We start from the raw sequence: 57,671 nt of genomic DNA on the forward strand, positions 1-57,671 counted from the left end.
AACTGGCGCCACAGGTCGCGGCTGAAGCCGGTCTGGTCATCCGCATCGCGGAGCGCGCGCAGGTGGCGGACAGGGGCGTGCTCGGTCACGAACTCCGCCGCGGTATCGCGCAGCATCGCCTGTTCGTCGTTGAGGTAGAGGGGCATTACATCTCCCTCTCCCCTTCAGGGGAGAGGGCCGGGGAGAGGGGCAGTCCTCTCCGTACCGGCCCATCGCTATGGTTGTGGACTGCCCCTCTCCCAACCCTCTCCCCTGAAGGGGAGAGGGCTATTCGGTCAGCTCGGCAGTTCCAAGATTCGCTTGGCGATGATGCCGAGCTGGATCTCGCTGGTCCCGCCCTCGATCGAGTTCGCCTTGGTGCGCAGCCATGCGCGCGCCTTTGCGCCGCCGCCCGAGCCCTCGCTCTCCCATTCGAGCGCGTCCGATCCGCCCGCCGCCATGACGAGCTCGTGGCGCTGCTTGTTGAGCTCGGTGCCGGCATATTTCATCATGCTGGGCTGCGCCGGATGCGCGCGCCCGGCCTTCAGTTCGTCGATGAAGCGCTCCGACATGGCGGCAAAGGCGCGGGCGCGGACGTCGAATTCGGCGATCGCGGCGCGCAGCATCGGGTCGGCGAGCCGGCCGGACTCGTCCAGGCCGATGGTGGCGATCGCCCCCTCGACCAGCGGATTGCCGCCGGTCGATTGGCCGAGCCCCATGCCCGAGATCATCTCGCGCTCATGCCCCAGCAGGTATTTCGCGACGTCCCAGCCCTTGTTCTCGTCATGGATGCGATTGGCCTTGGGCACCTTTACATCGTCGAAGAAGGTCTCGCAGAACGGCGAATAGCCGCTGATGAGCAGGATCGGGCGCGTCGAGACGCCCTCGCTCTCCATGTCGAACAGGACGAAGCTGATGCCGCCCTGCTTCGATTCCTTCGAGGTGCGGACGAGGCAGAAGATCCAGTCCGCCTTGTCGGCATAGCTGGTCCACACCTTCTGCCCGTTGACGACATAGTGGTCGCCCGCATCTTCCGCGCTGGTGGCAAGCCCGGCGAGGTCCGAGCCGGCGTTGGGCTCCGAATAGCCCTGGCACCAGCGGATCTCACCGCGCGCGATGCGGGGCAGATGCTCGAGCTTCTGTGCCTCGGTCCCGTATTTGAGGAGCGCCGGGCCGAGCATCGAGATGCCGAAGCTCGATAGGGGATTGCGCGCACCGATCGCGGCCATCTCCTCTTTCAGGATCTTGGCCTGTGCCGGCGACAGCCCGCCGCCGCCATACTCGGTCGGCCAGTCGGGCACGGTCCAGCCGCGCGCGGCCATCGCGTCCATCCATTCCTTCTGCCCGGGCTGATAGACCGCCCGGCGCCCGCCCCAGCAGACATCCTTTTCGCTGCGCACGGGCTGGCGCATCTCGGCCGGGCAGTTCGCCTCCAGCCATTCACGGGTTTCGTGACGGAACGCGGCAAGGTCGGTCATGACGGGCTTTCCTGAAGCTGGCGGTCGATCAGGCGGGCAATGGCGATCGCGTGATGGTCGTGGTGGCGCGCCGTCATCACCTGGACGCCGGCGGGCAGGCCGTCGAAGCGGCCGACGGGCACGACGCAGGCGGGCAGGCCCGGATAGGTGGCGAGCCCCGCCCAGGCGAGGTGCGCGTCATAGGGGCTCTCGGCCCCGTCGATGTCGAGCGTGCGGTCGGCCAGCGGCCGGCTGTCGTGCGGAAAGGCGAGCGTCGCGGCGGGCGGGGCGATCACCGCATCGACCTCGGCGAACAGCTTGCCCCAGGCGCGCGTGCTGCGTGCCTGCGCGTCGAGCCAGCTCAGCCAGGCGAGCAGCGTCGGCATCGTGTGGTGAAGGTCGGGCTGCGAGCGCGCGAACACGACGTTGAGCATCTTGCCATACGCCTCGTGCTGGCGCGCGAGGTCAGGAAGGGCGGGGTGCTCGCGGATCACCTCGACCCCGGCGCGAGACAGCGCCTCCGTCGCGCGCTCGATCGCTTCCACACAGGCGGCGGCAGTCGGCGTGGCGGGATGCGCGGTAAGCGCGAGGACGCGGCGCGGCGGCCCGGACGGGCGGGGAAGCGGCAGCTCGGCGAGCAGGTCGAGGAGGACGGGCAGGTCCTCGCCCGACCGCGCCATCGGGCCGACCACGCCCAGCACCGTCTCCGCCCCGTCCGTACCCGGATAGCGGTGGCCGAGGCTGCTGATCGCCGCCCAGCTCGGCTTCAGGCCCCAGACGCCGCAGAAATGCGCGGGGACGCGGATCGAGCCGCCGATGTCGCTGCCCATCTCGATCGGCACATAGCCCGCCGCGAGCGACGCGGCCGATCCGCCCGAGCTTCCGCCGGGGGTGCGGGCGGGGTCGAGCGGGTGGTGGGTGCGGCCGTGGATCGAGTTGACCGACTGCCAGTCGCCCAGCCCTTTCGGCACGTTGGTCTTGCCCAGGATGATGGCGCCCGCGGCCTTGAGCCTCCGGACCGCCTCGGCATCGCTGGCGGCGATGTTGCCCGCGTGATGCGCGAAGCCCCAGTGCGTGGGCAGGCCGGCGACGTCGAACGCTTCCTTCACCGTCATCGGCACGCCGAGCAGCGGCATGCCGTCCCCCGCCGCCCCGCGCGCATCGATCGCATCGGCCGCCGCACGCGCGCGATCGAAATCGCGGACGACGACGGCGTTGATGGCGGTGTCTGCGGCTTCGATGCGAGCGATGGCGGCGTCGGTCTCCGCGCGGGCGGAGGTTTCCCCCGCGCGGATCGCGGCGGCGGTGGCGAGCGCGGAGCGGGTCATGCTTTCCCCATCTCCGTTCGTGCTGAGTAGCGGCCGAGTAGCCGCGTCAGCGGCGTATCGAGGTCGCGTATCGAAGCACCGTTCCACGCACCAACATCCTTCGATACGCCGTCTCGATACGCGCTTTGCGCTACTCGACGGCTACTCAGGACGAACGGGGTGGGAATGGGTAGGGGGGTAGGAGAAGGTGCGCACACCCCCCTCCGTTCGGTTCGAGCGAAGTCGAGAACCGCTACCGAGCGAAGCGAGGCGCCTCGGCTACGCTCGACCAGGTCCCTCGACTTCGCTCGGGACAAACGGAAGGGGAGGCGTGTCACGCGAAGCGTCGCCGGAAGAAGAAGCGCGCAGAGCTCAATTGAACTTCTCGCCCTTCTCCGCCTTGTCGCGCAGCAGCTTCGCCACCTCGAAGCCGTGCTTCTCCAGCCCCGCGACGATCTTGGCCAGGCCCTCCTGATCGGCCCAGAACATCGGCCCGCCCTTGTACGGGGGGAAGCCGTAGCCGTAGATCCAGACCACATCGATGTCGCTCGCGCGCTGCGCCATGCCTTCTTCGAGGATGCGGGCGCCCTCGTTGACCATGGTATAGAGCGTACGCTCGGTGATCTCCTCGTCGGTCACCTCGTGCTGCGGCGTGCCCGTCTTCTGGCGGAACTCCTCGATGATCTCGGCGACGCGCGGGCTGTTCGATGGCTGGCGCTTCTCGTCATAGTCGTAGAAGCCGGCGCTCTTCTTCTGGCCCCAGCGTTCCTCGGCGGCGAGGGCATCGCGGATGCTCTCGATCCGGGTGGGATCACGGTGCCAGCCGATGTCGACGCCGGCGAGGTCGGCCATCTGGAACGGCCCCATCGGCATGCCGAAGGCGACATGGACGCGGTCGACCTGTTCGGGCGTCGCACCCTCCAAGAGGAGGTTCATCGCCTCGACCTGGCGCGGCATCAGCATGCGGTTGCCGATGAAGCCGTGGCAGACACCGGCGACGACCGCGACCTTCTTGATCTTCTTGGCCACCGCCATCGCGGTGACGAGCGCGTCGGGCGCGGTCTTGGCGCCGCGCACGACCTCCAACAGCTTCATCACGTTGGCGGGCGAGAAGAAGTGGAGGCCGAGCACGTCCTGCGGCCGGCTCGTCACGCCAGCGATCTCGTCGATGTTGAGGTAGGAGGTGTTGGACGCGAGGATCGCGCCGGGCTTGGCGATCTTGTCGAGCTTGCCGAAAATGTCCTTTTTGACGTCCATCGACTCATAGACCGCCTCGATGATGAGGTCGCAGTCGGCGAGGTCGTCCAGGCTGAGCGTGGGCTTCAGAAGCCCCATCGCGCCTTCCACCTGATCGGCGGTCATCCGGCCCTTGGCCGCGGTCGCCTCGTAATTCTTGCGCATCACACCGGTGCCGCGGTCGAGCGCGTCCTGTTGCATCTCGACGATCGTCACGGGGATACCCGCCGACAGGAAGTTCATGCTGATGCCGCCGCCCATCGTGCCGGCACCGATCACGCCGACGCGCTTGATTTCGCGCGGCTGGGTTCCCTCGGGCAGGCCGTCGATCTTCGATGCCTTGCGCTCGGCGAAGAAGATGTGGCGGAGCGCCGCCGACTGCTTGCCCATGACGAGCTTCATGAAGCCCATGCGCTCGCGCTGGACGCCCTCGGCATAGGGCTTGCCGGCGGTGGTCTCGATCACCTCGATGATCTCGGCCGGGGCGTCGAGGCCGCGGAAGCGCTTGGCGTTGGTCTTGCGGAACGCCTCGAACACGGCGGGATCGACATCGACCGGTGCCTCGCTGGTGCGCGGCAGCGGGCGGGCGTCGGCGACCTCTTTGGCAAAGGCGATGGCGTCGGCGAGCAGGTCGTCACCGGCGATGCGATCGACCAGGCCCGCTTCCTTGGCCTTGGCAGCGGGAATCGGATCGCCCTTGGACGCCATTTCCAGCGCCGTCTCGACGCCCGCGACGCGCGGCAGCCGCTGCGTGCCGCCCGCGCCGGGCAGGATGCCGAGCTTGACTTCGGGCAGCCCGAACTTCGCCGACTTCACCGCGATCCGGTAATGCGCGGCCAGCGCGACCTCCAGCCCGCCGCCCAGCGCCGTGCCGTGGATCGCGGCGACGACGGGCTTCTCCGACGCCTCGATCTTGTCGACCAGTACCGGAAGCGAGGGCTCGGCCATCATCTTGCCGAACTCCGTGATGTCGGCACCCGCGAAGAAGGTCTGGCCCTCGCACGCGATCACCACCGCCTTGATGCCGTCATCGGCCGCGGCCTCGTCGATCGCCTTGTCCAGCCCCTGCCGCACCGCGGCGCCCAGCGCATTGACCGGCGGGTTGTTCGACAGGACGACCAGCACGTCGCCCTCGCGGCGGGTGGTGATGGGGGAAGTCATGGATGCCATCTCCTTGGGCAATCAATCCAGCGCCGCGTGGATCATCGTGCGAAGCTCGCGGCGGATGGGATAGAGGCTCGACGGGCTGAGCTGCGTCATGAAGATCATGTGCAGTCGCTCGACCGGATCGATGAAGAAGGCGGTCGAGAACATGCCGCCCCAATAATAATCGCCGACGCTGCCGGGGACGAGCGTCGAGGCGACGTCCTGCGTCACGGCAAAGCCCAGGCCGAAGCCGATGCCCGCATTGGTCGCCTCGCTGAACATCGACCGCGACATCGACGACAGGTCGCCGCCGCCGGGCAGGTGGTTCATCGTCATCAGCTCGATCGTCTTGCGGCCGAGGATGCGCGTGCCCTCCAGGCTGCCGCCATTCAGCAGCATCGAGCAGAAGCGATGATAGTCGAGGCTGGTCGAGACGAGCCCGCCGCCGCCCGAGACGAGCCGCGGCTTGTGCGCCCAGGCACTCGACGCGCCGGGATCGTACATCACCCGGCCTTCGCCCGCCTTGAACGCATAGCAGTCGGCGAGCCGCGCGAGCTTGTCGGCGGGCACGTGGAAGAAGGTGTCGGGCATGCCGAGGGGCGCGAAGATGCGGTTCGCCAGCACCTCGTCCAGCGGCTTGTCCTCGATCCGCTGGATCACCGCGCCGAGCACGTCGGTCGCGACCGAGTAGTTCCAGGCATCGCCCGGCGAGAATTCAAGCGGCAGCTTGCCCAGTTCGGCGATGAAGCTGTCGAGGTCGAGATTGCCGTGCCACGCCTCCAGCTTCAGCTCGCGGTGCGCCGCGTCGACATTGGTGCGGTTCTGGAAGCCATAGGTGAAGCCCGCGGTATGGCGGAGCAGGTCGACCATCTGCATCGGCCGGGCGGTCGGACTCGTCAGGAACGGCACCCCCGCGCCGCCGCCCGCATAGACGCCGACGCCCTTCAGCTCCGGCAGGATGCGGTGGACCGGGGTGTCGAGCGCGACGCGCCCCTCCTCGACCAGCATCATAAACGCGGCGCTGGCGATCGGCTTGGTCATGGAGGCGATGCGAAACAGCGTGTCGGGGCCGACGGGCGTCCCGTCGCCGCGCGCGTTGCCGAGGTGGCCAAAATGGGCGATCGCGCCATCGCGCGCGACCAGCACCTGGGCGTGCGGGATCAGCCCCGGTTCGACATAGCGCTCGGCCAGGAACGCATCGATCCGGGCGAGCCGGTCGGGCGCGAAGCCGAGCGAGGCGGGATCGTCGTGGATCGCGCGATCGAGCATACCTGTCGTTCGAATCCTCTCATCTTGTCGCCAGCGAACCGGCGCGATCACCTATTATCTTGAGCGCGGATCGAATCAACACTAACCTTCACGCAAACGTCAATCGGGCAAACCCGATCTTCGACAGCGACGAGGAGAGATGCGATGGCGACCGCCCCCGAGCCCAAGCCGTGGCCGGCGATGACGCTTGCCGAGATCGAGGCGCTGACCACCGCGCCCGGCCAGCGGTTCGAGATCGAGACCGCCGAAATCGGCGGCGTGCCGACCCGCATCTGGAAGAACGCACCACCGAACCTTGCGCTCCTTGCCGCCTTCTCGCGCAGCCACGGCGCGCGCGAATTCGTGGTGCACGAGGACGAACGCGTCACCTATGACGCGCATTTCCGCGCGGTGGCGCAGCTTGCTGCCCGGTTGACCGAGCTGCGGTTGGGGAAGGGCGACCGCGTCGCCTTTGCCATGCGCAACCTGCCCGAATGGCCGGCGATCTTCTTCGCCGTCGCCAGCATCGGCGCGATCGCCGTACCGCTCAACGCGTGGTGGAGCGCGGGCGAGCTCGCCTATGGCATCGCCGATTCGGGGGCGACGCTGCTGATCCTCGACGGCGACCGCTATGACCGGTTCAAGGGCGAGTTGCCCGCGCTGCCGGGGCTCAAACACGTCTTCGTCACCCGGCCGAAAGGGCCGGTCGAGGCGCCGGCGCAGGGGTTCGACGCGCTGCTGCCGTCGCCCAACGACTGGGCCACCCTGCCGGAGGCCGGCCTGCCGCCCGCCGCCGCGACGATCGCGCCCGATGACGACGTCGTCATCTTCTATACCAGCGGCACGACCGGCGCGCCCAAGGGGGCGCTGGGCACCCACCGCAACATGACCACCAACATCTTCAGCTCGGCCTATTGCGCGGCGCGCGCGATGCTGCGCCGGGGCGAGATGCCGCCGGCCGCGCCCGAGCCCAAGATCGGCCTGCTCGTCATTCCGCTGTTCCACGTCACCGCCTGCTCCGCCTCGCTGATGGGGACGGTGGCGAGCGGCGGGACGATCGTGCTGATGCGCCGCTGGGATGCGGGCGAGGCGCTGAAGCTGATCGAGCGCGAGCGGGTGCAGCTGACCGGCGGGGTGCCGACGATCGCGTGGCAGCTGCTCGAGCATCCCGACCGCGACCGCCACGACCTGTCGAGCCTGGAGGCGATCCAATATGGCGGCGCGCCGGCCGCGCCCGAGCTCGTCCGCCGGATCGAGGCCGAGTTCGGCGCGGCGCCCGGCAGCGGCTGGGGCATGACCGAGACGATGGCGACGGTGACGCAGCACACGGGCGAAGACTATCTCAACCGCCCCGACAGCTGCGGCCCGCCCGTGCCCGTCGCCGAGCTCAGGATCATGTCCGTCGAGGGCGATCGCGAGTTGGCCGTAGGCGAGGTCGGCGAGCTCTGGGCGCGCGGGCCGATGATCGTGAAGGGATACTGGAACAAGCCGGAGGCGACGGCGGCGACCTTCGTCGATGGCTGGGTTCGCACCGGCGACCTCGCGCGGCTGGATGCCGAGGGGTTCTGCTACATCGTCGACCGCGCCAAGGACATCGTCATCCGCGGCGGCGAGAACATCTATTCGATCGAGGTCGAGAACGTCCTCTACGCGCATCCCTCCGTCACCGACGCGGCGCTGGTCGGCGTGCCCCACCGCACGCTGGGCGAGGTGCCGGCGGCGGTCGTCCACCTGTGCCGCGGTTGCGAGGCGAGCGAGGCGGAGCTTCAGGACTGGGTCGCCAAGCACCTGGCGAGCTTCAAGGTGCCGGCGATGGTGCGGTTCGTCGACACCGTGCTGCCGCGCAACGCCAACGGCAAGATCCTGAAGGGCGAGCTGCGAAAGATGTTCGAGGCGTGATGTACCCCGGCGAAGGCCGGGGTCCAGGTGGGAAGGCCGCCGTTGTCGCGCGCCTCACCGCCGTTCCGTACCTGGACCCCGGCCTTCGCCGGGGTACAAGGCTAGTGTAGGCGCCGTGCGCCCGCCTTCGTGGGAGCACGGCGGGGCCCCACGGAACCCGTTTCGGTTGCGCGATGTTTGTGGCGCGACATAGCAAGGGGGACGGTCGTGGAGACGACAGGCATCGGCGAGATCGCGCGCAGGACGTTGGTGGTGCTGCTCATCGTGGGGCTGGCGCTGCTGACGGTGCAGTTCGCGTTCGTGTTCATGCTGATCTTCTCCGCGGTGATCGTCGCGGCGCTGATCCGCGCGGCCGGCTGGCCGTTCCGGAAGATGGGCGCGGGCGATTCGCTGTCGGTTTTCCTCGGGCTGTTCCTGATCCTCGCCGTCCTGGGCGGCGCTGGCTGGCTGTTCGGCGCGCAGCTTTCGGAGCAGTTCACGGAGGTCGGCCAGCAACTGCCGCAAGCGTTCGAGCGCGCGCGGTCGCTCGCCAACGAGGTGCCGTTCCTGCGCAGCTTCCTGTCCGGCACGCCCGATTTCCAGAGCATCGCCGGCCGGGCGCTCTCCTTCGCGTTCGGCGCGGTGGGGGCGATCACCAACTTCGTCCTCGTCATCGTCGCTGCGATGTACCTGGCGCTCGAGCCCGGCCTCTACGTCCGCGGTGTCGTCAAGCTGTTCCCCAAGTCGAAGGGCAGCCGCGTTCGCGAGGCGCTGTCGGCCAGCGGCCAGGCGCTCAACCAGTGGCTGGTGGCCCAGGGGCTGACGATGATCATCGTCGGTGTGCTGATCTGGGGCGGGCTCAGCATCGTCGGCGTCCAGTCGGCGGGGGCGCTCGGCGTCATCTCCGGCCTCACCAACTTCATTCCGCTGGTCGGCCCGTTCATCGGTGCGGCGCCCGGCGTGCTGCTGGCGCTCAGCCAGGGCGGGGATGCGCTGCTGTGGACCTGCGTCGTCTATGTCGTCGCGCAGCAGCTGGAGGGCAACGTCCTCACCCCGATGATCCAGAAATATGCGGTGTCGATCCCGCCCGCGGTGCTGATGTTCGCGCTGGCGGCGCTGGGCAGCATGTTCGGCTTCATCGGCGTCATCATCGCCGCGCCGCTGGCGGTGGTGCTATACGTGCTCGTCACTTTGCTCTGGGTGCGCGACACGCTGGGCCATGATGCGGAGGTTCAGGGGATCGACGCCCCGCCGCCGCCCGACTCGAACGCGCCGGAGGCGGGCGGCGAGACCCAGCCGAGCTGACCCTTTACGCCCGCGCCGAAGGCGGCGATAACGCGCCGGCATCGCCGCACGGGCAGACTCCGCCGCGGCACCTTCGGAGATGGGAATGCGCGGATGGTGGTTGGCGCTGGCGCTCGCGTCGGTGAGCGTGACGGCAATGGCGGCTGAACCCGTGGCGGCACAGCAGCAGCCCGCAAGCCAAGGCACGCTGACGTTCGAGCGCGTGCTCCAGGGCGGCCTGTCGGGTGCCGGTGGCCGTCCGCCGCGCCTGTCGCCCGACGGAAAGCTCCTGACCCAGCTGCGTCCGCGCGAGGGCGAGCCCGAGCGCTACGACCTGTGGGCACAGGACCTCGCCACCGGCCAGTGGCGGATGCTGGTCGATTCGAAGAAGGTCGGCTCCGGCGCCGAGCTGTCGGAGGCCGAAAAGATGCAGCGCGAGCGCGCGCGCATCGGCGGGCTGCGCGGCATCGTCGCCTATGACTGGGCGCCCGATGGCCGCTCGATCCTGGTCCCGCTCGACGGCGACCTGTTCCTCGCGACGCTCGACGGCCAGGTGCGCCGCCTGACGCAAAGCGAGGCGGGCGAGCTCAACCCAGTGATCAGCCCCAAGGGCGGCTATATCAGCTTCGTTCGCGACCAGAACCTCTGGGTGCAGCCGCTGTCGGGCGGGGAAGCGCGCGCGATTACGCAAGGGGGCGGCGGTACCGTTCATTGGGGCGAGGCCGAGTTCGTCGCGCAGGAGGAAATGGCGCGCTTCACCGGCTATTGGTGGTCGCCGGGCGACAAGCGCGTCGCGATCGAGCGGTTCGACGAGGCGCCGGTGCGCGTCCTCACCCGCGCGGCGATCGGTGCGGAGGGCACGCGCCTCTACGAACAGCGCTATCCGCTCGCCGGCACGCCCAACGTCGCGGTCGCGCTCTATGTGATGGCGCCCGATGGCTCGGGCCAGGTTCAGGTCGATCTGGGCCAGGACCCCGACATCTATCTCGCGCGCGTCGACTGGAGTGCCGATGGCGAGACGCTCTATGTCCAGCGTCAGAACCGCGCGCAGACGGTGCTCGACATGCTCGCGGTCGATCCCGCCACCGGCAAGTCGCGTGTGCTGTTCACCGAGCGGGCCAAGGCGAAGAGCTGGATCAATCTTTCCGACAATTTCCGCGCGCTGGAGGATGGCAGCATCCTCTGGTGGTCGGAGCGGAGCGGCAACGGCCATCTTTATCGCTTCGACAGGGGCCGCTGGACGCAGCTGACCAAGGGCGACTGGGAAGTCGCCGACGTGATCGGCGTCGACGAGCAGAAGGGCGTCGTCACCTTCACCGGCAACAAGGACGGCGTGCTGGAGCGCCACGCCTATTCGGCGCCGCTTCGCCGCGCAGGGACGGTCACGCGCCTGACCGAGGCGGGATATTGGAACAACGTGTCGATGGCCGGCGACCGGCTGATCGTCGCGCGGTCGAACCCCGACCAGCCGCCGCAAAGCTATCTCGCCGACGCGAGCGGAAAGCGGACGCAGTGGCTCGACCAGAACGCGCTGGGATCGAACCATCCCTATGCGCCCTATCTCGCCAGCCATGCCCCGACCGAGTTCGGCACGCTGAAGGCCGCGGACGGCAGCGTGCTCCATTACAAGATGCTCAAGCCCAGGATGGAGCCCGGCAAGCGCTATCCGGTGTTCTTCACCTATTATGGCGGACCGGGGGCACAGCGGACTGCGCGCGACTGGTCCAGCCCGATGCATCAGGCGATCGTCGACAAGGGCTATATCGTCTTCCTGATGGACAATCGTGGCACCGCCAACCGCAGCCGCGCCTTCACCGACCAGATCTGGCACGCGATGGGCACGGTCGAGGTCGATGACCAGGTGATGGCGGCCAAGTGGCTGAAGACGCAGCCCTTCGTCGATCCCGACCGGCTGGTCATCCATGGCTGGTCCTATGGCGGCTACATGACGATCAAGCTGCTCGAAAAGGCGCCAGGGCTGTTCGCCGCGGGCGCCGCGGTCGCGCCGGTGACCAAGTGGGACCTCTACGACACCCATTATACCGAGCGATACATGGGCGATCCGCGCCAGGTGCCGGATGCGTACAGCGCGTCGGGCACTTTGGTCGACGCCGGCAAGATCAGGGATCCGCTGCTGGTCATGCACGGCATGGCCGACGACAACGTGTTCCTCGACAACACCACGGCACAGATCGGCGCGATGCAGGCCGAGGGCGTGCTGTTCGAGACCCAGCTCTATCCGGGGCAGACGCACTCGATCAGCAATCCCGCGTCGCAGCTTCACCTCTGGAACACCATGTTCGACTTCTTCGAGCGCAGGACCGTCGACAAGGCCAAATGACCGTCGAAGTGGACATGGGGGTCGATGGCGCGGGCAAGTCCGTCGCCATGGACCTGGAGGAATTGCTGGCCACCCGCTTGCTCGTCCAGGGCAATTCGGGATCGGGCAAGTCGCACCTGCTGCGCCGCCTGCTCGAGCGATCGGCGGGCCGCGTTCAGCAGGTGGTGATCGATCCCGAGGGCGACTTCGTCACGCTCGCCGACGCCTATGGCCATGTCGCGATCGAGGCGGGCGACTATGCCGAGCGCGAGATCGCGCAGATGGCGACTCGCATCCGCGAGCATCGCGCGTCGGTGGTGCTGAGCCTGGAGGGGCTGGAAGCGGAAGGGCAGATGCGCTGCGCCGCGGTGTTCCTCAATGCGCTGTTCGATGCCCCGCGCGAGCACTGGTTCCCGGCGCTGGTGGTGGTCGACGAGGCGCAGCTGTTCGCGCCCGCGGGCGGCGGCGAAGTGGCGGAGGAGGTGCGTCGCGCGTCGCTTGGCGCGATGACCAACCTGATGTGCCGCGGGCGCAAGCGCGGCCTGGCCGGCGTCATCGCGACGCAGCGGCTGGCCAAGCTTGCCAAGAACGTCGCGGCCGAGGCGTCGAACTTCCTGATGGGGCGCACCTTCCTCGACATCGACATGGCACGCGCGGCCGACCTTCTCGGCATGGAGCGGCGGCAGGCGGAGACGATCCGCGATCTGCAGCGCGGCCATTTCCTTGCGCTCGGCCCCGCGGTGTCGCGGCGGCCGGTCTCGATCAAGATCGGCGCGGTCGAGACTTCGGCGCGCAGTTCCAGCCCCAAGCTCATCCCGCTCCCCACCGCGCCCACCGACATGCGCGACCTGATCGAGCGCGGATCGGACGAGCCCGGCCTGCCGCTGATGGCACCGCCGCCCCCGCCGCCGATGCCCGCCGACGAGGTGATCGAGGCGCTGGCCGCGCCGCCGCCGCCGCCCGAAGCGCCCGCACCCGCGATGCCGCCCGAGCGGGTGGCCGGGATCGTCGCCGACGTGCTCGCCGCGATCGTCGCCGAGCCGGGCTCCGCGACGCGCGCCGCGCCCGTGCTGTTTCAGGATTATCAGGTCCGCTGCCGCATGGCCGGCCTGGCGCGTCCACCGCTCGATCTGGAAGCGTTCGGGCGTCGGCTGGCGGCGGCGCGGGCAGGGATCACGCACGGGCTGGAGGACGAATGGGCGCCCGCCTTCGGCCTGGCGCGCGAACTGCCCGGCGAGATGCTGGGGCCGTTCCTCCTCATCGCCCGCGCCGCGCGGGAAGGGGAGGCGTGTCCCAGCGACGAGGCGATCGCCGCCGTCTATGGCACCGCCTCGCTCGGCCGCGCGCGCCGGCTGATCGGCTATATGGAAAGCCGCGAGCTGATCGTGTGCCGGACCGATCTCGGCGGCAAGCGGTCGGTTGCGATCCCGGCCTTGGGGTGGACGACGGCGGCGGCGTGAGGGTGGCCAAGGTCCTTCGATACGCCACTTCGATACGCGGCTGCGCCGCTACTCAGCGGCTACTCAGGACGAACGGGGTGAGAAGATCCGTTCGTCCTGAGTAGCCATTGAGCTTGTCGAAATGGCGTATCGAAGGGCCTGACCGGGCGAGCCGCTTGTCGCATCCGCCACCCCCCGCTATCGCCCGCCCCATGAAACACGCCCTTCCCGTCACTCGCGCGGACGATTTCGCGCGCTGGTACCAGACCGTCATCGCCGAGGCCGACATGGCCGAGGAGAGCGGCGTGCGCGGGTGCATGGTCATCCGGCCATGGGGCTACGGCATCTGGGAGCGGATGCAGCGCCTGCTCGACGATCGCATCAAGGCGACGGGGCACGAGAACTGCTATTTCCCGCTGTTCATCCCGCTTTCCTATTTCGAGAAGGAAGCCGAGCATGTCGACGGCTTCGCCAAGGAGATGGCGGTCGTCACGCATCACCGGCTGGTGCAAAAGGACGGCAAGCTCGTTCCCGATCCCGAGGCGAAGCTGGAAGAGCCGTTGGTCGTTCGGCCGACGTCGGAGACGGTGATCGGTGCCGCCTTCAGCCGCTGGGTCCAGTCGTGGCGCGACCTCCCCGTGCTCATCAACCAGTGGGCCAATGTCGTCCGCTGGGAGATGCGGACGCGCATGTTCCTGCGCACCGCCGAGTTCCTGTGGCAGGAGGGCCATACCGCGCACGCGAGCGAAGCCGAGGCGCGCGAAGAGACGATGAAGATGCTGGAGGTCTATCGCGCCTTTGCCGAGGATTGCTGCGGCATCCCCGTCATCGCGGGCGAAAAGCCGGAGAATGAGCGCTTCCCCGGCGCGGTCGCGACCTACAGCATCGAGGCGATGATGCAGGACGGCAAGGCGCTTCAGGCCGGCACCAGCCACTTCCTCGGCACCACCTTCTCCTCGGCACAGAACATCCGCTTCCAGAACGCGGCGGGCGAGCTGGAGCTCGCGCAGACGACGAGCTGGGGCGTGTCGACGCGGATGATCGGCGGGCTCATCATGGTGCACGGCGACGACGACGGCCTGCGCGTGCCGCCGCGCGTCGCGCCGTGGCAGGTCGTCATCATCCCGATGCTGCGCGACGCCCCGGAGGACGAAGCGGTGCTCGATTATGCCCGCTCGCTCCAGGCCGAGCTCGCACGCCAGACGGCGCTGGGCGAGCCCGTCCGCGCGATGGTGGACGGCCGCGCGCAAAAGGCGGGCAACAAGCGCTGGGGCTGGGTCAAGAAGGGCGCGCCGATCATCGTCGAGGTCGGCCCGCGCGATGTCGCCGCGGGCAACGTCGCGGTGATCCGCCGCGACCGGCTGTACCGCGAGGACGGCAAGCTCGACACCGCGTTCGTGGCGCGCGACGGCTTCGTCGACCAGGTCGCGGGGCTGCTGGGCGAAGTGCAGGAAGCGCTGCATGTCGAGGCGCGCGCACGCCTGGACGCCGGCATCCGCCGCGACGTTACCGACTTCGCAGGGCTGGAGACGCATTTCGCCGAGAGCGAGCGCTACCCTGGCTGGGTCGAGGTCGAATGGGCCAAGCCGACCGGCGCCGCGCTGGACGCGGTGGTCGAGCGGCTGAAGGCGCTCAAGCTGACGATCCGCAACGTGCCGGGCACCGCGGCACCGGCACAGGGCGCGTGCATCTTCACCGGCGAGCCGGCGGTGGAACGCATTTTGGTGGCACGAGCGTATTGAGGCGCTGTGCCCCGGCGAAGGCCGGGGCCCAGTTGGGGGACGTGGCGACGGCCCGCTGCGCGTTATCACCGAGGCCTTCCTACCTGGACCCCGGCCTTCGCCGGGGTACAAGCTTGCGTTCGGGTCAATCGGCCTGTGCTCCCGCGAAGGCGGGAGCCCAGAGCCGCACGCGGCACGCTCATCAACCCTGGCCTCCCGCCTCCGCGGGAGCACGGCTTGCTAAGCCGCCGCCGCCGCGCACTGCTCCAAGATCGCCGCCAGCCGGTGGTCGCTCGCCGCTTCCTCGTCGCGGCAGCGGCGGAGGGTCTTGGCGAGGTCGGCTTCCTCCAGCCGCTCGGCCAGCGCGACCGCGGTTTCATAACTCACATGCTTGGCGGCGAGCGCCTTTCGCACCGCGCCGACCATCGCTGCGTCGAGCAGTGGGCCGCCATCGATCGTCTCGGTATCGCGCGCCGCATCGTCCATGATGCCCTGCATCCACAAATTGGGCGGCCCGCCCGCCGAACGCGCGTCCGCCGCCAGCCAATCCGCCTGGAGCCGCGCGCGGGCGATCTCGCGGTCGAGCGCCTCCGACAGCGCCGCCGTCCGGGCGTGCGCGGCCACCACGGGGAGGCGCTCGGCCAGCAGGCGCTCGCCCGCGAGCATGTCCTGAAGCGCGGTGGCGAGCAGGCTCTCGGCGTCGTCGGTCTTGTCCATGCTCGCGACAGCGCGCCGCGCGCGGGCGGGTTCCGCGGGCTGATGCGGATCAGTCCGCCGGGTACGCCTGCCGCCACCAGTCCGCGAACGCCGCCCGGTCCACGGGGTCGATCGTCAGCCCCAGCTTGGTCCGGCGGTCGAGCACATCCTCCGGTGTCCGCGCCCATTCGGTGTCGTGGAGGAAGCGCGCCTCCCGCTCGGTCATCCCGCCGGGCAGCGTCTCGCCCAGGTGGTCCGCCGCCTCGACCCCCTCGAGCAATTCGACCAGGCGGCTGCCATAGGCATGAGCCATGCGGTCGATCTGGTGCGGGTCGAGGAACGGCCAGCGCTCCGCGACCTGGCGCTCGAGTGTGCCGATATCCGCGATCATCCCGCCCGGCAGCACCCGCGCGCGCGTGACCGGATGCGCGTCGATGCCGAGCGCCGGGCCGAGCCGCGCCATCGCATCCTCCGCCAGCGCGCGCGCCGTCGTGATCTTGCCGCCGAATACCGCCAGCACCGGCGCGCCATCCTCGTGCAGTTCGAGCACATAGTCGCGCGTGACCTCGGCCGCGGCGCCCGCGCCATCGTCGTAGAGCGCGCGGATGCCCGACCAGTCGCTCACCACGTCGGCGGGCGAGACCTGGCGGCGGAAATAGCGGTTGGCCGCGTCGCACAGATACTGCGTCTCCTCGGCCGAGATCATCGCATCGGCGGGATCGTCGACGGGCACGTCGGTCGTCCCGACCATCGTCCCCCCGGGATAGGGGATCGCGAACACGATCCGCCGGTCGGGCTGCTGGAGGATATAGGCATGCTCGCCCTCGAACAGCGACGGCACGACGATGTGGCTGCCGCGGACGAGGCGGAGGTGGCCGCGCGGGGGCGTGCCCATCCGCGCCATCGCCTCGGGCGTCCACGCACCCGCCGCCACGACGATCGCGCGTGCCGCGACGGTGCGGCCGTCGCTCAAGGTGGCCATCCAGCCGTCGCCGCGGCGCTCAGCGCGCTCGAAGCCCGTCCGCGTCGCGATCTCGGCGCCATGGTCAGCGGCGTCGCGCGCGTTGAGGACGGTCAGCCGCGCATCATCGACGAACGCATCCGAATAGACGAAGCCCGGTCCCGGCCGCTGGAGCGGCGCCTGATAGCCCGCATCCGACCGCTTCAGCCCGCGCGACCGCGGCAGCGACGACCGACCCGAGAGCGCGTCGTAGAGCCAGAGCCCCGCGCGCACCATCCACCACGGGCGCACCGCATGGTCGTGCGGCAGCACGAAGGTGAGCGGATGGACGAGGTGCGGCGCGGCGGCGAGCATCCGCTCGCGCTCGGCCAGCGCCTCCCGCACCAATCGGAACTCATACTGCTCGAGATAGCGCAGGCCGCCATGGATGAGCTTGGTCGAGGCCGAGGAGGTGTGGCTCGCCAGATCGTCGCGCTCGACCAGCAGCGTCTTAAGCCCAAGCAAAGCCGCCTCGCGCGCGATCGCGCACCCGTTGATGCCGCCGCCGATGATGAGGAGGTCGTGGGTCATGGTGTGATCGTACCGGTTGGCGGGGCGGGCGGGGACATGTCTTCACCCCCAGCGTTCGTTTCGAGCGTAGTCGAGAAACGGAGAGGATCGGCCAAGGTTTCTCGACTACGCTCGAAACGAACGCTGGTAAGGACAGATCAACCCAATCCAAACCGTCCGTGCTGAGCCTGTCGAAGCACGTGCCGCAAGCGCTCCATTCCGGGCACGTGCTCCGACAAGCTCAGCACGAACGGCTCCTTTTACACGTCACCCCGGACTTGATCTGGGGTCCCGCTTTTTCAGCCAACGCCGCGAGGAAGCGGGACCTCGGATCAAGTCCGGGGTGACGGGGAAGAGATGGGGATGCGCCGCCCTCGCAAACCCCCTATCTCCCCAACATGCGAAACCATCCCGGCCTGCCCAGCCGCCAGCAGATCCTCGACTTCATCGCGTCTTCGGACCAGCCGGCGGGCAAGCGCGAGATCGCCAAGGCGTTCGGGCTGCACGGCGCCGACAAGATCGCGCTCAAGTCGCTCTTGAAGGACATGACCGACGAGGGGCTGGTCGACCTCGCCCCCGGCCGCGCGTTCCATCGGATGGGCGGCGTGCCAAAGGTGACGGTGCTGCGCGTCGTCGACGCCGATGGCGACACCGTCTGGGCGGTGCCCGAGCGCTGGGAGGCGGAGGGCATTCCCCAGCCGCGGCTTCGCGTGATCGAGCGTGGGCGCAAGCAGTCGGCGCTCGGCCCCGGCGACCGCATCCTCGCGCGCACCGAAGAAGCCGGCAACGGCTGGCTCGCCCACCCGATGAAGAAGCTGGCGCGCGGCGAGGAGCAGATCCTGGGCGTGCTGCGCGAAGAGGGCGGGCGGCTGTTCCTCGCGGGGCTGGACAAGAAGGCAGCGCGCGACTTGCCCGTGGTCGAGCGCGGCGATGCCGAGCCCGGCGACCTCGTCCTTGCCGAAAAGACCGGGCGCCCGCCGCGGATCATGGCCAAGGTCGTCGAGCGGCTGGGCGATCCGTTCGCGCCGCGCAGCTTCTCGCTGATCGCGATCCACAAGCACGGCATCCCCAACGTCTTCTCCCCCGACCTGATCGACCAGGCGGAGCGCGTCGCGCGCCAGCCGCTGGGCGAGGATCGCGAGGATTTGCGCCACCTGCCGATCGTCGCGATCGATCCCGCCGACGCGCGCGACCATGACGACGCGGTCTGGGCGACGCCCGACGAGGATCCCGGCAACGAGGGCGGGTTCAAGGCGATCGTCGCGATCGCCGATGTCAGCTTCTATGTCCGGCCGGGCTCGCTCCTCGACAAGGAAGCACGCAAGCGCGGCAATTCCGTCTATTTTCCCGATCGCGTCGTGCCGATGCTGCCGGAGGTGCTGTCCGCCGACATCTGTTCGCTCAAGTCGGGCGAGGATCGCGCGGCGATGGCGTGCCATCTCGTCATCGGCAAGGACGGCGACATCCGCGACTGGCGCTTCACCCGCGCGGTCGTGCGGATCGCAGCGAACATCGCGTACGAGGATGCGCAGGCGGCGGTGGATGCCCGTGCGTCTTCCCCCCTCCCGCTTGCGGGAGGGGTCGGGGGAGGGCCTTCTTCTTCTTCTATTGCTGCGCCTGCGGACAGACCCTCCCCTAACCCCTCCCGCAAGCGGGAGGGGGACTTGGGTGGATTGGTCGAAACCGCGCTGCTTCCCCTCTGGGCCTGCTGGGCGGCGCTCGGCCGCGCGCGGGACAAGCGCAGCCCGCTCGACCTCGACCTGCCCGAGCGGCGGGTCGTGCTCGACGAAAAGGGCCGCATCCTCTCCGTCGCCCCGCGCGAGCGGCTGGACGCGCATCGGCTGATCGAGGACTTCATGATTGCCGCCAACGTCGCCGCGGCCAAGGCGCTGGAGCGCAAAAAGGCTCCGGTCATGTACCGCATCCACGAGCCGCCCAGCCGCGAGAAGCTGACCGCGCTGAAGGACTATCTCAAGACGTTCGAAATAAGCTTCGCGCTCGGCCAGGTGATCCGCCCGGCGACGTTCAACCACATCCTCGGCACGCTGAAAGAGCATGAGGCGCGCGAGGAGATCATGACGCAGGTGCTGCGAACGCAGACCCAGGCCTATTACGGGCCGGAGAATGCCGGGCATTTCGGCCTCGCGCTCGGCAGCTACGCGCATTTCACCTCGCCGATCCGCCGCTATTCGGACCTGATCGTCCACCGATCGCTGGTCGATGCCTATAAGCTGGGCGCCGGCGGGCTGTCGGCCGAGGATGCGGCCAACATGGAGCGGGTGGGCGAACTCATCTCCAGCCTGGAACGGCGAGCGATGGAGGCGGAGCGCGACACGATCGACCGCTACGTCGCCGCCTATCTCGCCGAGCATGTGGGGGAGGTGATGGACGCCAAGATCACCGGCGTCGCCGCGTTCGGCTTCTTCGCGACGGTCGAGGGCGTGGGGGGCGACGGCCTGGTCCCCGCCCGCGACCTCGGCCGCGAGTATTTCCGCCATGACGAGGCGAGCCAGCGGCTGGTGGGCGAGGAGACGGGCGAATTCTTCGCACTCGGCCAGAAGCTGAAGTTGCGGTTGGTGGAGGCGAACCCGGTTTCGGGGGCGCTCCGGTTCGAGCTGCCCGACGGCAAGGGCTCGGGAAGCGGGGAGCGGACCGACGATCGGCGCCGCGGCGGACCGCCTCGCGTGCTCAAGCGGCGGGGGCGCCCGGCGAACATCAAGCATCAGGGGAAGCGCAAACGCTGAATTCCCTCGTCACCCCGGACTTGATCCGGGATCCCGCTTCATTCTTTCTTCAAAGGCCGAACAGGGAGCGGGACCCCGGATCAAGTCCGGGGTGACGGGACACAAAACCGTTCGTGCTGAGCTTGTCGAAGCACGTGCCGCAAGCGCGCCGTGTGCAGCACGTCCTTCGACAAGCTCAGGACGAACGGAGTGGGTGGCGCAGATGGAGGGTTAGGGCGTGACGACTTCCTCCACCACCACCGTCTCGCCGTCCTCGGCGTCCAGACGCTCCGGCGCTGGCGCTTCGTCCTTGTAGAGGTCGGGGCGCCAGCCGCGCGTCACCAGCACCTGGTCGCCCTTCTTGGCCTGCGCGAACAGCAAGGCGGCGAACTCGTCGGGCACGCCGACACAGCCGTGCGTCGCCGCGTTTGCCTCGACCTCGCTGCCATGGATCGCGACGCCGCCCCAGGTCAGTCGGAGCATGTACGGCATCGGCGCGCCATAGAGGTTGGAGACATGGTCGCGATCCTTTTCCAGGATCGGGAAGGTGCCGGTCGGCGTCGGCTTGTGATCGGCGCCATAGAGGATGTAGGCGCGGCCGATCTCGACCCCGTGGCGATAGACGTGGAGCTTTTCGGTCGACAGGTCGACGACGATGCGAACGGGCCCGGCGGGCACGCCGCTGTCGTCCCAGGCATATTCACCCGGCCCCAGCGGGCTTTCGAGCGAGATCACGCTGGTCACCGCAGGGCCACGCGCATGGGCGACGGCGGGCAGCATCAGCGCGGCAAGTCCCGCCATCACCCAACGACCGACCGCCTTAACCATGATCGCACCCCTTTACTGTTCGTTAGGGGCGATTATCGGGATCAAGCCCGTTTTTGACCAGTGGCCGTTTTCCGCCGTCCCGCCGCGGGACGGATTGCGACTTGCGCAGGACTAAAGGGTTAACGCTCCTCGAGCCTCGGCATCAGCTCGACGAAGTTGCAGGGCCTGTGGTCGATGTCGAGCTGGGAGGCGAGGATGCCGTCCCACCCGTCCTTCACCGCCCCGGTCGATCCCGGCAGCGCGAACAGATAGGTGCCGCGGGCGACCCCGGCGCACGCGCGCGACTGGATGGTCGAGGTGCCGATCTTGGCATAGCTCTGCCAGCGGAACAGCTCGCCGAACCCGGGGATGAGCTTGTCGCAGACACGCTCGATCGCCTCGGGCGTGACGTCGCGCCCGGTGACGCCGGTGCCGCCGGTGGTGACCACCACCTCGACTGCGGGATCGTCGATCCAGCGGTGGAGCGTCGCGACGATCGTGTCGGCATCGTCGCGCACGATTGCGCGGTCGGCGAGGACATGGCCTGCGCCCTCGAGCCGCGCGACGAGCGTGTCGCCCGAGCGATCGTCCACGAGCCCGCGCGTGTCGGAGACGGTGAGGACGGCGATGCGGACCGGGCGGCGGACGATCTTCGGCTCGGTCATATCAGTAATCCGTTCGTGCTGAGTAGGGGCTGAGCGAAGGCGAAGACCCGTATCGAAGCACTTGGCCCGGTCCTTCGATACGCCGCTTCGACTTCGCTCAGCGGCTACTCAGGACGAACGGTGTTGGGGATCAACGCCGGCGTGCGCTATCCGCCCGCGAATTTACCGCGGTCGCGCCCTTCATACCCGGGAAGCGCGGCCACATGCCCTGCGACAGTGCATGGCGGCTGTCGGACGCCTTGCCCGCCTGCATCTCGTACATCCAATAGTTGCGCAGCACCGTCATGACATAGCCGCGCGTCTCCCAATAAGGGATGCTCTCGATATAGAGCAGCGGATCGCCGCCGTCCTTGGAGGCGAGGTTCCACGCTGCGACGGGTGAGGGGCCGGCATTATAGGCGGCGATCACCTTGGGCAGCAGGCCGCCGGTGGCGGGCAGGTCGCGAAGCTTCTCGAGATAGGATTGGCCGACTTCCATGTTGGTCGACGGGCGGGACAGCGCCGAGCGGTCGATCACCGCGGCCATGCCCTTTGCCTTGGCGATATCGCTCGCGGCCGAGGGCATGATCTGCATCAGGCCGAACGCGCCAGCGGGGCTGACAACCGTCGAGCGGAAGCGCGATTCCTGAAGCGTGTGGGCATAGACAAGCGCCTTGTCGACGCGCCAGCCGCCGTCCGGCGTCCAGTCGGGCGCGGGATAGCGCGTCGCGACCTGCGGCGTCGCGCCGGCCGGGCAATTGTGCGACAGCCAAATCTGCGTCGCGGGCAGGTTGAGCGATCCCGCAAGCCGCGACAGCGCGGCATAGTCGCTCGCATCGCCGATGCGGGCCTGGTGCTTCAAAAGGTCGGCGGCGGCATCGTCCTCGCCGATCTCGACGAGAGCGGCGGCGACGCGGATGTTGGGGCGGCGCTCCAGCGCCTTCCAGTCGGTGCCCGCGGTGCGGTCGGGCAGGCGATCTGTCGCCTCGGCAATGCCCAGAGCCTGGCGCGACAGCATGCCGTAGAAGGTCTCGTTATACTGGCTGGCGGCGAGCAGCCGGGTCTGGATGAGGTCCGGGCGGCCGCATGCCATGTCGGCGCGCGCGGCCCAATAATGGCCGGCGGCGCGCAGGTCGACGTCGCTGGCGCGCTGCGCGACCGCGGCAAAGGCGATCTGCGCGGCCTTGCAATCGTTCTGGCGCCAGGCAGCGAGTCCCTGGACCCAGTCCGCCTGCGGCACCCACTCGCCGGTTCCGGTCTGCGCGGTCGCTGCGACGCGGCGCGTGTTGGCGTCGTCGCCGGTCAGGTAATAGATCCAGGCGACGCGCTGGCGCCATTCGGTCAGCGCCTCGGGCGTCAGCCGGCCCTCATATTCGCGGACCAGCGCCTCCGCAGCGACGCCGTCGTCGGCCTTGATATAGGGCTGGGCGCGGTTGGCGAGCTCGGCCGCGGCGGTGTCGCTGGCGGTGCCCTTCACCCGGATGCGATTCGGAGCGCCGTCGACCCAGATCAGCCGCTGCGGCGTCGGCAGCGTCGGCAGCGCTTCGGCCCCGCGCAGCTTGGCCAGGCGGGCGACATCCGGCGCCTGCGGCAGTTCGGGGGCCTCGGCGAGCAGAGCCATCAGCGGGATCAGCTCGACCTTGGGCGATCCCTTGGCCGTGTACATCTGCGCACGCGCCATCGCATGGAGCGGGCCGGGACGCATCGCGTCGAGGCGGAGCTGCGCGTCGGTCCAGCTGCCCGCGCGGATCGCGGCGAACACGGCGCGATACCCCTCGCGCTGCGCGTCGTCGAGCTGCTGCGGGATGCCGCCGCGACTGGCGGCGGCGCCGCGCACGGGCAGCTTGTCGTCATTGGGTGTTTCGGCAGCGGCGACGCCGCTCAAGGCCACGGAAGCAAGGAGCGCGACGGCGCCAAGACGGATACGCATCAGGCTTGTCCCCCCAGGAGCGATTGCAGACAGCGCCACGCGTCCCGCTTCACCTGCGGATGCTTCATCATGAAGCGCGGGTGGGCGATGGCGAGCGCCTGCAACTCTCGGTCAGTCCGGTTAATGCCATGTAAACCACGCGGAACGGGAGCGCCGTCCGCCGCGAGGATCGCACGACTCGTCGTATGGCCGACGATTAGCAGTGTTTTGGCGGGCGCCAGCGCCAGCAATCGATCGGCCACCGCGGTCAGCACCGGCAGCTGATCGGGCGACAGCGTATCGGCCAGCGGCCGCGCCATCGCGAGACCCGCGACCAGCACGTCGCCGCGCCGCCGACCGATCGCGCCGAGGATGCGGTCGAACATTGCGCCCTCCGCCCCGCCCAGCAGCGAATCACCATTGGGCTGGTCGACCAGGACGAGCAGATCGGCATCGCGCGGCCCCTCGGGCGGCAGGATCGGATTGCCCCAGTCGCGCTCCGGCGCACCGGCGCCCAGCCGCCAGTCCCAGAAGCTTGCATAATCTGCCGGGCCGCTCTCCGCCGGCACCGCGGCCGGTGCGGGTGCCGCTACGGCGGGGCGGACCGGGCGGGCGAGCCAGTCGCGCGGTTCCTCGTCGACGAGGACATCGACGCCGGCGTCGGCCCACCAGTCGAGCGCACTCGCCGCCAGTTCATCCCATCGGTGGTATTGATCGGCCCCCATCGCCATCTACCCGCTATCAACTTGACCGCCGCGTCAATGATCGGGCAGCGCTGCTCCGGCCAGAGCGCCCCGCGAATGCGACGACGCGCCCGGCGACGGAGAGAGTGAATGAGCGAACGCGAATCGATGCCCTATGACGTGGTGATCGTCGGCGCCGGGCCGGCGGGCCTGTCGGCGGCGATCCGCCTGAAACAGCTCGCGGCCGATGCGGGGTCGGAGATCGCGGTCTGCGTGCTCGAAAAGGGTTCTGAGGTCGGCGCGCACATCCTGTCGGGCGCGGTGATCGATCCCCGGGCGCTGGACGAGCTGCTGCCCGAATGGCGGACGATGGGCTGCCCGCTTGCCGAGACGCCGGTGACGGAGAACCACCACTGGGTGCTGTCCAAGACCGGCAAGCGCGCGCTTCCCGAAGCGGCGCTGCCGCCGTTCATGCACAATGACGGGTGCTATACCGGCTCACTCGGCAACCTGTGCCGCTGGCTGGCCGAGCAGGCCGAGGGGCTGGGCGTCGAGATCTTTCCCGGCTTTGCCGCGGCCGAAGTGCTGTTCAACGAGGATGGGTCGGTCAAGGGCGTCGCGACCGGCGACATGGGCATCGCCCGCGACGGCACGCGCAAGCCCGACTGGCAGCCGGGGCTGGAGCTCCATGCGCGCTACACCTTCTTTGCCGAGGGTGTTCGCGGGCACCTGTCCAAGGAGCTGATGCGCCTGTTCGACCTGCGCGCCGATTGCGATCCGCAGGTCTATGGCCTGGGCGTCAAGGAATTGTGGGACATCGATCCCGCCAATCACCAGCCCGGCCGCGTCATTCACACGCAGGGCTGGCCACTGTCCGAAACGCCGGGATCGAACGGCGGCGGCTTCATCTATCATCAGGCCAACGGCCAGGTCGCGCTCGGCTATGTCACCTGGCTGAACTACCGCAATCCGTTTCTCTCGCCGTTTCAGGAAATGCAGCGCTGGAAGACGCATCCGGACATCGCCGAGCTGTTGAAGGGCGGCAAGCGCGTTTCCTATGGCGCTAGGGCGATCAACGATGGCGGCTATCAGTCGGTGCCCAAGCTCGTCTTCCCGGGCGGCGCGCTGATCGGCTGTTCGGCGGGCTTCCTCAACGTGCCGCGGATCAAGGGCACGCATACCGCGATGAAGACCGGCATGATGGCGGCCGAGGCCGCGTTCGAGGCGGTGGGTGCCGACCGTGGCGGCGACGAACTGTCCGCCTATCCCACCGCCTATCAGGGCAGCTGGGTGCGCGACGAACTCTACCGCGTCCGCAACGTCGTGCCGCTCGTCAAGAAATATGGCGACCTGTTCGGGTCGGGCCTGTCGGGCGTCAACATGTGGCTGGAGCATTGGGGGCTGAAGCTGCCCTACACGATGCACCACAAGCCCGATCACGAGAGCCTGTGGGGCCGGAACGAGGTCCAGCGGATCGACTATCCCAAGCCCGATGGCGTGCTGACGTTCGACCGCCTCTCCTCGGTGTTCATCTCGAACACCAATCACGAGGAGGATCAGCCGGTCCACCTGACGCTCAAGGATCCGGACGTGCCGATCGCGCACAACCTGCCCTTGTACGACGAGCCGGCGCAGCGTTACTGTCCGGCCGGCGTCTATGAAGTGGTGGGCGAGGACGATCCGAAGGGGACTGGCGATCCGAAGTTCGTCATCAACGCCCAGAACTGCGTCCACTGCAAGACATGCGACATCAAGGACCCTACCCAGAACATCAACTGGGTGGTGCCCGAGGGCGGCGGAGGGCCGAACTATCCGAACATGTAGCGTCCTGATCCTCGCAACCGCTGCGAGCATCGCGGCGCCCGCGGTCGCCGCCGATCCGCCGCGCGGGGGCGAGCTGTCCGCCTATGTCCGCGCGCGCGCCGCCGACGCGGCGGGTGCGGCAGACGTCGCCGCACGCGGCTATGCGCTGGCGCTCGCCGCCGATCCGGGCAACGAGGTGATCGCGATCCGCGCCTTCCGCGAGGGCGTGTCGGTCGGCGATCTGGCGCTCGCCCGCCGCGCGCTGGCGGTGCTGGAAGCGTCCAAGGTCGCGCCCGCCGATGCGGCGCTGCTGCGCTTTGCCGATCAGGTGGCGGCGCGCGACTGGGACGGCGCGCGCGCCACGGCCACGCGGGTGGGGCAGGGACCGCTGGATTTCGTCGGGCCGGTGCTGCGCGCCTGGATCGCGGTGGAGACCGGCGGCGACGCGCTCGCCGAGCTCGGCAGCGAGACCGACAATGCGATCGAACGCCGCTATTCGGCGGAGGCGCGCGCGCTGATTTTGGTGGCGATCAAGCGCGACGCGGAGGCCAATGCCGCGCTGCGGCTGCTGCTTGCGCAGGGCGGCGGTCTGGAGATGCGGATCGCCGCCGCGCGCCTCTATGCCGGGCGCGGCGACATGGGCACCGCGCGGGCGCTGCTCGCGGGCGACGACCCGGCGGCGCGGGCTCAGCGCGAGGCGCTGGGCCGAGGCGCAAAGCCGACCGCGGCGTTCGGCACCTCAACGCTGTTCACACGGCTGGCGGGCGACCTGTCGGGCGACGAACCCTCGCCTTTGGTCGTGCTCCTGACCCGCACCGCGCTGCTGCTTGAGCCCGGCAACGACCGGGCGCGGCTGCTGCTGGCCGACGCGCTCTCCCGCGATGGCGACGGGCGCCGCGCGGTGGCGCTGCTCGACGGCATCAAGTCGCGCAGCCCCTATGCCGGCGAGGCCGAGCGCGAGCGGATCGAGATCCTCGATCGTACCGGCGACGGCACCGCGGCGATCGCGCTGGCGACACGGCGCTCGGCCGCGAAGGGCGCCGGCGGCGACGCCGCACGCCAGCTCGGCGATCTGCTCGTCTCCGCCGATCGCTATGCCGAGGCCGCCGACGCCTATGCCGCCGCGATGGCGCGTGAGCCCGGCGGCGGCGACTGGGTGCTCAACCTCCAGCGCGGCGGCGCGCTCGAACAGGCCGGGCGGTTCGAGGAGGGGCTCCCGTACCTGCGCCGCGCGGTCGAGCTTGCGCCCGACGAACCGGTTGCGCTCAACTATCTCGGCTATGCGCTGGTCGAGCGCGGGCTCGATCTGCCCGAGGCGCAGGGTCTGCTCGAAAAGGCGCGGCGGATGAAGCCCGACGACGCCTCGATCACCGACTCGCTCGGCTGGGCCTATGTCCGCCGCGGCCAGGTCGCCAAGGCGCTGCCGCTTCTCGAACAGGCCGCCGCCGCCCAGCCCGGCGATGTCGAGATCAACGAGCATCTGGGCGACGCCTATTGGGCAAGCGGCCGGCGGTACGAGGCGCGCTATGCCTGGCGCGCGGCGTCGGTCCATGCCGACGCCGCCGACAAGACCCGCCTTGCCGCCAAGGTCGAGCGCGGCGTCGTCGATTGACGTGATCGAGGAAGCCGCACCCGCCAAGCTCAACCTGGCGCTGCACGTCCGCGCGCGGCGGCCGGACGGCTATCACGAGCTCGAGACGCTGTTCGCCTTCGTCGCCGATGGCGACACGATCCGGCTCGATCCGGACGGGCCGCCGGGATTGGCGATCACCGGGCCGTTCGCGGCGGGATTGTCGGGCGAGGGCGACAATCTGGTCCTGCGCGCCGAGCGCCTTTTCGCCGAGCGGGTGAAGGCGGTGCCGCGCGCGGCGATCGAGCTCGTCAAGCGGCTGCCCGTCGCCTCGGGCATCGGCGGCGGATCGGCCGACGCCGCCGCGACGCTGCGCGCGCTGGCACGCGCGCATGGCGTGGCGGCGGACGACGCGCGGCTGGTGGCGTGTGGCGAGGCGCTGGGATCGGATGTGCCTGCCTGTCTGCTGGGCTTGCCCGCACTCGGGCGGGGTCGCGGCGAGCGGCTGGCGCCGACCGCGCCCTTGCCGAAGCTGCCGGCTTTGCTCGTCAATCCGGGCGTCGCGGTGTCGACGCCGGCAGTGTTCGCACGCTGGGACCGGATCGATCGCGGCCCGATCGGTGAGGGCGAGCCGCTGGCGGCGGCGATGGCGGGCCGCAACGATCTGGAGCCGCCGGCCCGCGCGATCGCGCCGGTGATCGACGCGGTGCTGGCAAAGCTTGGCGAGCAGCGCGGCGTGCGGCTGGCGCGGATGTCGGGATCGGGCGCGACGTGCTTTGCGCTGTTCGACGATCCGGCGGACCGCGTCGCGGCGGCCGGCGACCTAGCCTCGACGGACTGGTGGTGTCTCGAAACGGCACTTGCGTGACAGTTTGAGTCCCGCTGCGGGACTTGGGCTATGCCTAGCCTATGGACGAATCAATCGGCACGGCGCTTGCGTAGGATGAGGGCAGTGGGCCGTACGCCGGGAGCGGATCGCCTGCCGGTGGCCGGGTCTTCGGACCCCGCCACCTCCCTCGCACGTGACACGCGCCGCGCGATGCGGCATCGCCGCAGCCGATGTTCCGTCTCGACCCCCTGGACCGCGGCATCGCCCGCCTGACGATCGACGCGCCCGAGCGGCGAGGCGCCGTGCCCGTCGCCGAGTGGGACCGCCTCGCGGCGATCCTCGAAGCGCTGCCGACCGATACGCGTGTGCTGCTGATCGGCGGCGAACGCGACTTCTCGGCCGGGGCCGACCTGTCCGAGTTCGAGCGGCTGACCGAAGATCCCGTCGCCGTGGAGACGTTCCGCCTCGCCATGCGCGCGGCGATCGACGCGTTGGCGAACGTGCCGGTGCCGACGATCGCGGTGATCGCGGGCGGCTGTTATGGCGCGGGCGTGGCGCTGGCGCTCGCCGCCGACATCCGCGTTGCGGGTGAGGGCGCGCGCTTCGCCGTCACCCCGGCGCGGATCGGTATCGGCTATCCAGCCCCCGACGTCGCCCGCCTCGTCGCTCAGGTCGGCCGCGGTCAGGCCGCGCGGATGCTGTTCGCCGCGGAGCCAATCGATGCCGAGCGCGCCCTGGCGATCGGGCTGGTCGAGACGGCGGCTGCGGATGCCTGGGCAGCGGCGATGGCGCTGGCGGAAACGATCGCCGCCAACTCAAGGGCTTCGACCCGAATGCTCAAGGATGTTCTTCGCGACCCTGGGGGCGATCACGACGCCGCGTTCGACGTCCTGTTCGCGGGCGACGACGTCATCAAGGGGCTCGCTGCCTATCGCCAACGCCGCGCGCCGGGGTTCGCATGAGCGTCGTCCGCATCGATGGCGCGGCCGACACGCTCCTCCTGTGCGACCATGCCTCGGACGCGGTGCCACCCGGCATCGATCTGGGCGTCGCGCCGGAGGTGATGCGCGAGCATGTCGCGGTCGATATTGGCGCCGAACCGCTGACCCGCGCGCTGGCGGCGGCGCTCGGCGCCCCGGCGCTGCTCGCCACCGTCTCGCGTCTCGTCATCGACCTCCACCGCGAGCCCGACCATCCGGCGCTCGTTCCGGTCGAAAGCGACGGCATCGCCGTGCCCGGCAACATCGGCGTCGACCGCTTCGATCGCATTGCGCGCTTTCACGCGCCCTATCACGCCGCGATCGCCGCCGAGGTGAGAGCGACGGCGCCGCGGCTGCTCGTCGCGATCCACAGCTTCACGCGCCAGCTGCGCGGCCAGCCGCCGCGGACGCTGGAGGCGGGCATTCTCTACAATCGCGACGATCGCGCGGCGCGGGTGCTGATCGCCGGGCTGCGCGCTGCGGGGATCGAGACGGGCGACAACGAACCCTATTCGGGGCGCCTGCTCAACGCGACGCTCAACCGGCATGGCGAGGCGCGCGGGATCGCCTGTGTCTCGATCGAGGTTCGCAACGACCTGATCGCCGACGACGCGGGGGTTGCGCGTTGGTGCGACCTGCTGGCACCGCTGATCGCCGAAGCGCGGGGATCGATCGGAGGGGGCGGATGAAGTGGGGAATGCTGGCGGGCACGATGCTCTTGACCGCATGCGACGGCACGTCGTCACAGGCGCCGGGCAACGGCCTGGTCGCGGCAGAGGCCGAGGGCAGGGCTGCCGCCGAGGATGACGGTCGCATCCAGTGCGCGCCGCCGGGCGAGGCCGAGTTCCGCCGTGTGTGTACCGTCGACCGGCTGGCCGATGCAGGCGGCACGCTGCTGACGGTGCATCTGCCCGACGGCGGCTTCCACCGGCTGCGGATCGCCGAGGACGGGCGGGGCGTCGTCGCGGCGGACGGGTCGGAGCAGGCCGTCGTTCGCGTGGTCGGCGATCGCGAGATCGAGGTGGCGATCGGCGGCGCACGCTATCGCCTGCCCGCGACGGTCAAGGCCGATGATCCCGCCTGACGCCCCGGTCGTCACCGCCGCCGAGATGCGGGCGGCGGAAGCGGCATGCTTCGCGCGCGGCACTGCCCAAGCCGAGCTGATGGCGCGCGCGGCACGAGCGGTCGCGCGAGAGACGGCATGTTTCGCGATGGGGCGGCCGGTGCTCGTGCTCGCAGGACCCGGCAACAATGGCGGCGATGCCTTTGCAACCGCACGCTTTCTGGCCGAGGCAGGCCATGATGTCGTTGTCGCGGCACTCGGCGACCGTTGGGAAGGCGCGGCAGAGGCGATGCGCACCGCATGGCGCGGGTCGACGGTGCCGCTGGCCGAAGCGCCGGCGCGGCCGGTGATCATCGACGGCCTGTTCGGCATCGGCCTGTCGCGCGCGATCGAGGGTGACGTCGCGGCGGCGATCGAGCGGCTGCGGGCCAACGCCGACTTCGTGCTGGCGATCGACATTGCCTCCGGCCTCCACGCGGACAGCGGCGCGGCGCTGGGAGCGGTGCTGCGCGCCGATGCGACGCTGGCGCTCGGCGCGATCAAGCGCGGGCAGGTGCAGGGCGACGGCATCGCCGCGAGCGGCGCGGTGCTGCTCGACCGGATCGGCCTCGACATGACCCCGTCGGTACGGACGATCGCGCGGCCACGCCTGTCGCCGCCGAGCGCGGCGGACCACAAATATACGCGCGGGCTGGTCGGCGTCTTCGCGGGCGCGATGCCGGGCGCGGCGCGGCTGGCGGCGATCGCGGCGGCACGCGGCGGCGCCGGTTATGTCGTGCTGACCGGCGAGGACGCCCGGATGCCGCTGGAGGCGATCGTCCACCGCGAGACGATCGACGCCGGTAAGGCCGGCGCCGTGCTGATCGGACCGGGCCTGGGCCGCGACGATCAAGCTCGCACGGTGTGCGAGCATTGGCTGGCAAGTGATTGCGCTCTAATCATCGATGGCGATGCGCTTTCGCTCATCACGTCCGAGGCCATCGCAAGGCGGCACGCACCGACAATCCTCACGCCCCATGAAGGCGAATTCGCGCGGCTGTTCGGCGCCATTGAGGGCGATCGCATCGCCGCCGCGATCCATGCCGCGCAGACGTCTCAGGCGACGGTCGTGCTCAAGGGCGCGCTGACGATCATCGCCTCGCCCGACGGTGGCGCGGTAGTCGCGCAGCCGCCCGCCTGGCTCTCGACCGCGGGCACCGGCGACGTGCTCGCAGGCCTCGTCGCCGCGCGGCTGGCGGGGTCGGGCGAGCCGGATCGCGCCGCGCGCGAGGCGGTCTGGCTGCATGCGCGCGCCGCGACGCTTGCGGGTCCGGCCTTCGTCGCCGATGATCTGGCGATGCACATTCCCCAAGCGATCGCCGAATGCCTGTGAACGACGAAGACCCCGTGGTGCGCGTCGCCGCGCGCGGTGAGGGCATCACCGCCTCCGGTCGCCACGTGCCGCTGGCCGCACCCGGCGACCGCGTGTTCGAGGATGGCAGCATCCTTGCCGGCGCGCATCGCCAGGCGTCGCCATGCCGACACTATCCGCAATGCGGCGGCTGCCAGCTCCAGCATCTGGATGACGTCGCCTATGCCGCGTACCTCCACGACCGGGTGGAGGGCGCGCTGCGGTCTCAAGGGCTGGAGGCGCCGATCCGCCCCGCGATCGTCAGCCCGCCGCGCACGCGCCGCCGAGCGACGCTCCATGCCGAGCGGCGCGGGCGGCAGGTGCATCTGGGCTTCACCCAGGCGCAGAGCCACGCGCTGATCGACCTCGATGAATGCTGGATCCTCGCGCCCGAGCTTTTCGCGCTGCTCCAGCCGCTGCGCGGGCTGCTGGCGGCGCAATTGCCGCAGAGCGGGCGGATCGACGTCCATCTGACGCTCGCCGACCAGGGAGTCGACGTGGTGCTCAAGGGGCGGTTGGCCGAGGGGCTGGCCGCGACCGAGGCGATCACCGCCTTCGCACGCCGGCACAAGCTGGCGCGGCTGTCGATCGACGACACCTACGGTCCCGAAGCGCGCTGGGCGCCCGAGCCGGTGACGGTGACATTGGGCGGCGTCGCCGTGCCGCTGCCGCCGGGCTCGTTCCTCCAGGCGACGCGCGAGGGAGAGGCGGCGCTGGTCGACACGGCGCGCGAGATCGTCGGCGATGCGCGCATCGTCGCAGACCTGTTCGCCGGGCTCGGCACGTTCGCGTTGGGCGTGGACCCGTCGGCGCGCGTCTACGCCGGCGAGGGTGCGCGGGAGGCGATCCTGTCGCTCAAGGGCGCCGCCGCGATGGCCCAGCGGACGGTGTTCGCCGAGCATCGCGACCTGTTCCGCCGCCCGCTGACCACCGAGGAGCTCGACCGGTTCGACGCGGTGATCCTCGACCCACCGCGCGCCGGCGCACGCGAGCAGGCCGCGGCGCTGGCGGGCGCGAAGGTGCCGCGCGTCGCCTATGTCTCCTGCAATCCCAGCAGCTTCGCGCGCGATGCCAAGACGATGTGCGAAGGGGGCTATCGGCTCGACTGGGTGCAGCCGGTCGGGCAGTTCCTGTGGTCGACGCATGTCGAACTGGTGGGGGCGTTCTCGCGGTGACGCCGCGCTACGTCTCCGAGACGCTATAGCGGCGGGTAATCCGCGCTCACGAAGAACAGCCCATCCGGCGGGGCATTGAGCCCCAGTGCCCCGCGATCCTTCGCCTCGAGCGCCGCCCGCACATCCTCCGGCGACCAGCGGCCTTGCCCTACCAGCGCGAGGCATCCCACCATCGATCGCACCTGATGGTGGAGGAACGAGCGCGCCGAAGCGAACACGCGGATCAGGTCGCCTTCCGTCACCACCTCCAGCCGGTCGAGCGTGCGCAGCGGGCTGTCGGCCTGGCAATGCGCGGAGCGGAAGGTGGTGAAGTCGTGGCGCCCCACCAGCATCGCCGCCCCCGCCGCCATCGCCGCGACGTCGAGCGGCGGTGCGATCCGCCAGGCAAAGCCCTTCTCGATCGTCAGTGACGCGCGGCGCGTGCGGATGCGATATTCGTAGTGGCGAGCGATGCAGGAGAAGCGTGCGTGCCAGTCGTCCGGCACCACCTCGCACGCCAGCACCGCCACCGGGTTTGGGCGCAGCCGCGCGTTGAGCGCCTCCATCAGCCGGAACGGCGCGATCGGCTTGGCGATATCGCAATGCGCGCGCATGCCCAGAGCGTGAACACCCGTGTCGGTACGCCCCGCCGCCTGGACGAGCACTTCCTCGCCGGTCACCGCATGCGCGGCATCCTCGATCGCCTGCTGGACGCTGGGCCCATGGGCCTGATGCTGCCAGCCCATGAAGGGGCGGCCATCCCACTCGATCGTCAGGGCAAAGCGCGTCATCCGACGAGCGCACCCTCTGGGATCGAGAAGCCACGCAGGAGGTCGCCCGGCGTCATCGCCGCGCGGCCCGCGCGCTGGACGAGCGTCGGCACCAGCAGCCCCTCGCTGCACCCGATCGCAAAGCCGGTCGCGTCCGCCACGATGGTCGCCGACGGCGCTTTGCCCGTCGACACCTCGGCGGCGAGCACGCGGATGCGCTCGCCGCGCACGTCGAACCAGGCACCGGGGGCGGGGTTGAAGGCGCGGACCTGCCGCTCGACCTCGATCGCCGGCCGGTGGAAGTCGAGCTTCGCCTCCGCCTTCTCGATCTTGGCGGCATGGGTCACACCCTCTGCCGATTGCGGCACGGGCGGATAGGCGTCGGGGTCGCCCAGCACCTCGACCATCGCCGCCGCGCCCAGCGCCGCGAGTTCGTCGGTCAGCGCGCCCGCGGTCTTGTCGGCGACCAGCGTGCGGCGTTCCAGGCGGACGGGGCCGGTGTCGAGGCCCGCTTCCATCTGCATGATGCCAACGCCCGTCCACTCGTCGCCCGCCAGGATCGCGCGCTGGATCGGCGCCGCGCCCCGCCAGCGCGGCAAGAGCGAGGCATGAACGTTGAGGCAACCGAGCCGCGGCGCATCCAGCACCGCACGCGGCAGGATCAGTCCATAGGCGGCGACCACCGCAACGTCGGCGTCATGCGCGGCGAACACCGCTTGCGCGTCCACGTCGCGCAGTGTCACGGGGGTCAGCACGGGCACGTCCATCGCCTCTGCCTCGGCCTGGACAGGGGAGGGGGTCAGCGCCTTGCCGCGTCCCGCGCGCCGCGGCGGCTGGGAGTAGGCGGCGACGATCGAGTGGCCGGCATCCGCCAGCGCGCGAAGCACCGGCACCGCGAAATGGGGCGTGCCCATGAAGACGATCCGCATGGCCCCCCTTCGCCGCTTGGCAGGCGGGCGCGCAACCCCCTATCTTGGGCGCACATGGCTTCTTCCGAAATCGAGGCGCTCACCCAGGCGCTGGCGCGGCTTCCCGGCCTCGGCCCCCGCTCGGCGCGGCGTGCGGTGCTGCACCTGCTCAAGCGGCGCGAGACCGCGCTGGCGCCGCTCCTGGGCGCGCTGGCGGCGGTGAACGATCGCCTGGCGACCTGCTCGACCTGCGGCAACGTCGATACCGCCGACCCTTGCGCGATCTGCGCCGATCCGCGCCGCGACGCGCGGTCGCTCTGCGTGGTCGAGGAAGTGGCCGACCTGTGGGCGCTCGAACGCTCGCGGCTGTTCCCGGGGCGCTTCCACGTGCTGGGCGGGCGGTTGTCGGCGCTGGAGGGCGTGCGGCCCGAGGATCTGTCGATCGACGCGCTGATCCGGCGGCTGGAGGCGGGCGGCGTCGAGGAGGTAGTGCTGGCGATGAACGCCACGCTGGAGGGCCAGACGACCGCGCATTACCTGGCCGACCGGCTGGAGCGATTTCCAGTGCGCGTGACGCAGCTCGCCCACGGCCTGCCGGTCGGCGGCGAGCTCGATTATCTGGACGAGGGGACGCTGGCGCAGGCGCTTAGGGCAAGGCGGCCGGTTTCGTAGGGCGGCGGACTGGGCACGTGCTTCGACAGGCTCAGCACGAACGGTTTCTTCGTGGCTAGCCGCGCGCCCCTCCGTTCGTCCTGAGCTTGTCGAAGGACGTGCCGAAGACGGTGCGCCCGCCTCAAACTTGACCCCGCCCGCGCGCGCCGCCATTTTACCAGCATGGCCGTCCTCCCCATCATCGAAGTGCCCGATCCGCGGCTCAAGCTCGTCTCCGAACCCGTCGAGGGCGTGACCGACGAGGTCCGTCAGCTCGTCACCGACATGTTCGACACGATGTACGACGCCCCCGGCATCGGCCTCGCCGCGATCCAGGTGGCGGTGCCCAAGCGCGTGCTCGTCATCGATCTTCAGGAGGAAGCGGACGAGGACGGCAAGCCGATCCGCGCACCCCACGCCTTCATCAACCCAGAGATCCTCGAGGTATCTGACGAGCGGCGCTGCTATCAGGAAGGCTGCCTCTCGATTCCCGAGATGTATGCGGAGGTCGAGCGTCCCGATCGCTGCCGCGCACGCTGGTTCGACCTCGACGGCAACGTCCAGGAGGCGTGGTTCGACGGGCTGATGTCGACCTGTCTCCAGCACGAGATGGATCACCTGAACGGCGTCCTGTTCATCGACCACCTCTCCCGCCTCAAGCGCGACATGGTGCTGAAGAAACTCGCCAAGCTGAGGAAGTCGGCGGCTTGAGGCCGTGACGTCAAGCCTGTAGGTTCGCGCTCCGTTCACCCCCGGAGCGCTTCATGGATCCCGTTTTCGCGATATTGCTCGTCGTCGCCGCGCTCGTTGTCGGCGCGGTGCTGGGCTGGTTCCTCGGCAATCGCGGGGTCGAGAGCGTGCGCGCCGAGCGCGACGCGCGCGAGGACGAGTTCAAGAAGGCGATCACCGACCTGGCGCTCGCCAGCGACCGCGCCGCACGGATGGGCGATCTGGTCGCCGAGAACGAGACGCTGCGGATCGAGCGCGACGCCGCGCGCCTCGACCTCGCGACGCTCAAGGCCGACGCCCGCGCGTTCGAGGCGCGGCTGGAGGAGTTCAAGGCGGCCAAGGATCTGATGGCCGCGCAATTCGCCGAAGTGTCGAACCGACTGCTGGGCGAGGCGCAGAACGCCTTCCTTGCCCGCGCGCAGGAACGCTTCCACCAGGCGAGCGACAGCAACGAGGTCAAGATCAAGGCGCTGCTGGCGCCCGTCGAGCAGACGCTCAAGCGCTATGAGGCGCGGATTGAGACCGTCGAGAAGGAGCGGACCGAGGCGTATGGCCAGCTCAAGGGCCTGATGGAAGGCATGCGCGCCGGCCAGGAGGGCGTGCGGGCGGAGGCGGCGAAGCTCGTCAATTCGCTGCGCGCCGCGCCCAAGGCGCGCGGGCGCTGGGGCGAGCAGCAGCTTCGCAACGTGCTGGAGACGTGTGGGCTTGCCGAGCATACCGACTTCCTCATGGAGGTGTCGGTCGATGCGGACGGCGGACGGCTACGCCCCGACGCGATCGTCAAGGTGCCGGGCAACTCGATCCTGGTCATCGATGCCAAGGTGTCGCTCAACGCCTATCAGGACGCTTACGGCGCGATTGATGAGGCTGAGCGCAAAAGGCACCTCGATGCGCACGTCGCTTCAATGCGCGCGCACGTGAACGCTTTGGGCAACAAGGCTTATCAAGGCCAGTTCGAGAACACGCCAGAATTCGTCATCATGTTCGTTCCGGGCGAGCATTTCCTGTCCGCAGCGCTGGAGTACGAGCCCGGTCTTTGGGACTTCGCCTTCTCGAAGAAGGTCCTTCTCGCCACGCCAACCAACCTGATTGCCATTGCCCGAACCGTGTCGGCGGTGTGGCGCCAGGAAAAGCTGGCGGGCGAGGCACGGCAGATCGCCGAACTCGGCCGCGAGCTCCACGCGCGTGTCGCGACGATGGGGATGCACATCGCCAAGGTCGGCAAGAACCTGGAGACCGCGACGACCGCCTACAACGCGTTCGTCGGTTCGATCGAGAGCCAGGTGATGACCCAGGCCAAGCGGTTCGAGACGCTCAACATCGACACCGGCGCCAAGTCGATCGAACCGCTGCCGATGGTCGAGGCGCACCCCCGCCCCTTGAGCAAGCTCAAGGCCGAGGAGCCGGCAGAGCCGCCGGCGCTGCCGGAGGCCGCGGAGTAGCAGCGCGGCGCCAAGGCGGCGGCTCCGTCGCCGGGCGCCAGCACGGCTCCAGCGCGGCGGCCAGGCGAATCGCCCAGCCGCTCGGAAGGTGATCGGCGATACGGCCCGAGAAGGTCGTCTTCCGCGTATAATCGCCGGCAAAGCTGACGGTTACCTTGTCGAAATGAAGGAACATCTCGATCGGTCGGATGGCCTTCGGACGGGTCACCGCCGGGGGCACCCATTCAGCGCGCTCGGCATCCGGGACCACGGCCATCGCGCCGGGGCAGCTGGAAAGGTCGGCCTCAAGCCAATCGAGCTCAAGTTCGTCGAGGACGAGGGCCACCTGATCCGCCGTTTTGGCGCCAGCCTGTTTCACGCGCCCGACGATCGCCGCGCCGGCCCAGCGTGGCCGCTCCACGGTTTTGGCATTCGGTGCCCGGACCATCCTGGCGATCAGGGTGGGTTGGCAGTTGGGACCTCGCTTCCCCACACAATCGCGTTGGATCGCGATGGCATAGACTGGAAACGCATAGTCATCGCCGAGGTACTGGATTTCGACCAACGCATGCGAGCGATTGCCAAACAGCCGCGCCGGATCGAAGGCGAGCTTGATGATCGTCTCCTGCGGCTCGACCCCGATCGGCGGCATCTGCGCCGCGAGCAGCGCCGCCAGCCCGATCACGGCCGCACCGGCACCAGCGTCACCGCCGCCGACCCATCCGCGTTGGCAAGCATCACCCCATCCTTGCCGCGCACCAGCGTCAGCGGGCCGCGCAGCGCCGTCGTCAGCCGCTGCTCCTGCGCCATCGCCGGGCCGGGGCAGGCCATGCGCGTCGTCGCGGCGGCGGCGATCGTCACCTGATCGCCGCTTAGCGTATAGCTCGCGGTCAGGCGGTTGCAGCCGGTGGTGCCGGTCAGCCGGCCGCCATCGAAGCGCAGCGTCGCCGGCTGCGGTCCGCCGGGCGACTCGCCGCCGATCGCGTTCACCCGCCAGTCGCGGCCTTCCAGCGCGTTGTCGGGCTTCGATTCGCCGCAGCCTTTCAACTCGCGGCCATCCACGGTGACGCGGACGGTGTCGGGATAGGTCTTGTCGCTCATGCCGTCGCTACAGGGGACGTGGGTGATGTCGAGCGTCAGCCGCGGCGTCACATAGCGCTCGCCGTTGAAGCTCGGGCGCGCGGGCGGCGCCGCGACGGCGATCGTCCGGCCCTCCGCATCGGCGAAGGCCATCTGCCCATCGGCAATGCCGAGCGACCAGAAGGGCTCGGTGCCCACCGCGCCATAGCGGGTGCCATTGGCGGCAGGCGGCGGCTCGACGCCGCTCATCGGCGTGCAGGCGGCGAGGGCGACGAGGGGGATAAAACGGCGGATCATGCCCGCCTTCTTGAGCCCTGCGGATGAACGATCGGTGACAGCGGCGCGGCCAGCCCCTATGGCGCGCTCCGTGACTGCGCTCCGCCGCCTGTTCCGCAACCATGTCTGGATCGCCGCGCTGATCGTCGCGGCGGCGCTGCTGGTGCGCGTCGCGGTGCCCGCCGGGTTCATGGCGGGCGAGAGCGCCGACGGACGCCTCACGGTGATGGTCTGCTCGGGCGAGGGTTCGCGCGCGATGACGATCGCGATCCCGGGCCTTGGCGAGCGCGGCCAGACGCCCGCGTCCGGCGAGCACGACAAGCCCGGCGCGCCCTGCGCCTTTGCGGGGCTTGCGGCACCGTGGCTGGGCAGTGCCGATCCGATCCTGCTGTTCGCCGCGCTCGCCATCGTCGCCGCCGCGCTGCTGTTCGCCGTGCCGCCCCGGCGCCGCGACGTCGCGCTGCGGCTTCGACCGCCGCTCCGGGGACCGCCCGCTTTCTCGAACGCCTGAGCCTTTCCTGCGCGCGCCCGCGCGCCTCAGTCCTTCGAGGTTTTTCATGTCCGTTGTTCCACGCGCCCTGCTGGGCGTGTCGCTGCTCGCGCTTGCCGCGCCGGCGCTTGCCCGCGACGATGATCCGCAGACGATCGTCGTCACCGGCGAACGTGCCGATCCCGAAGCCGAAGTCCTGAAGACTCCCGGCGGCGTCGATGTCGTCGATGCCGCTACCTATGCGGACAAGGCGGCGGTGTCGCTGCGCGACGCGCTTGCCTTCTCGCCCGGCGTCTATGCGCAGCCGCGCTTCGGACAGGAGGTGCGGCTGTCGATTCGCGGCTCGGGGCTCAGCCGCGGCTTCCACATGCGCGGGCTATTGCTGATGCAGGACGGTGTGCCGATCAACCTGGCTGACAACAATGGCGACTTCCAGGAGCTCGACCCGCAGGTGTTCGAGCGGATCGAGGTCTATCGCGGCGGCAACGCGCTGCGGTTCGGCGGATCGACGCTGGGCGGCGCGATCAACGCGGTGACGCCGACCGGGCGATCGGCCCCGGGGGTCGAGGCGCGCATCGACGGCGGGAGCTGGAACACCGGTCGCTTCAAGCTCGCCGCCGGCATGGCGAGCGGGGCGGGCGACGGCTATCTGGCGATCACCGGCGACGCATCGGATGGCGACCGCGATCATGCGCGGCGGCGATCGCTCCGGCTCAACGGCAATGTCGGCCTGCAACTCGCGCCCGCGGTCCAGACGCGCTTCTACGCCAGCGCCAATCACATCCGACAGGACCTGCCCGGCGCGCTGACGCTGGATCAGGCGCTGACCGACCCGTCTCAGGTGCTGCCCGCTCTGGTCGCGCAGGATCAGGCGCGCGACATCGATTCGCTGCGGCTCCAGAACCGCACCACGATCGCGATCGGTGCCGGGCGGATCGAGGTCGGCGCGTTCCTCAACGACAAGCAGCTGGACCACCCGATCTTTCAGGTGATCGACCAGAAATCGACCGATTACGGCGCTTTCGCCCGCATCGACCTGGCCGGCGAGATGGGCGGGATGCCGGTGGAGGCGTCGATCGGATCGACCGCGCGGTTCGGCCATGTGCGGGCGCGTCAATATGTGAACGTCGGCGGCCGGCGCGGTGCGCTGACCGCCGATGCTCGGCAGATGGCGCGGACGATCGACAGCTATGGCGAACTGCGCCTCACCTTCGTGCCGCGGCTCACCCTGGTTACGGGCGGCGTCTTCACCCATGGCGAGCGCGCGGTCGCCAACCGCCTGGCGCCCGCGCGAAGCGGCGAGGCGAGCTTCGACGCCTTCTCGCCCAAGCTCGGCCTGTTGTTCGAGCCGTCGTCCGCGATCCAGTTCTATGGCAACATCAACCGCTCGGTCGAGCTGCCGGGCTTCAGCGAGCTCAACCAGACGCCGTACGCGGTCGGCGGCGTAGTGACGCCGGGCTTCGTCGACGTGGCGCCGCAGCGCGCGTGGACGGCCGAGATCGGCACGCGCGGCAGCGTCGGGATCGCGCGCTGGGACGTGACGCTCTACCGCGCCGACCTGCGCGGCGAGCTGCTTCAGTTCGACCAGGCGCCGGGCGTGCCGGCTGCGACCTTCAACGCCGGGCGGACGCGGCATCAGGGCGTGGAGGCGGCGCTCGATCTCAGCCTCGCGCCGTGGCTGACGCTGCGTCAGGCCTATCAGCTCAACGATTTCCGCTTCCGCGGCGATGCGCAGTTCGGCGACAATCGGCTGCCGGTGATCGCGCGCCACCTTTATCGCGGCGAGCTGCGGCTGGGATCGGAGGCGCTGGCGCTCGCCCCCAACGTCGAGTGGGTGCCTGAGGGTGCCTGGGCCGACTATGCCAACACCGTCCGCGTGCCCGGCTATGCACTGGTCGGGCTGGGCGCGACGGCGCAGCTGCGCTCGGGGGTCACGCTATTCGTCGATGCGCGCAACCTGGGCGGGAAGCGCGCGATCGGCGACGTGTCGGCGGTGGTGCGCGCAAGCGACGCTTCGGCCATCTACTATCCGACTGAGCGGCGTGCGGTGTTCGCCGGCATCCGGGGGCGGCTGTGAGCGGGGTGCTGCAACGCGCGGTCTGGCGCTGGCATCTGGTCGCGGGGCTGTTCGTGCTGCCGTTCCTCGGCTGGCTCGCCGTGACGGGCGCACTCTACCTCTACAAGACCGAGATCGAGCGCGCGGTCTATGCCGAATGGCTGTCGGTCGAGGCGCGGCCGACGCTGCCGATCGGTACGCTGGTCGCCAGCGTGGGCGCGGAGACGGGCGCGCGGGTCGTCCAGGTCGCCAGGCCATCCGCGCCCGAGGCGTGGCGGATGACGGTCGCGGCGCCGAACGGAACGCGGCGCCTCGCCTTCGTTGATCCCGGCGACGGCCGCGTGCTCGGCCTGACCCGCGCGGGCGGGATCACCGGCGTGCTGCGCGAGCTGCACAGCCTGGCGATCACCGGGCCGATCGGCAACGCGCTGATCGAGATCGCCGCGGGATGGGCGATCGTGCTGGTGCTCACCGGCTTCTGGCTGTGGGCGCAGCGCCCGCGGCTGACCGTGCGCGGCAGCCCGAATGGCCGCGGCTTCTGGCGCGATCTGCACGGCTCGACCGGAGCGCTCGGCGGCGCGGTGGTGCTGTTCCTGGCGATCACCGGCATGCCGTGGAGCGGCGTCTGGGGCCGCGGCCTGCAATCGCTCGTCACCGCGCAGGGCTGGGGGCGACCCACTGCGCCGGCGGGCGAGCATGGCGGGCATGGCGGGCATGGCGCCGCACTGCCCTGGTCGATGCAGCATGCGGCGATGCCGATGGGCGGGGCGGGGGATATCGGTCCCGACCGCGCGCTCGCGGCCGCGCGCGGGGTCGGCACGGCGTGGACGATGACGCTGCCGGCGACGCCCGGCGCGCCGTATCTGTTCAGCGCGCTCGTAGCGCGCGCCGACGACGCGCATGTGGTCGCCGTCGATGCGGCCAGCGGTCGCATCGTCCAGGATGCACGCTATGCCGATTTCGGTGCGGGCGCCCGCGCGATCGAATGGGGGATCGCGGTGCATCAGGGCCAGCAATATGGCGAGCCCAACCGGCTGGTGATGCTCGCCGCCTGTGCCGCGCTGCTGCTGCTCGTCGTCAGCGCGCCGGTGATGTGGTGGCGACGGCGGCCTAGGGGGCTGGGGATGCCGCCGGGGGGGACCGGCCGCGGGCTCGGGCTGTTGATGGCGGCGGCCGGCGCGGCGTTCCCGCTAACCGGGCTGACGATGCTCGCCGCGCTGGGGCTGGTGCGGGTTCAGGGCTGGCTGGGCGGCAGGTGATCGGGCGCGAGGCGGCCGGCGTCCAGGTCGGCCGCGACGTTGCGCTCCTCTCGCCCTTCGAGCGGACGCGCGTTCGATCGGCGGCGCAGGAACAGAAGCAGCGCGACGCCCGCGACCACCAGAACGATGACGAGCGTAGTAAGGTTGAGCGAAGCCAGGAAATCGGTGCGGGCCATGGGTCGTCCTTCGGCACCCCCGCCCAAGAACTAAGCCCGCGCCGGCGAAGAAAGTTCCGGCACGAATTCAGACGCTTCGTTCCGGGCGTCGACCGGTCGCCGCGCCGCGTCGACCCGGCAGAGATGGTCGACGACCCCGTCCAGGCTGTCGAACAGCGGAAAGCGGGCGCCGGGCGCGGGAAAATAGGCCTCCAGATGCCAGCGGCCGACATGCTCGCCATGCCCCGGATCGGCAAGGCGGACCGCGACGGCGACCAGATCGGCGTCGCGGTGGATCAGCGCGGCATCGCGATCGCGGCTGCCAAGATCGATGGTACAGGGACTGGCGCTGTGCATCTCCGCCTCGTGCGCCGTTTCCCGCCGGCGATCAGTCAGCCTTTAGAGACCACGTCGATTGATCCACTTGATTGCAACTACGTATGCAGCGCGAATTGGCCGTTTGCGGCGGCGCGCGGCGGTTGACGCGTTGGTTGATAGCGGTAACGCTTGACCCGAAAGGGAGAGGAACATGGCCAATCGGCGCGCGGCGCTTCGGATGATGCTGGGGGCGAGTGCGGCGATCGCGGCACCGATGCTGGCAAAGGCGGGAACGCCGCAGGGCCGCGGGCGCGCGCTCTATCGCGACGCGCGGGCGCCGGTGCCGGACCGGGTGCGCGACCTGATCGGCCGCATGACGCTGGAGGAAAAGGTCATGCAGATGATCGCGCTCTGGGCGACCAAGAGCGAGATCATGAACGGCATGACCTTCGACCCTGCCAAGGCGTCGTCGGCCTATCCCGACGGCTTTGGTCAGCTCACCCGCGCCTCCGACAAGCGCGGCGTGGCGGGCGTCGCCGGGGCGGCGGGCGCCACCGTCAACAATGGCCGCACGCCCGCGCAGACCGTCGCCTTCATCAACGCGATGCAGGACTGGGCGACCAAGCGCACGCGGCTGGGCATCCCCGTCCTCGTCCACGAGGAATCGCTTCACGGCTATATGGCCAACGAAGCGACGATGTTCCCCCAGGCGATCGCGCTGGCGGGCAGCTTCGACCGCGACCTGATGCGCCGCGTCCAGGGCCAGATCGCGCGAGAGGCGCGGGCGCGGGGCGTGCCGTTCGTGCTGTCGCCCGTCGTCGACATCGTCCGGGATCCCCGCTGGGGCCGGATCGAGGAGACGTTTGGCGAGGACCCCTATCTGGTCGGCGAGATGGGCGTCGCCGCGGTCGAGGGGCTTCAGGGCACGGGCAAGGGGCCGATGCTGCCGCCAGGCAAGGTGTTCGCGACGCTCAAGCACATGACCGGCCACGGCCAGCCGGAGGCGGGCAACAATGTGGCCCCGGCGCAGATCAGCGAACGCGAGCTGCGCGAGAACTTCTTCCCGCCGTTCCGCGAAGTGGTCGAGCGCACCGGCATCGCCGCGGTGATGCCGAGCTATAACGAGATCGACGGCATCCCCAGCCACGGCAATCGCTGGCTGCTGGATGGCGTGCTGCGCGGCGAATGGGGCTTCGACGGCGTGATCGTCAGCGATTATGGCGCGGTGGCGGAGCTCGCCACGCTCCACCATGTCGCGACCGACAAGGAGGACGCCGCGCGTCAGGCGCTGGCGGCCGGCGTCGACTGGGAACTGCCCGACGGCGAAGGTTTCCGCACGCTCGTGGCGCAGGTGCGCGCCGGCAAGGTCGAGCAGGCGCTTATCGACCGCGCGGTCGAGCGGATCCTCGCCTTCAAGTTCCGCGCCGGGTTGTTCGAGAATCCTTATGGCGACCTTCGCACCGCCCAGCGCGTCACCGGCAATGCCGAGGCGCGCGCACTCGCGCTGGAGGCGGCGCGCAAGTCGCTGTGCCTCCTCAAGAACGACGGCATGCTGCCGCTCGCGCGGAGCGGCGGGACGGTGGCGGTGATCGGGCCCAACGCCGCGGTCGCGCGGCTGGGCGGCTATTCAAGCGTGCCCAAGCAGACCGTCTCGCTGCTGGAGGGGGTGCGCGCGATCGTCGGGCGCGGGCGGCCGATCGTCCATGCCGAGGGGGTGAGGATCGTCCAGTCGGAGGACCGCTCCGCCGACGAGGTGCTGCTCGCCGACCCGGCCGCCAACCGCGCGCTGATCGCCCAGGCGGTCGAGGTCGCGCGCGGGGCGGAGGTCATCGTGCTCGCGATCGGCGATACCGAACAGACGAGCCGCGAGGCCTATGCCCGAAATCACCTCGGCGATCGCACCGAACTCGACCTGGTGGGCGAGCAGAACGAGCTGTTCGCGGCCTTGAAGGCGCTGGGCAAGCCCATCGTCGTTACCGCGCTCAACGGCCGTCCGCCGAGCTGGCCGTCGGTCGTGGCCGGTGCGAACGCGATCCTCGAATGCTGGTATGTCGGGCAGGAGGGCGGCACCGCGATCGCCGAGGGGCTGTTCGGCATCGTCAACCCGGGCGCCAAGCTGCCGGTAACGGTGGTGCGCAATGCCGGGCAGGTGCCCTTCTACTACAACCACAAGCCGACGGCGCGACGCGGATACCTGTTCGACGATGCCTCACCCCTGTTCCCTTTCGGGCATGGGCTGAGCTACTCCCGGTTCGAGATCGGCACGCCGGTGCTGTCGAGCCCGCGCATTGCCGCCGATGGCGAGGTGCGCGTCGAGGTCGAGGTCGCCAATGTCGGCGACCGCGCGGGCGACGAGGTAGTGCAGCTCTACATCCGCCGCCGATCGGCCAGCGTGACGCAGCCGGTGCTGGAGCTGAAGGGCTTCGAGCGCGTGACGCTGGCCGCCGGCGAGCGGCGGCGGGTGGGCTTCACGCTTGGCACCAAGGCGTTCCGGCTGTGGAACCGCGAGCTCAAGGAAGTGGTGGAGCCGGGCGAGGTCGAGATCCTCGCCGGTGCGAGCTCGGCGATGCTCAAGGGGACCGCGCTGACGATCGGATAAGGTCGTGGGTGCTCCCGCGCAGGCGGGAGCAGAACCCGACCCGTCATCCCGGCCTCGAGCCGAGATCCCGCTTCTTCTCTTAAGGGCAGAAGTAGCGGGACCCCGGATCAAGTCCGGGGTGACGAGGTAATTGTTACTTCGCGATAGCCCGGGTTCAGCCAATGCGTGACGAGCAGCGCCAGCAGGTACGCAAAGCCGCACGCCACGAAGAACGGCTGGTAGCTCCCGACCGTATCGAGCAGCGCGCCGAGCGACTTGGACGCGATGAACCCGCCCGCCGCGCCCGCGAACCCGCCCAGGCCGATCAGCGTCCCCTGCGCATAGCGGGGGAAGAGATCGCCCGGCAGCGCGAAGAGATTGGTCGAGAATCCCTGATGCGCCGCGCAGGCAAGGCCGATCAGTGCGACGGCGATCCAGATGTTCGACGCCGACGCCGCGAACATGACGGGCACCGCGAACAAGGCGCTGACCAGCATCGCCTGCTTGCGCGCGCGGCCGGCGGCTTCGCCGCGGCGGAGCAGCGATGACGAGTACCAGCCTCCCGCGATCGCCCCGACATCGGCGAGGATATAGATGGCGACGAGCGGCGGGCCGAAGCTCTTGAGGTCGTAGCCATACTGCTTGGAAAAGAAGTCGGGCAGCCAGAACAGGAAGGTCCACCAGACCGGATCGATCAGGAAGCGGCCCGACATATAGGCCCAGGTCTGGCGATGGCGCAGCACCTGGCCGAACGTCGCGCGACCCATGTCGATCGCCGGCTCCGCCTCAATATAGGCGCGTTCTTCCGCGGTGATCTTCGGGTGTTCGGCGGGCTTCTTGTACCAGCGCCACCAGACGAACAGCCAGACGAGGTTGAACGATCCGGTGATGATGAACGCCCAGCGCCAGTCGAGCAGCAGCCCGGCGACGAGAAAGGAGACCAGCACCGGCGTCACGACCGCGCCGACATTGGCGCCGGCGTTGAAGATGCCGATCGCCAGCGCGCGTTCCTGCTTGGGAAACCATTGCGATGCGGCGGCGAGCGCGGAGGGGAAGGTGCCAGCCTCGCCCAGCGCCAGCGGGATGCGGGCGATCGCGAAGCCGGTGGTCGAGGTGACGAGCACCTGCGCAAAATGGCCGAGCGTCCAGCTCCCCATTGCGAGCATATAGCCGAACTTGGCGCCGAACCGGTCGATCAGCCAGCCGAAGCCGAGAAAGCCGAAGCCGTAGAAGACCTGGAAATAGCCGGTGATGTCGCCGTAGCCGGCATTGGTCCAGCCATAGAGGTCCTCGAGCTGGGGCTTGAGCACGCCCAGCACCAGCCGGTCGATGTACGAGAGCACGACCGCGGCGAACAGCAATGCGCAGATCGTCCAGCGGATGCGCCCCCGCGGCTTCGGCAGCAACGCCGACGCCTTGCTCACGTCACCAGCTCCACAAGGTGCCGTCCTCCAGCCGGTTCACCGGCAGGAAGGCGCGGCTGTACTCATACCCCGCGGCGAGCTCCTCATCGATGTCGACGCCCAGGCCCGGCGCATCGCCCGGATGCATCATGCCGTCCTCGAACGTGTAGGCGTGCGGGAAGACCGCGTCGGTCTCCGGCGTGTGGCGCATATATTCCTGCACGCCGAAATTGGGGACGCTGAGGTCGAAGTGCAGCGCCGCCGCCATGCAGACGGGCGACAGGTCGGTCGCGCCGTGGCACCCGGTGCGGACCTGATAGAGGTCGGCGAGCGCGGCGATGCGGCGCAGGTGCGTGATCCCGCCGGCATGGACGACCGTGGCGCGGATATAGTCGATCAGCTGGTTCTGGATCAGGTCCTTGGCGTCCCAGATCGAATTGAAAATCTCGCCCACTGCCAGCGGCGCGGTGGTGTGCTGGCGGATCAGGCGGAACGCCTCCTGGTTCTCGGCCGGGGTCGCGTCTTCCAGCCAGAAGGGGCGATATGGCTCCAGGTCCTTGCCCAGCCGCCCTGCCTCGATCGGGGTCAGGCGGTGATGGATGTCGTGGAGCAGGTGGACGTCCCAGCCCAGAGCCTCGCGCGCGGCGGCGAACAGCTCGGGGACGACGCGCAGATACTTGGACGTCGACCAGACATTCTCGCTCGGCAGGTCGGCGTCCGCGGGCTCGTAGAAATAGCGGTCCTTGGACACGCCATAGGTCGAGGCCATGCCGGGGACGCCGCACTGGATGCGGATCGCCTTGTAGCCTTGCTGCTGATACTCGATCGCGGCGTCGATCGTGTCCTGGATCGACGTGCCATTGGCGTGGCCATAGACCATCACGCCCTCGCGGCTCGCTCCGCCGAGCAGCTGATAGACGGGCAGGCCGGCGAGCTTCCCCTTGATGTCCCAGAGCGCGGTGTCGACGGCGGCGATCGCAGTCATGGTGACCGGGCCGCGGCGCCAATAGGCACCCTTGTAGAGATACTGCCAGATATCCTCGATCCGGTGCGCATCGCGGCCGATTAGGCAGGGAACGACGTGGTCGGTCAGGTAGCTCGCCACCGCCAGCTCGCGTCCGTTGAGGGTCGCATCGCCGACGCCGGTGGTGCCGTCGTCGCACTCGATCTTGAGCGTCACGAAGTTGCGCCCCGGGCACGTCACGATTACGCGGGCGGCCACGATCTTCGGCATCGTCTCTCCTTCCTGATCACGCTGCCATTTGGTCGGCGCGGATATTGATAGCGCTATCACTATCCGGTAAGGCCAGCGGTAGACAAGAGGCGTCGTGAGCCCGGCGCAGGACGGAGAGGAGAAGGCGATGCGAAGCGGCAGCTGGACGAGGATCGTGGCAGCGCTGCTGTTGTTCACCGGAATTTTGGTCAGGCCAGACGGCGCACGCGCCGAGGATGGCTACGAGCTGTGGCAGCGCTATCGCGCGCTACCCGCGGCCGATGCGTCGGCACTCGCCGCACGCGCAGGATCGGTCGAGTCGGATGAAGCGTCCAACCCGACGATCGCCGTCGCGGTCGCCGAGCTTCGCCGTGCGCTGCCAACGTTGACGAGCGGCGCGGCGACGGGGCAGGGCGGTGCGATCCTGATCGGAACGCCGGCCTCGCCGCGGATCGCCGCGCTTCGCCTGCCGCTGTCGCGCGCGGGCGAGGAGGGCTTCCTGATCCGCGAAGCCGATGTCGGAGGGCGCCGCACGCTGGTGATCGCGGGCAACCGGCCGGTCGGCGCGCTCTACGGCGCGTTCCACTTTCTCCGCCTTGCCCAGCAGGGACCGCTTCCCGCGCGGATCGACGTCGCCGAGCAGCCGCGCGTCAAGCTGCGCATGCTCAACCACTGGGACAATCTCGATCGCACGGTCGAGCGTGGTTTCTCCGGCCAGTCGATCTGGGACTGGTGGAAGCTGCCGAACGCGACCGATCCGCGCTACATCGACTATGCGCGTGCCAACGCCTCGCTCGGCATCAACGGCACGGTGCTCAACAACGTCAACGCCAAGCCCGACATGATGACCGCGGAGTGGATCGCCAAGGCGGCCAAGGTCGCCGACGTGCTGCGCCCCTATGGCATCAAGGTCTATCTGTCCGCCCGCTGGTCGACGCCGGTGGAGCTCAAGCAGACCGCGACCGCCGATCCGCTCGATCCCGCCGTCGCGGCCTGGTGGAAGGCGAAGGCCGACGAGATCTATCGCGTCATCCCCGATTTCGGCGGCTTCCTGGTCAAGGCGAATTCGGAAGGCCAGCCCGGCCCGCAGGATTACAAGCGCACGCATGCCGACGGCGCCAACATGCTCGCCGCCGCGGTCAAGCCGCATGGCGGGATCGTGATGTGGCGCGCCTTCGTCTATTCGGAGGTCGATCCCGAGGATCGCGGCAAGCAGGCCTATAGCGAGTTCAAGCCGCTCGACGGCAAGTTCGCCGACAATGTCGTCGTCCAGGTCAAGAACGGCGCGATCGACTTCCAGCCGCGCGAACCTTTCCACCCGCTGTTCGGCGCGATGCCCAAGACCCCTCTGATGATCGAGGTGCAGATCACCAAGGAGTATCTCGGCTTCGCCACGCACCTCGCCTATCTCGCGCCGATGTGGTCGGAGGTGCTGGAGGCCGACACCTATGCCAAGGGGCGCGGGTCGACCGTCGCCAAGGTCGTCGATGGCAGCCTGGAGGGTCACGAGCTGACCGGCATGGCGGGCGTCGCCAATATCGGCAGCGACCGCAACTGGTCGGGCTCGATCTTCGACCAGGCCAATTGGTACGCCTATGGACGGATGGCGTGGAACCCGGACCTCGCGCCCGCCACGATCGCGCGCGAATGGGCACGCCAGACCTTCACGCCCGACCCTGCCTTCGTCGAGCCGGCGACGGCGATGATGATGGGATCGCGCCAGGCGGTGGTGGACTACATGACCCCGCTCGGCCTCGCGCACCTGATGGCGACCGGCCATCATTACGGGCCGGGACCGTGGGTGAGCGACCTCGCGCGGCCCGAATGGAATCCGACATATTATCACCGCGCCGACAAGAACGGCATCGGCTTCGACCGGACCAAGACCGGCTCCAACGCGGTCGCGCAATATGCGCCGCCGGTGGCGCGCCGCTTCGCCGATCGGCGCACCGTCGGCGACGACTTCCTCCTCTGGTTCCACCATGTCGGCTGGGACGAGCGGATGGCGTCGGGGCGCACGCTTTGGGAAGAGATGGTCGCGCGCTATGACGGCGGCGTCGCTGCGGTCGAGGGGATGAACCGCCAATGGGCGGCCCTGTCATCGATGATCGACACGGAACGCGCCGAGCAGATCGCATCGTTTCTTGTCATACAAAAAGAAGAGGCCATATGGTGGCGCGACGCCAGCCTGGCTTATTTCGGGTCGGTGTCGGGACGGCCGCTGCCTCAGGGTGTTCGTCCGCCCGCGCACGACCTGGATTACTACAAGGCCATCCGGCATCCCTATGCCCCCGGCCACCACTGACCTGACCGACCGATAGGAGACGCGATCCCATGACCCTGACCGGCGACCTGTTCATCGCAGGCGAGCGCCGCTCGTCCGAGCAGCGCTTCCGCGCCTATGATCCCGCACAGGGCGCCGAGATCGGCGACGTGGCCTTTGCCGGCGCGAGCGAGCAGGACGTCGCCGACGCCTGCGCCGCCGCGGAGGCCGCGTTCCTTCCTTATTCGACCAAGCCGCTCGAAGAGCGCGCCGCGTTCCTCGAGGCGATCGCCGACGAGATCGAGGCGTTGGGCGACGCGCTGGTCGAGCGCGCCAGCCGCGAGAGCGGGCTTCCTACCGCGCGCATCACCGGCGAGCGCGGCCGCACTGCCAACCAGCTTCGCCTGTTCGCCAAGGAAGTGCGCGACGGCGCGTGGCAGAAGCTGCGCATCGACCATGCCGATGCCGCGCGCACCCCGCCCAAGCCCGACCTTCGCGTTCGCACCGTGCCGATCGGCCCGGTCGCGGTGTTCGGCGCGTCGAACTTCCCGCTCGCCTTCTCGACCGCGGGCGGCGACACCGCCTCGGCACTGGCGGCCGGTTGCCCGGTGGTGATGAAGGGCCACAGCGCGCACCCGGGCACGGCCGAGCTGATCGCGACCGCGATCGCGCGCGCCGTCGAAAAGACGGGCATGCCCAAGGGCGTGTTCAGCCTGGTCAACGGCATGGGCCGTCATGTCGGCCAGGGCCTGGTCGCCGATCCGCGCATCCAGGCGGTGGGCTTCACCGGCAGCCGCGGCGGCGGCGAGGCGCTGATGAAGATCGCGGCTGCGCGTCCGCGTCCGATCCCCGTCTATGCCGAGATGTCGGCAATCAACCCGGTCATCCTGATGCCTGCGGCGCTGAAGGCGCGCGGCGAGGCGCTGGCCAAGGCCTATGTCGCGTCGCTGGCGATGGGCGCGGGCCAGTTCTGCACCAATCCCGGCCTCGTCCTCGGCATCGCCGGCGCCGAGCTTGACGCCTTCTCGCAGGCGGCGGCGGAGACGCTGACCGGCCAGGTGGCGCAGGTCATGCTGACCGACGGCATCTACAAGGCGTATGAGGAGGGCAAGGAGAAGCTTGCCGCCAGCCCCTATGTCACCAAGCTGGCCGAGGGTGCCGAGCCCGCCGGCCCGACCCAGGGTCGCGCGGCGCTGTTCACCGTCGAGGGCAAGGACTTCCTCGCCGACCCTGTCCACCTGCACGAGGTGTTCGGCGCATCGTCGGTGCTGGTCCGCTGTGCCGACCTGGAGGAACTGGTCGGCGTGCTGTCGCAGCTCGAAGGTCAGCTGACCGCGACGATTCAGGTCGACGAGGGCGACTATGCCGATGCCAAGCGCCTGATCCCCGTGCTGGAGCAGACGGTCGGCCGCATCCTCGCCAATGGCTGGCCGACGGGCGTCGAGGTGACGCACGCGATGGTGCATGGCGGTCCCTATCCGGCGACGTCGGATGGGCGCACGACCTCGGTCGGGACGCTCGCGATCGATCGCTTCCTGCGTCCGGTTGCGTACCAGGACCTGCCGGAAGCGCTGCTGCCGGACGCCCTGCGCGAAGGTGGCCAGGCGGGCACGCTGGCGCGGATCGACGGCGCCTGGACACTTTGAAGCGGCGCCAATCGGGAGCCGGGGCGATTGCAGAAGGCTCCGGTTCCTGATAGCGCTACCACATATGACAGCGCGGTAGCTCGAGGAGCGCCGCGGCGAGGAGGGGCAATGACGCTTGAATGGAGTCGGTCGGCATTGCCCGCCGATCTGGATGCCGCGGTTCTGGCTGGCCGCGTGGCGGTACGCGGCGCGGTCGTGCCGGTGATCGTCAAGGGTGGGGTCGTCCACTCCGCCTTCGACGCCGCGCCGACGAGCGCCGACCTCTTCGACCTCGACGATCCGGTGGCTGCGGCCGGCGACGCGATTTGCGACGTCGATGATCTGGGCGCCGAGGGCTCGGGCGCCGAGTTCGAGCTGCGTTCCCCGATCGACCTGCAATGCGTCAAGGCATGCGGCGTCACCTTTGCCGTCTCCGCGATCGAGCGCGTCATCGAGGAGCGTGCACGCGGCGACTCGAGCGCCGCGGCGGCGATCCGTTCGGAGCTGGAGGCCAAGGTCGGCGGCGGCATCCGGTCGGTCGTGCCGGGCAGCGAGGAAGCCGCGCGGCTCAAGGCGGCGCTGATCGAGGCGAGCCTGTGGTCGCAATATCTCGAAGTCGCGATCGGCCCCGATGCGGAGGTGTTCACCAAGTCGCCCGTCCTGTCGACGATCGGCTGGGGCGGCGACATCGGCATCCGCTCCGACTCGCACTGGAACAATCCCGAGCCGGAAGTGGTGATCGTCGTCGATGCCGCCGGCCGTCCGGTCGGCGCAACGCTCGGCAACGACGTCAACCTGCGTGATTTCGAGGGGCGTAGCGCGCTCCTGCTCGGCAAGGCCAAGGACAACAACGCGTCCTGCTCGCTCGGTCCGTTCGTGCGGCTGTTCGCAGGCGGGTTCACGATGGACGACGTCCGCGCTGCCGAACTCGACCTGACGATCGAGGGCACCGACGGCTATCGGCTGGAGGGGCACAGCTCGATGCGCGAGATCAGCCGCGATCCTGAGGAACTGGTGCGCCAGACGCTGTCGGAGCATCAGTATCCCGACGGCTTCGCGCTGTTCCTGGGCACGCTGTTCGCGCCCGTCCAGGACCGCGATCATCCCGGCCGCGGCTTCACGCACAAGGTCGGCGACGTCGTCACGATCCGCAGCGACGCGCTGGGCAGCCTCACCAACACCGTCGTCACCTCGCGCGACGCGACACCCTGGACGCTCGGCATCCGCGCGCTGATGCGCGACGTCGCGGCGCGCCGGTCCGAAACGGTGCCTGCGTGACCGACCCCGATTCTCAATCGAAAGCCGATACCCCGATGGCCGAGGCCGACCCGAGTTTCGACACCGTTCCGGACGCGGCCAGCCGGGCAATCTATCCCAGCCTCAACGGCAAGCGCGTGCTGGTCACCGGCGGCGGATCGGGGATCGGCGCCGGGATCGTCGAGGGGTTCGCTCGGCAGGGCGCCGACGTCACCTTCTTCGACATCGCCGAGGCGGATTCGCGCGCGGTGGTCGAGCGGCTGGGGTCGCCGAACGTCCGCTTCGAGCAGGTCGACCTCACCCGCGTCGCCGACCTTCAGGCGACGATCGCGCGGCTGATCGACCAGAACAACGGTTTCGACATCCTCGTCAACAACGCCGCCAACGACGACCGCCACACGCTCGACCAGGTGGACGAGGCCTATTGGGACAACCGCCTGGCGGTGAACCTGAAGCACATGTTCTTCTGTGCGCAGGCGGTGGTGCCCGCGATGCGTGCCCGCGGTGGCGGTGCGATCATCAATCTGGGTTCGATCTCCTGGCATCTCGGCCTGCCCGGCCTCACCCTGTACCAGACCTGCAAGGCCGCCATCGAAGGCCTGACTCGCAGCCTGGCGCGCGAGTTGGGCCCCGACAACATTCGCGCGACCTGCGTCATTCCGGGGAATGTCCGCACCCCGCGCCAGCTTCAATGGTACACGCCCGAGGGCGAGGCGGAGATCGTCGACGCGCAGTGCCTGAAGGGGCGCTTGCTGCCGCACGACATTGCGGCGATGGTGATGTTCCTGGCCTCCGACGATGCCGCGCTCGTGACCGGGCACAATTACTTCGTCGATGCCGGCTGGCGCTGAGGAGAGGGCGATGGGCGTGGTGAAGAGCGAGCCGCAGAGCATCTGGGCGCTGGGCGGCCCGCTGCTCGAAGGGCCGGTCTGGGTGGCGCGCGAAAAGGCGCTCTACTTCGTCGATATCAAGCGGCATCGCATCTATCGCCTCGATCCCGCAACCGGCGAGCGCGCGGAATGGGCGGCGCCCGATCAGGTCGGCTTCGTGCTGCCGATCGCCGGCGGCGGCTTCGTCGCGGGGCTCAAGACCGGGCTGTCGCGCTTCGATCCCAAGGACGGCAGCTTCGCCGCGATCCTGTCGCCCGAGCCCGACCAGCCGGGCAATCGCCTGAACGACGGCACCGTCGACGGGGCAGGGCGGCTGTGGTTCGGCAGCATGGACGATGCCGAGGCGGGCATCACCGGCACCATCTATCGCTATGACGGCAAGACCTGCACCGCGACGACGCCGAAGGTTTCGATCACCAACGGCCCGGCGGTCAGCCCCGATGGGCGCACCCTTTATCATGTCGACACGCTGGGACAGGTCATCCACGCCGCGACGCTGAGCGAGGCGGGCGAGCTTTCCGACCCCCGCGTGTTCGCGCGCATCGGCGAGGGCGAGGGTTTTCCCGACGGCCCGACCTGCGATGCCGAGGGCTGCGTGTGGATCGGTCTCTACAATGGCGGCGCGGTGCGGCGCTATTCGCCCAAGGGCGAGCTTCTGGAGACCGTCCGCTTCCCCGTCAGCGCGATCACCAAGGTCGCGTTCGGCGGGCCGGAGCTCAAGACGGTGTTCGCGACGACGGCGAACAAGCACCTCGACGCTGCCGGCCGCGCGAAGGAGCCGCTGGCGGGCGACCTGTTCCGCTTCGAGGTGGACGTCCCGGGGGTCGTGCTGCCCGAGGCGCGGATCTAATCGTCAGCTAAGACTCCGCCTGCCTCTTAGAGTGCCTCCCCGGCGAAGGCCGGGGTCCAGGTGGGAAGGCGGTAGCGACTGTGGGCGCCGGTTATCACTAGGGTCGCCCAACTTCACCCCGGCCTTCGCCGGGGAGACATGGGGTGTGTAAGCCCGTGCTGCCGCGAACGGACGCCAAGGCGGCGGTCACCTGCGCTCCCGAACCGCCTCCGCCAGCGGATCATTCCCGTCCGCGCATAGCCCCGCCACCACACCCGCGCGGTTCGCGGCGGGCTGGTTCTGGCTGACCTTCCACTTGCCCTCGATCCGCTCGACGCGGATTTCCAGGCCGACGATGCCCTTCATCTGCCCCGCCACGAACGCGGCGGGCGCGTCGCCCACCCGCCACGGCTCGGCGCGAGCGCCCTCCTGCGCGTCGGTGAGCGCCTCCAGCTGCTCGCGGAGCCAATCGGCGTCATCGAGGATGCGGGGCTCACCGGCGATCTGCACCGCGATGTAGTTCCAGGTGGGGACGACGCGGCCATGCTCGGCCTTGGTCGCGTACCAGCTCGGGCTGACATAACCGTGCGGCCCCTGGAACAGGACCAGCGTCGGCGCGCCTGCGCGAAGGTCGGCGATCTGGTCGTTCGCCTTGGCGAGGTGCGCGCGCAGGATCGCCGCGCCGCCGGTCTCGACCAAGGTGAACGGGATCAGATTGGCGAGCAGTCCGCCGGCGCCCGACGTGACAAGCGTGCCGAGCGGATGCGCGCGGATCGCGCCGAACAGCATGTCGGCGCGATCCTCACGAAAGGCGGGCGGGGCGTACATGCCCGCCCCCTTAGCAGCTTCAGCCTTCCATCGCCTCCAGCTCGCGGCCGCGGGTCTCGTGGACGCTGCGGCTGACGAAGAAGTAGGAGATGAGCGCGCTCGCCGCGAAGAAGCTGTAGGTGACGACCAGGCCGATGTTGGCCGCCGCCCACGGGAAGCTCACCGAGACGAAGAAGTTCGCCATCCACTGGGCCAGGCCGGCGAACGCCAGCGCCGATCCGCGGATCTGGTTGGGGAACATCTCGCCCAGCATGACCCACATCACCGGACCCCAGCTGACGTTGAAGAAGATGACATAGAGGTTGGCGGCGATCAGCGCGATGATGCCCCAATTGCCCGGCAGCGTGACGCCGCCCTCGGCGCCCGGCACCGAGTGCGAAAAGGCGAAGGCGACGGTCGCGAGCGTCACGAACATGCCCGCCGAACCGATCAGCAGCAGCGGCTTGCGCCCGACCTTGTCGACCAGCGCCACGGTGACGAGGCAGGCGAGGATCGAGAGCGTGCCCGACACGATGTTGATGAGCAGCGAGTCGGCCTCGGAGAAGCCCACCGACTGCCACAGCACCGCGCCGTAATAGAAGACGACGTTGATGCCGACGAGCTGCTGGAAGATGGCGAGGCCGATGCCGACCCACACGATCGAGCGGATCTTGCCCGTCACCTTGTCGCGAAGGTCCGAGAAGCGAGGACGGTGATCCTGCGAGAGCGAGGCGCGGATCTCGGCGACCTTGCGCGTCCCCTCGTCGGTGCCGAGCAGCTTGACGAGTACTGCCTCGGCCTCGTCATGGCGGCCCTTGGTCACCAGGAAGCGGGGGCTTTCGGGGATCGTCAGCAACGCCAAGAGATAGACCAGCGCCGGGATCGCCTGCATCCAGAACATCCAGCGCCACGCCTCGAACCCGTACCAGAAGGGCGCGGTCGAGCCGCCGGCGACCTGCGCCAGTGCCCAGTTGGCGACGAACGCACCGGTCAGGCCGGTGATGATCATGATCTGCTGGACCGAGGCGAGCCGGCCGCGGATCGCGGCGGGGGTCACTTCGGAGATATAGGCGGGCGACAGCACCGACGCGGCGCCGACGCCCAAGCCGCCGATCAGGCGCGCGATGACGAAGATGGTCGAGCTGCCCGCGATCCCGGCCAGCAGCGCGCTGACGAGGAACAGGAACGCCGACAGCATCATCACCTTGCGGCGCCCGATCACGTCGGCCAGGCGACCGGCCGAGAAGGCGCCCGCCGCACAGCCGATCAGGATCGCGCCGACGTTGAAGCCGGTGCCGAGCGCGGAGAGGTCGAACGCCGCCTCCAGCCCGTCCTGCGTCCCGTTGATGACGCCGCTGTCATAGCCGAACATGAACCCGCCGATCGTCGCCACCGCGACGATCGCGCCGATAAAGCGCATGTTGGCCTGATTCCCCGCCCCTTGCATTCCCGTCTCCCAATCGTGCGGGACGCGTTGGTCCCGTCTGGATGTTAGCGATAACCTAGTGCCTGTTTCGGGCGGTTGGCAACCCTCAGCGCGACGGGCGGCGGCGCGCGGGAGCCACTGCCTGCACGGGCGAGACGGGCGGCGGCGCGGTCGATTCGCGCAGGATCAGCTCGTGCGGAAGCACGACCTCCTCGATCTCGCCTTCGCCGCCACCGCGGCGCCGCAGCCGCGCGAGCAGCATCGACACCGCGGTCTCGGCCATTTGCGCGATCGGCTGGCGCACGGTGGTGAGTTCGGGCCAGACATTGGTCGCGAGCGCGACGTCGTCGAAGCCGACGATGCTGATGTCGCGCGGGATGTGCAGCCCCTGGCGGTGCGCCACGCCAACTGCGGCGGCGGCCATGTCGTCATTGGCGGCAAAGATCGCGGTGGGGCGGGGGCTGCGCTGGAGCAGCCGCTCCGTCGCGGCA

48 protein-coding genes (2 of these 48 only partly in view) are annotated in these 57,671 nt (G+C 69.5%); 26 read left to right on the forward strand and 22 right to left on the reverse strand.

All coding sequences use genetic code 11. The features are described from left to right. From RS883_RS06740 to RS883_RS06760, 5 genes are all read right to left on the reverse strand, one after another. Positions 1-146 carry the start of an acyl-CoA dehydrogenase family protein gene (locus RS883_RS06740; RefSeq protein WP_315764063.1) on the reverse strand. Its footprint begins 964 nt before the window's first position, so 146 of the gene's 1,110 nt are visible here — the first part of the coding sequence; its start codon is at positions 144-146; its stop codon lies beyond the left edge, outside the window. A 129-nt stretch (positions 147-275) separates the two neighbouring features. Then, complete coding sequence (locus RS883_RS06745) at positions 276-1,457, reverse strand: acyl-CoA dehydrogenase family protein (protein WP_315764065.1); 1,182 nt, start codon at positions 1,455-1,457, stop codon at positions 276-278. Next, complete coding sequence (locus tag RS883_RS06750) at positions 1,454-2,764, reverse strand: amidase family protein (RefSeq protein ID WP_315764067.1); 1,311 nt, start codon at positions 2,762-2,764, stop codon at positions 1,454-1,456. The genes RS883_RS06745 and RS883_RS06750 overlap by 4 nt, the downstream gene beginning before the upstream one ends. A gap of 351 nt (positions 2,765-3,115) precedes the next feature. Continuing rightward, entirely contained in the window at positions 3,116-5,140 is a 2,025-nt protein-coding gene (locus RS883_RS06755; protein WP_315764069.1) for a 3-hydroxyacyl-CoA dehydrogenase NAD-binding domain-containing protein, read from the reverse strand. 21 nt (positions 5,141-5,161) lie between these two features. Then, positions 5,162-6,394, reverse strand: coding sequence for a serine hydrolase domain-containing protein (locus RS883_RS06760; RefSeq protein ID WP_315764071.1), 1,233 nt, complete (start codon positions 6,392-6,394; stop codon positions 5,162-5,164). A gap of 144 nt (positions 6,395-6,538) precedes the next feature. Here RS883_RS06760 and RS883_RS06765 point away from each other — a divergent pair, with 144 nt between their 5' ends. From RS883_RS06765 to proS, 5 genes are all read left to right on the forward strand, one after another. Continuing rightward, positions 6,539-8,272 carry a class I adenylate-forming enzyme family protein gene (locus RS883_RS06765; RefSeq protein ID WP_315764073.1) on the forward strand — a complete coding sequence of 578 codons (1,734 nt, stop codon included), beginning with the start codon at positions 6,539-6,541 and terminating at the stop codon, positions 8,270-8,272. 207 nt (positions 8,273-8,479) lie between these two features. Then, positions 8,480-9,556, forward strand: a complete 1,077-nt coding sequence (locus RS883_RS06770; protein WP_315764074.1) for an AI-2E family transporter — start codon at positions 8,480-8,482, stop codon at positions 9,554-9,556. 85 nt (positions 9,557-9,641) lie between these two features. Further along, a complete protein-coding gene (locus tag RS883_RS06775; RefSeq protein ID WP_315764076.1) occupies positions 9,642-11,876 on the forward strand; it encodes a S9 family peptidase in 2,235 nt (744 codons plus the stop codon). Next, positions 11,873-13,315, forward strand: coding sequence for an ATP-binding protein (locus tag RS883_RS06780; RefSeq protein WP_315764078.1), 1,443 nt, complete (start codon positions 11,873-11,875; stop codon positions 13,313-13,315). Before RS883_RS06775 ends, RS883_RS06780 begins: the two co-directional genes overlap by 4 nt. 191 nt (positions 13,316-13,506) lie before the next feature. Beyond that, positions 13,507-15,036 carry a proline--tRNA ligase gene (gene proS / locus RS883_RS06785; RefSeq protein WP_315764080.1) on the forward strand — a complete coding sequence of 510 codons (1,530 nt, stop codon included), beginning with the start codon at positions 13,507-13,509 and terminating at the stop codon, positions 15,034-15,036. A gap of 219 nt (positions 15,037-15,255) precedes the next feature. On the opposite strand, the gene RS883_RS06790 is transcribed toward proS, so the two are convergent. Next, the gene (locus tag RS883_RS06790; protein WP_315764082.1) at positions 15,256-15,732 is read right to left on the reverse strand and encodes a DUF892 family protein; all 477 of its coding nucleotides are present in this window, start codon (positions 15,730-15,732) and stop codon (positions 15,256-15,258) included. Between the two features lie 49 nt (positions 15,733-15,781). Continuing rightward, positions 15,782-17,242, reverse strand: coding sequence for a glycerol-3-phosphate dehydrogenase (gene glpD / locus RS883_RS06795; RefSeq protein ID WP_315764084.1), 1,461 nt, complete (start codon positions 17,240-17,242; stop codon positions 15,782-15,784). A gap of 377 nt (positions 17,243-17,619) precedes the next feature. Between glpD and RS883_RS06800 the strand changes: the two genes are divergently transcribed. Next, positions 17,620-19,965: a ribonuclease R family protein gene (locus tag RS883_RS06800; RefSeq protein ID WP_315764087.1), complete on the forward strand. Its 2,346-nt coding sequence runs from the start codon at positions 17,620-17,622 to the stop codon at positions 19,963-19,965. A gap of 210 nt (positions 19,966-20,175) precedes the next feature. Here the strand turns inward: RS883_RS06800 and RS883_RS06805 are convergent, their stop codons facing one another. The 4 genes from RS883_RS06805 to RS883_RS06820 form a co-directional block, all read right to left on the reverse strand. Beyond that, a complete protein-coding gene (locus tag RS883_RS06805) occupies positions 20,176-20,772 on the reverse strand; it encodes a L,D-transpeptidase family protein (protein WP_315764089.1) in 597 nt (198 codons plus the stop codon). A gap of 119 nt (positions 20,773-20,891) precedes the next feature. Next, positions 20,892-21,416 carry a molybdenum cofactor biosynthesis protein B gene (moaB, locus tag RS883_RS06810; RefSeq protein ID WP_315764091.1) on the reverse strand — a complete coding sequence of 175 codons (525 nt, stop codon included), beginning with the start codon at positions 21,414-21,416 and terminating at the stop codon, positions 20,892-20,894. 130 nt (positions 21,417-21,546) lie between these two features. Further along, the gene (locus RS883_RS06815) at positions 21,547-23,325 is read right to left on the reverse strand and encodes a lytic transglycosylase domain-containing protein (RefSeq protein WP_315764093.1); all 1,779 of its coding nucleotides are present in this window, start codon (positions 23,323-23,325) and stop codon (positions 21,547-21,549) included. Next, positions 23,325-24,029: a uracil-DNA glycosylase gene (locus RS883_RS06820; RefSeq protein ID WP_315764095.1), complete on the reverse strand. Its 705-nt coding sequence runs from the start codon at positions 24,027-24,029 to the stop codon at positions 23,325-23,327. The genes RS883_RS06815 and RS883_RS06820 overlap by 1 nt, the downstream gene beginning before the upstream one ends. 108 nt (positions 24,030-24,137) lie before the next feature. Between RS883_RS06820 and RS883_RS06825 the strand changes: the two genes are divergently transcribed. The 8 genes from RS883_RS06825 (at position 24,138) to RS883_RS06860 (ending at position 32,797) form a co-directional block, all read left to right on the forward strand. Next, positions 24,138-25,811, forward strand: coding sequence for an electron transfer flavoprotein-ubiquinone oxidoreductase (locus RS883_RS06825; protein ID WP_315764097.1), 1,674 nt, complete (start codon positions 24,138-24,140; stop codon positions 25,809-25,811). A gap of 175 nt (positions 25,812-25,986) precedes the next feature. Beyond that, positions 25,987-27,402: a tetratricopeptide repeat protein gene (locus tag RS883_RS06830; RefSeq protein ID WP_315764099.1), complete on the forward strand. Its 1,416-nt coding sequence runs from the start codon at positions 25,987-25,989 to the stop codon at positions 27,400-27,402. 1 nt (position 27,403) lies between these two features. Further along, positions 27,404-28,228: a 4-(cytidine 5'-diphospho)-2-C-methyl-D-erythritol kinase gene (locus RS883_RS06835; RefSeq protein ID WP_315764101.1), complete on the forward strand. Its 825-nt coding sequence runs from the start codon at positions 27,404-27,406 to the stop codon at positions 28,226-28,228. Between the two features lie 191 nt (positions 28,229-28,419). Continuing rightward, on the forward strand, positions 28,420-29,151 hold the full coding sequence (locus RS883_RS06840) for an enoyl-CoA hydratase-related protein (RefSeq protein WP_315764103.1): 732 nt from the start codon (positions 28,420-28,422) through the stop codon (positions 29,149-29,151). Beyond that, positions 29,148-29,858, forward strand: a complete 711-nt coding sequence (locus tag RS883_RS06845) for an N-formylglutamate amidohydrolase (protein WP_315764105.1) — start codon at positions 29,148-29,150, stop codon at positions 29,856-29,858. Before RS883_RS06840 ends, RS883_RS06845 begins: the two co-directional genes overlap by 4 nt. Continuing rightward, positions 29,855-30,253 (forward strand): hypothetical protein, encoded by a 399-nt coding sequence (locus RS883_RS06850; RefSeq protein ID WP_315764107.1) that lies wholly within the window; start codon positions 29,855-29,857, stop codon positions 30,251-30,253. The genes RS883_RS06845 and RS883_RS06850 overlap by 4 nt, the downstream gene beginning before the upstream one ends. Continuing rightward, positions 30,240-31,604, forward strand: a complete 1,365-nt coding sequence (locus RS883_RS06855; RefSeq protein WP_315764108.1) for an NAD(P)H-hydrate dehydratase — start codon at positions 30,240-30,242, stop codon at positions 31,602-31,604. The genes RS883_RS06850 and RS883_RS06855 overlap by 14 nt, the downstream gene beginning before the upstream one ends. Next, complete coding sequence (locus RS883_RS06860) at positions 31,595-32,797, forward strand: class I SAM-dependent RNA methyltransferase (protein WP_315764110.1); 1,203 nt, start codon at positions 31,595-31,597, stop codon at positions 32,795-32,797. The genes RS883_RS06855 and RS883_RS06860 overlap by 10 nt, the downstream gene beginning before the upstream one ends. Positions 32,798-32,820: 23 nt before the next feature. Here the strand turns inward: RS883_RS06860 and truA are convergent, their stop codons facing one another. Together truA and fmt are read right to left on the reverse strand one after the other, a co-directional pair. Next, positions 32,821-33,567, reverse strand: a complete 747-nt coding sequence (gene truA, locus RS883_RS06865; protein WP_315764112.1) for a tRNA pseudouridine(38-40) synthase TruA — start codon at positions 33,565-33,567, stop codon at positions 32,821-32,823. After that, on the reverse strand, positions 33,564-34,475 hold the full coding sequence (gene fmt / locus RS883_RS06870; RefSeq protein ID WP_315764114.1) for a methionyl-tRNA formyltransferase: 912 nt from the start codon (positions 34,473-34,475) through the stop codon (positions 33,564-33,566). Before fmt ends, truA begins: the two co-directional genes overlap by 4 nt. A gap of 54 nt (positions 34,476-34,529) precedes the next feature. On the opposite strand from fmt, the gene recR reads away from it, so the two are divergent. The 3 genes from recR to RS883_RS06885 all read left to right on the forward strand — a co-directional run bounded on the left by recR (position 34,530) and on the right by RS883_RS06885 (position 37,276). Beyond that, positions 34,530-35,126, forward strand: coding sequence for a recombination mediator RecR (gene recR / locus RS883_RS06875; protein ID WP_315764116.1), 597 nt, complete (start codon positions 34,530-34,532; stop codon positions 35,124-35,126). Positions 35,127-35,288: 162 nt separating this feature from the next. Beyond that, complete coding sequence (gene def, locus RS883_RS06880) at positions 35,289-35,816, forward strand: peptide deformylase (protein ID WP_315764118.1); 528 nt, start codon at positions 35,289-35,291, stop codon at positions 35,814-35,816. 53 nt (positions 35,817-35,869) lie between these two features. Next, positions 35,870-37,276 carry a DNA recombination protein RmuC gene (locus tag RS883_RS06885; RefSeq protein ID WP_315764120.1) on the forward strand — a complete coding sequence of 469 codons (1,407 nt, stop codon included), beginning with the start codon at positions 35,870-35,872 and terminating at the stop codon, positions 37,274-37,276. On the opposite strand, the gene RS883_RS06890 is transcribed toward RS883_RS06885, so the two are convergent. Both RS883_RS06890 and RS883_RS06895 read right to left on the reverse strand, forming a co-directional pair. Then, positions 37,224-37,940: a hypothetical protein gene (locus RS883_RS06890; protein ID WP_315764122.1), complete on the reverse strand. Its 717-nt coding sequence runs from the start codon at positions 37,938-37,940 to the stop codon at positions 37,224-37,226. The genes RS883_RS06885 and RS883_RS06890 overlap by 53 nt on opposite strands. Continuing rightward, entirely contained in the window at positions 37,937-38,632 is a 696-nt protein-coding gene (locus tag RS883_RS06895) for an META domain-containing protein (RefSeq protein ID WP_315764124.1), read from the reverse strand. The genes RS883_RS06890 and RS883_RS06895 overlap by 4 nt, the downstream gene beginning before the upstream one ends. Positions 38,633-38,690: 58 nt before the next feature. Here RS883_RS06895 and RS883_RS06900 point away from each other — a divergent pair, with 58 nt between their 5' ends. From RS883_RS06900 to RS883_RS06910, 3 genes are read left to right on the forward strand one after another with little or no spacing between them, the layout of a single operon-like run. Beyond that, positions 38,691-39,122: a DUF2946 family protein gene (locus tag RS883_RS06900; RefSeq protein WP_315764126.1), complete on the forward strand. Its 432-nt coding sequence runs from the start codon at positions 38,691-38,693 to the stop codon at positions 39,120-39,122. Between the two features lie 46 nt (positions 39,123-39,168). Then, the gene (locus RS883_RS06905; protein WP_315764128.1) at positions 39,169-41,178 is read left to right on the forward strand and encodes a TonB-dependent receptor; all 2,010 of its coding nucleotides are present in this window, start codon (positions 39,169-39,171) and stop codon (positions 41,176-41,178) included. Between the two features lie 5 nt (positions 41,179-41,183). Beyond that, entirely contained in the window at positions 41,184-42,416 is a 1,233-nt protein-coding gene (locus tag RS883_RS06910; RefSeq protein WP_315764130.1) for a PepSY domain-containing protein, read from the forward strand. On the opposite strand, the gene RS883_RS06915 is transcribed toward RS883_RS06910, so the two are convergent. Both RS883_RS06915 and RS883_RS06920 read right to left on the reverse strand, forming a co-directional pair. Next, on the reverse strand, positions 42,392-42,592 hold the full coding sequence (locus RS883_RS06915; protein ID WP_315764132.1) for a hypothetical protein: 201 nt from the start codon (positions 42,590-42,592) through the stop codon (positions 42,392-42,394). The genes RS883_RS06910 and RS883_RS06915 overlap by 25 nt on opposite strands. A gap of 30 nt (positions 42,593-42,622) precedes the next feature. Further along, positions 42,623-42,928: a hypothetical protein gene (locus RS883_RS06920; protein ID WP_315764134.1), complete on the reverse strand. Its 306-nt coding sequence runs from the start codon at positions 42,926-42,928 to the stop codon at positions 42,623-42,625. Positions 42,929-43,100: 172 nt separating this feature from the next. Between RS883_RS06920 and RS883_RS06925 the strand changes: the two genes are divergently transcribed. Beyond that, complete coding sequence (locus RS883_RS06925) at positions 43,101-45,488, forward strand: glycoside hydrolase family 3 N-terminal domain-containing protein (RefSeq protein ID WP_315764136.1); 2,388 nt, start codon at positions 43,101-43,103, stop codon at positions 45,486-45,488. Between the two features lie 107 nt (positions 45,489-45,595). Here RS883_RS06925 and RS883_RS06930 read toward each other — a convergent pair whose 3' ends face one another. Together RS883_RS06930 and manD are read right to left on the reverse strand one after the other, a co-directional pair. Further along, on the reverse strand, positions 45,596-46,891 hold the full coding sequence (locus tag RS883_RS06930; RefSeq protein ID WP_315764138.1) for an MFS transporter: 1,296 nt from the start codon (positions 46,889-46,891) through the stop codon (positions 45,596-45,598). Position 46,892: 1 nt separating this feature from the next. Beyond that, positions 46,893-48,104: a D-mannonate dehydratase ManD gene (gene manD, locus RS883_RS06935; RefSeq protein WP_315764139.1), complete on the reverse strand. Its 1,212-nt coding sequence runs from the start codon at positions 48,102-48,104 to the stop codon at positions 46,893-46,895. A gap of 127 nt (positions 48,105-48,231) precedes the next feature. Between manD and RS883_RS06940 the strand changes: the two genes are divergently transcribed. From RS883_RS06940 to RS883_RS06960, 5 genes are all read left to right on the forward strand, one after another. Beyond that, the gene (locus RS883_RS06940; protein ID WP_315764140.1) at positions 48,232-50,388 is read left to right on the forward strand and encodes an alpha-glucuronidase family glycosyl hydrolase; all 2,157 of its coding nucleotides are present in this window, start codon (positions 48,232-48,234) and stop codon (positions 50,386-50,388) included. 29 nt (positions 50,389-50,417) lie between these two features. Then, complete coding sequence (locus RS883_RS06945) at positions 50,418-51,992, forward strand: aldehyde dehydrogenase (NADP(+)) (protein ID WP_315764141.1); 1,575 nt, start codon at positions 50,418-50,420, stop codon at positions 51,990-51,992. 108 nt (positions 51,993-52,100) lie between these two features. Then, complete coding sequence (locus tag RS883_RS06950; protein WP_315764143.1) at positions 52,101-53,249, forward strand: fumarylacetoacetate hydrolase family protein; 1,149 nt, start codon at positions 52,101-52,103, stop codon at positions 53,247-53,249. A 35-nt stretch (positions 53,250-53,284) separates the two neighbouring features. Continuing rightward, positions 53,285-54,079, forward strand: coding sequence for an SDR family oxidoreductase (locus RS883_RS06955; protein ID WP_315764146.1), 795 nt, complete (start codon positions 53,285-53,287; stop codon positions 54,077-54,079). Positions 54,080-54,089: 10 nt separating this feature from the next. After that, the gene (locus tag RS883_RS06960; RefSeq protein WP_315764149.1) at positions 54,090-54,968 is read left to right on the forward strand and encodes an SMP-30/gluconolactonase/LRE family protein; all 879 of its coding nucleotides are present in this window, start codon (positions 54,090-54,092) and stop codon (positions 54,966-54,968) included. A 186-nt stretch (positions 54,969-55,154) separates the two neighbouring features. Here RS883_RS06960 and RS883_RS06965 read toward each other — a convergent pair whose 3' ends face one another. The 3 genes from RS883_RS06965 to RS883_RS06975 form a co-directional block, all read right to left on the reverse strand. Beyond that, positions 55,155-55,775: an FMN-binding negative transcriptional regulator gene (locus RS883_RS06965; protein WP_315764151.1), complete on the reverse strand. Its 621-nt coding sequence runs from the start codon at positions 55,773-55,775 to the stop codon at positions 55,155-55,157. Between the two features lie 19 nt (positions 55,776-55,794). Further along, a complete protein-coding gene (locus tag RS883_RS06970; protein ID WP_315764154.1) occupies positions 55,795-57,174 on the reverse strand; it encodes a sugar porter family MFS transporter in 1,380 nt (459 codons plus the stop codon). A 112-nt stretch (positions 57,175-57,286) separates the two neighbouring features. Further along, positions 57,287-57,671, reverse strand: partial view of a LacI family DNA-binding transcriptional regulator gene (locus tag RS883_RS06975; protein ID WP_315764157.1) — the 3' end only. Its footprint extends 707 nt past the window's final position; only the last 385 of its 1,092 coding nucleotides appear in the window; the start codon falls outside the window, past its right edge — the gene reads right to left on this strand; its stop codon occupies positions 57,287-57,289.

Origin of the sequence: Sphingomonas sp. Y38-1Y (assembly GCF_032391395.1) — a bacterium.
Classification (GTDB): domain Bacteria; phylum Pseudomonadota; class Alphaproteobacteria; order Sphingomonadales; family Sphingomonadaceae; genus Sphingomonas.

Coding starts and splice junctions, on each gene's coding strand:
- RS883_RS06745 (WP_315764065.1), bottom strand. CDS start 1,457: ATGACCGACCTTGCCGCGTTCCGTCACGAAACCCGTGAATGGCTGGAG.
- RS883_RS06750 (WP_315764067.1), bottom strand. CDS start 2,764: ATGACCCGCTCCGCGCTCGCCACCGCCGCCGCGATCCGCGCGGGGGAA.
- RS883_RS06755 (WP_315764069.1), bottom strand. CDS start 5,140: ATGACTTCCCCCATCACCACCCGCCGCGAGGGCGACGTGCTGGTCGTC.
- RS883_RS06760 (WP_315764071.1), bottom strand. CDS start 6,394: ATGCTCGATCGCGCGATCCACGACGATCCCGCCTCGCTCGGCTTCGCG.
- RS883_RS06765 (WP_315764073.1), top strand. CDS start 6,539: ATGGCGACCGCCCCCGAGCCCAAGCCGTGGCCGGCGATGACGCTTGCC.
- RS883_RS06775 (WP_315764076.1), top strand. CDS start 9,642: ATGCGCGGATGGTGGTTGGCGCTGGCGCTCGCGTCGGTGAGCGTGACG.
- RS883_RS06780 (WP_315764078.1), top strand. CDS start 11,873: ATGACCGTCGAAGTGGACATGGGGGTCGATGGCGCGGGCAAGTCCGTC.
- proS (WP_315764080.1), top strand. CDS start 13,507: ATGAAACACGCCCTTCCCGTCACTCGCGCGGACGATTTCGCGCGCTGG.
- RS883_RS06790 (WP_315764082.1), bottom strand. CDS start 15,732: ATGGACAAGACCGACGACGCCGAGAGCCTGCTCGCCACCGCGCTTCAG.
- glpD (WP_315764084.1), bottom strand. CDS start 17,242: ATGACCCACGACCTCCTCATCATCGGCGGCGGCATCAACGGGTGCGCG.
- RS883_RS06800 (WP_315764087.1), top strand. CDS start 17,620: ATGCGAAACCATCCCGGCCTGCCCAGCCGCCAGCAGATCCTCGACTTC.
- RS883_RS06805 (WP_315764089.1), bottom strand. CDS start 20,772: ATGGTTAAGGCGGTCGGTCGTTGGGTGATGGCGGGACTTGCCGCGCTG.
- moaB (WP_315764091.1), bottom strand. CDS start 21,416: ATGACCGAGCCGAAGATCGTCCGCCGCCCGGTCCGCATCGCCGTCCTC.
- RS883_RS06815 (WP_315764093.1), bottom strand. CDS start 23,325: ATGCGTATCCGTCTTGGCGCCGTCGCGCTCCTTGCTTCCGTGGCCTTG.
- RS883_RS06820 (WP_315764095.1), bottom strand. CDS start 24,029: ATGGGGGCCGATCAATACCACCGATGGGATGAACTGGCGGCGAGTGCG.
- RS883_RS06825 (WP_315764097.1), top strand. CDS start 24,138: ATGAGCGAACGCGAATCGATGCCCTATGACGTGGTGATCGTCGGCGCC.
- RS883_RS06840 (WP_315764103.1), top strand. CDS start 28,420: ATGTTCCGTCTCGACCCCCTGGACCGCGGCATCGCCCGCCTGACGATC.
- RS883_RS06845 (WP_315764105.1), top strand. CDS start 29,148: ATGAGCGTCGTCCGCATCGATGGCGCGGCCGACACGCTCCTCCTGTGC.
- RS883_RS06850 (WP_315764107.1), top strand. CDS start 29,855: ATGAAGTGGGGAATGCTGGCGGGCACGATGCTCTTGACCGCATGCGAC.
- RS883_RS06855 (WP_315764108.1), top strand. CDS start 30,240: ATGATCCCGCCTGACGCCCCGGTCGTCACCGCCGCCGAGATGCGGGCG.
- RS883_RS06860 (WP_315764110.1), top strand. CDS start 31,595: ATGCCTGTGAACGACGAAGACCCCGTGGTGCGCGTCGCCGCGCGCGGT.
- truA (WP_315764112.1), bottom strand. CDS start 33,567: ATGACGCGCTTTGCCCTGACGATCGAGTGGGATGGCCGCCCCTTCATG.
- fmt (WP_315764114.1), bottom strand. CDS start 34,475: ATGCGGATCGTCTTCATGGGCACGCCCCATTTCGCGGTGCCGGTGCTT.
- recR (WP_315764116.1), top strand. CDS start 34,530: ATGGCTTCTTCCGAAATCGAGGCGCTCACCCAGGCGCTGGCGCGGCTT.
- def (WP_315764118.1), top strand. CDS start 35,289: ATGGCCGTCCTCCCCATCATCGAAGTGCCCGATCCGCGGCTCAAGCTC.
- RS883_RS06885 (WP_315764120.1), top strand. CDS start 35,870: ATGGATCCCGTTTTCGCGATATTGCTCGTCGTCGCCGCGCTCGTTGTC.
- RS883_RS06895 (WP_315764124.1), bottom strand. CDS start 38,632: ATGATCCGCCGTTTTATCCCCCTCGTCGCCCTCGCCGCCTGCACGCCG.
- RS883_RS06900 (WP_315764126.1), top strand. CDS start 38,691: ATGGCGCGCTCCGTGACTGCGCTCCGCCGCCTGTTCCGCAACCATGTC.
- RS883_RS06905 (WP_315764128.1), top strand. CDS start 39,169: ATGTCCGTTGTTCCACGCGCCCTGCTGGGCGTGTCGCTGCTCGCGCTT.
- RS883_RS06915 (WP_315764132.1), bottom strand. CDS start 42,592: ATGGCCCGCACCGATTTCCTGGCTTCGCTCAACCTTACTACGCTCGTC.
- RS883_RS06920 (WP_315764134.1), bottom strand. CDS start 42,928: ATGCACAGCGCCAGTCCCTGTACCATCGATCTTGGCAGCCGCGATCGC.
- RS883_RS06925 (WP_315764136.1), top strand. CDS start 43,101: ATGGCCAATCGGCGCGCGGCGCTTCGGATGATGCTGGGGGCGAGTGCG.
- manD (WP_315764139.1), bottom strand. CDS start 48,104: ATGCCGAAGATCGTGGCCGCCCGCGTAATCGTGACGTGCCCGGGGCGC.
- RS883_RS06940 (WP_315764140.1), top strand. CDS start 48,232: ATGCGAAGCGGCAGCTGGACGAGGATCGTGGCAGCGCTGCTGTTGTTC.
- RS883_RS06945 (WP_315764141.1), top strand. CDS start 50,418: ATGACCCTGACCGGCGACCTGTTCATCGCAGGCGAGCGCCGCTCGTCC.
- RS883_RS06950 (WP_315764143.1), top strand. CDS start 52,101: ATGACGCTTGAATGGAGTCGGTCGGCATTGCCCGCCGATCTGGATGCC.
- RS883_RS06955 (WP_315764146.1), top strand. CDS start 53,285: ATGGCCGAGGCCGACCCGAGTTTCGACACCGTTCCGGACGCGGCCAGC.
- RS883_RS06960 (WP_315764149.1), top strand. CDS start 54,090: ATGGGCGTGGTGAAGAGCGAGCCGCAGAGCATCTGGGCGCTGGGCGGC.
- RS883_RS06965 (WP_315764151.1), bottom strand. CDS start 55,775: ATGTACGCCCCGCCCGCCTTTCGTGAGGATCGCGCCGACATGCTGTTC.
- RS883_RS06970 (WP_315764154.1), bottom strand. CDS start 57,174: ATGCGCTTTATCGGCGCGATCGTCGCGGTGGCGACGATCGGCGGGTTC.